This is a genomic window from Aeromonas sp. Y289-2 (genome assembly GCF_027705925.1).
GTDB lineage: Bacteria > Pseudomonadota > Gammaproteobacteria > Enterobacterales > Aeromonadaceae > Aeromonas > Aeromonas veronii.
Genome location: NZ_JAPDCH010000003.1, coordinates 249,558 through 291,145, shown reverse-complemented (window position 1 = coordinate 291,145; position 41,588 = coordinate 249,558). Strand labels below are relative to the sequence as shown.

Sequence of the window (41,588 nt, the reverse complement as noted above, 5' to 3'; positions counted from 1 at the left end):
GTTGGGGTATCGCCAAGCGGTAAGGCAGCGGGTTTTGATCTCGCCATCCCTAGGTTCGAATCCTAGTACCCCAGCCATTTTTCTGTTCTCTTCCACATCAGTGGTCGATAACAAACGGCTATGTAGCTCAGTTGGTTAGAGCATCGCACTCATAATGCGGGGGTCACAGGTTCGAATCCCGTCATAGCCACCATTAATATTGCGGAAGTGGCGAAATTGGTAGACGCACCAGATTTAGGTTCTGGCGCCCTAGGCGTGAGAGTTCGAGTCTCTCCTTCCGCACCATTAATAGCAGTACCAAACAGACCAGCTCACGCTGGTTTTTTTGTATCTGAAATTTGCCTCTCCCCAGTTTTTCTCTCGCGCCTCTATTAACCCATCTCCACGTTAATTCCCATCCACATCACTCTTCACTGATTCCGAGCACGCCTTGCCACTCTTGTCTCCCGGCCATAAAAAAGCGGCCCGCAGGCCGCTGGTGCACACATTCATCATCCCGGTTATCAGAACGGGAAGAACCAGGGGATCGCTACCACGCTGACCGCCATCACCAACAGGGTGAATGGCACCCCGATACGGATAAAATCGGCAAACTTGTAGTTGCCCGGCCCCAGCACCAGAGTATTCACCGGTGACGAGACCGGCGTCATAAAAGCGGCCGAGGCGGCGATGGCAATGGTCATGGCAAACGGATAGGGTGATACCCCCATCTGTTGCGCCGTGCCCAGCGCAATGGGTGCCATCAGCACAGCAGTCGCGGTGTTGGAGATGAAGAGCCCGATCACCGCGCAGAGGGCAAACAGGCTGGCCAGCATGACCCGCGGCCCCATCTCCCCTACCGCATTGATCAGACCACCGACGATTAGATCCACCCCGCCGGTTTTTTGCAGCGCCAGCGCAAAGGGGAGCATACCGACGATGAGGATCAGGGTCGGCCAGTGGATCGACTTGTAGGCACTCTCCATGTCGATGCAGCGAAACTTGCCCATCAGCAGACAGGCGATCAGCGCGGCAATCACGTTGGGCACCGGATCGGTCACCATCAGCAGGATCATCACTCCAAGACAGAAGAGGGCATGAATGGCCTGGCTGCGGGCGGGAGCCATCTCGTCCACTTCAGCGGGCAACCCCATCAGCAGAAAGTCGCGGCTATGAGTCTGCAACTGTCTGATGTGGCTCCAGTTCCCTACCACCAGCAGGGTATCCCCCATCTGCAACGGCTCGTCCACCAGCTTGCCTGCCAGTGCCTCACCGTCGCGGCGCAGCCCCACCACGCTCAGACCATAGCTGGAGCGGAAGGTCACCTCACGCACGCTTTTACCCAGCAGCTTGGACTCGGGGATCAGCGACACCTCGGCCATCCCCACCTCCCGCGCCTGATCGGAGAAGTACTCCCCGCGCAGGATCATGGGTTCAAGCCGCGCCTCGGTGCAAAACGCCCGCACATCCACCTCGGGGTCTGACATGTCGATCAGCAGCACATCCTTGGCTTGGAACTCACTGATCCCGGACACCGGCACCATCACCCGGCGGAACTTGCGCCAGCGCTCCACCCCGATGACGTGGGCACCATAACGGGCGCGCAATTGTAGCTCATCCAGGGTATGGCCAATCAGCGGGGAGTCCGGCCGCAGCGCCAGACGACGGGCCCGACCGGCCAATCGGTAGTCTCGGATCAGATCGCGCAGGGTGCGGCGCCCGGTCGGCTTGCCCTTGCCCTCTTCCCCCTCGCCCACCAGGGAGCCGCGCACCAGCAGCATGTAGAGGATGCCCAGCCCCAGGATCAGCACGCCCATGGGGGTGAAATCGAAGAACCCGAAACCATGTATGCCGTGGCGCATCAGCTCGCTGTTGACCACCATGTTGGGGGGCGTGGCCACCAGCGTCATCATGCCGCTGATCAGCCCGGCAAAACCGAGGGGCATCATCAGGCGACCGGCCGGGATCCCCATCCGGTTCGCCACGCTCAGCACCACCGGGATAAAGATGGCCACCACTCCGGTGCTGCTCATCACAGCCCCAAGACTTGCCACCGCTACCATCAGCAACACCAGCAGCTTAGTCTCGCTGCTGCCCGCCACTTTCACCAATGCATCCCCCACCTGATAGGCGATGCCGGTGCGCACCAGCCCCTCACCCACCACAAACAGGGCGGCAATCAGAATGACGTTGGGATCGCTAAAGCCCGCCAGCGCCTCCGGCAGGGTGAGGGTGCCGCTCAGCACAAAGAGGATAATGATCAACAGGGCGACCACATCCATCCGTACCTTGTTGGTCATAAAGAGATAGATGGCGCCAGCCAGCAGACAGAGCACCCAGACAAGCTCGGAATTCAATACAACCTCCTTTTATCACGTGATTCTCCTCCCGGAGAGTGGACTCTATCAGACCACAGCCATGGCGCTATCATCTTGCTACATATCAATAAAGTCCGGCCCATCGGGGCACCATAACCCATCACTGCTGGAATAACCGGGCAGCAGCAGTGATTTCTTTGATATGGGCCAAGCCCGGGGCGGACAAAAGTCCTGCCCCTCCTCCCCCTCACCCCTTAAAATGGCGCCCTCGCATACTTACCCTCATGCCCAAGGATCAGAAAATGAGCATATTCGAGCTGTTCAGCATCAATAACACGCTAGTGACCATACCGCTGGGTGGCGGCTATGCCATGTCATGGATTGAAGCCATCGGTACCCTGTTCGGGCTGGCCTGTATCTGGTTCGCCAGTCAGGAGAAGACCATCAACTACCTGTTTGGTCTGATCAACGTCAGCCTGTTTGCCATCATCTTCTTCCAGATCCAGCTCTACGGGCTGTTGATGCTGCAGCTGTTCTTCTTCTGCGCCAACGTCTACGGCTGGTACGCCTGGACCCGCCCCGCCAACGAGCAAGGGGATACCCTGCAGATCCGCTGGCTCAGCAGATCCAAACTGATGGTGACCGCCGCCGTGAGCGTGCTGGCCATCGCTCTGCTGACCCGCTATATCGACCCGGTCTTCGCCACCCTGGCACGCACCTCGGTCTCCCTGCTCAACCTGTTTGGTGCCAACCTTGCCACCCCCGAGCCCTCCCCCGATGCCTTCCCGTTCTGGGATGCCAGCATGACGGTGCTGTCGGTGGTCGCCCAGATCCTGATGACCCGCAAATACGTGGAGAACTGGATCCTCTGGGTCGTCATCAACATCATCAGCATCGGTGTCTATGCCGCGCAGGGCGTTTACGCCATGTCGCTGGAGTACCTGATCCTGCTGTTTATCGCCGCCAACGGCACTCGCCTCTGGGTGATTGCCGCCAAGCGCCAGCCACAGGGGGTATAAGCCATGACGCTGCTACCCCATCTCCAGTGCCGCCCCGACCAGATTGCCGAGCGGGTGGTGCTGTGCGGCGACCCGGCCCGGGTTGACCGCATCGCCAGCCAGCTCGACGAGTGCGAAGTGCTGGGCCAGCACCGGGAGTTTCGTCTCATCAACGGCCGTTATCAGGGAGTGCCCATCACGGTTTGCAGCACCGGCATCGGCGGCGCCTCGGCCATCATAGCGCTGGAGGAGCTGGTGCAGGCGGGTGCCCGATCGCTTATTCGGGTCGGCTCTGCCGGCGCCCTGCAGCACGATATCGGCCTTGGCGACCTTATCGTGGTGGAAGGAGCTGTACGCAATGAGGGAGCCTCGCAGGCCTATCTGCCCGCCGAGTACCCCGCCTGCGCAGACATCTGGCTGCAGGCCGCCCTGCTCAATCAGGTGGCGGCCAGCGGCCAGCCTTACTGGCACGGGCTGGTGCGCTCCCACGACAGCTTCTATCGAGATGACGAGCAGGAGGTGTGCCGCTACTGGCATGCCCGTGGCGTGCTCGGCGCTGACATGGAGACCGCCTCCCTACTGACCGTGGGTCGCCTGCGCAAGGTGCGGGTTGCAGCCGTGCTCTGCAACGTAGTGCTGTTCGAGCAGGATGTGCAACAAGGGGTGGCGGATTACGCCAGCGCCGAACAGGCGATGATGGCCGGTGAACAACACGCCATCGCGGCCGCCCTCCACGCTCTGGTGCAATAAAGCGCAAACCGTTAACTGCGGCACATCCGCTACCGTGCGGGCTGGTATCCGGCCCGCACTCTTGCTAGCCTCATGGCCCTCGTCATCCGGTGCGACAGGCAAGTCATGCAGCAACAGCCCTACCCCCTCGGCCGTTTTCACGCCGAACTCCAGCAGCTTGAACCCCGCTTTGCCGCGGCGCTCGACGCCTGCACCCTGTTTCTGCGCCGTTACCTGCCGGGCGAATTGATCATGCGGCAGGGGGAGCAGAGCGAGCAGCTCTATCTGGTCGAACATGGCCGGGTCTCCCTCAACAGCACGGTACACTCTGGCCGCCGCTTCCAGCTTGGCGAAATTGAGTGCCACAGCCAGATCTTCGGCGAGATGGAGTTCTTCAGCGCCACCCCGGTACAGTGGAACGTGGTGGCCGAGACCGAGCTGGATGCCCGAGTCATCTGCGCCCACAAGCTGGCCCAGCGCCTGCTGGCAGAACCCGAGTTGACCCTCTTTTTCGCTGCGGCGCTTGCCAGCGACTATCTCGACACCCTGGAGATCACCACCAGCCGGCTGCTCCACCCCATCGCCTACAACATCGCCTATGAGCTATGGCGTGAGCGCCAGCGCACTCCGATGCTGGGATCGCGCAAGCGGGCCCATGAGGCGGCGCGCTTCGGCACCACCGAGCGGGTTTACCGCCGCGCCCTCAAGGAGCTGGTCGAACAGGGCATAATTGCCGACGGCAGTGACGGCCCCGTCATCGCCGATCTGGCCAGGCTGCGCGCCTATCTCGATCTTTGATTTCCATTCACCTCATTTCGATTCACCCAGTCAGGAGTCACCATGTCTGCTCATTCCTATCCCGAATTCACCTTCTTCAGCCGCTTCGTTGCCGACATTCAGGCGGGCCGCAAGACCATCACCATCCGCGACGAGAGCGAGGCCAACTGGCAGCCCGGCCAGCGGCTGGCGCTGTTTACCAACCCGGAGCACCAGCCCTTTGGCACCATCGAGGTGCTCTCCGTCAACGCTGTAGCCTTCGATGAACTGAACGACGAGCACGCACGTCAGGAGAACATGACCCTCCCCGAGCTCAAACAGGTGATCCGCGATATCTACCCCGCTCTGCCACCGCTCTATGTGATTGAATTCAAGCTGATTGCCTGAGCCGGATTTGGCCTTTGCCGAGCGATGTGTTAATAGTGTCCTCTTTTGAATCAGGGAGGTGACCCGAGTGTTTGAGATAGCGAGCCTGAGAGAAGGGATGATGCACGGGGTCGAGCTGTTCCAGCTGCTGCTGGAGATCATCTCCATCGCCTGTGTGGTAATAGGGCTTGGCAAGACCCTCTGGCTGGCGGCGCGGATGGAGGATCACGAACCGGGCTTTCCGCGCATTCGCCTCTGTTTTGGCAGCTGGCTCATTCTGGCTCTGGAGTTCCAGCTCGCCGCCGACATCCTGGCCACCACGGTCGCACCGAGCAAGGAGGAGCTGATCCGCCTCGCCATCATCGCGGTGATCCGCACCTTCCTGAACTACTTCCTCGGCAAGGAGCTGGAAGCACAAGCGGAGCGCCAACAAGAGAAGGCAGAACGCCAGCAGGAGCAGCGCAGCGAGCAGGCCAAGGCTGCTCAATAACCAGTATTCCTGCATAGCATCAACGCTAAGTGCCGTGTCATCCCGACCACAGCCGTGGCTTGGGATGGCACCTTTGTGACCCTTCCCGCACTTTTGGCAATCAGCCAACAATGGAACCCTTTTCAAGGTTTCCTCTGCCCTGTCGAGTAGCAGCTCATCTGCGTAAGATAGAAAATATCCTCCCCCAACCGGCCACGCTGATGAACCCGCAACCCCTCCACACGCCCGATATCGACCTCGATAGCTGTGTCATCTACCAGATCTACCCCATGAGCTTTCAGGACAGCGATGGCGACGGCATGGGCGATATCAACGGCATTCGTCAGCGTCTCGACTATCTGGCCACCCTCGGGGTCGATATGCTCTGGCTCACCCCCATCTATCGCTCCCCCAAGCGGGACAACGGCTATGATGTGGCGGACTACCGTGCCATCGACCCCGCCTTCGGCACCCTGACCGAGATGGAGCAGCTGATAGCCGAAGCGGCCACTCACGGCATCGGCATCATGATGGATATCGTCGCCAACCATACCTCCACCGAGCATGAGTGGTTTGTGAAGGCGCTGGCCGGTGATCCCCGTTATCAGGACTACTACGTATTCCGGGATCAAGCCTTTGTCGATGCTCACCCCATTACCTCGATTTTTGGCGGCAGCGGCTGGCAGTATGTGCCAGCGCTTGATCGCTACTACCTGCACAACTTCGACGCGAGTCAGGCCGATCTGGACTGGGACAACCCGGCGGTGCGTGCCGAGATGGCAGAGGTGATCAACTTCTGGCTGGGCAAAGGGATCAAGGGATTTCGCTTCGATGTGATCGATATGGTGAGCAAGGAGTGGGACCGACTGGCCATGAGCAACGGCCCGCGCCTGCACGACTATATCCGCGAGCTCAATGCCGCGAGCTTCGGCGGCAAGGGGATCATTACGGTGGGGGAGACCTGGGGGGCCGATCTCGCCCATATGCAGAACTATTCGAACCACGATGGCAGCGAGTTCAGCATGGTGTTCAACTTCGAGCATCTGGGGCTGGACAGTGACAAGTGGTCATCCCGCTTTGATCCCCTCGTTTTCAAGCGAGCCATGGCCCGCCACCAGCAAGGGTTACATGGGCGTGGCTGGAACAGCCTGTTTCTCGGCAACCACGACCTGCCCCGCGCCGTCTCTCGCGTTGGCGATGACAGGCCAGAGTGGCGGGAAACCAGCGCCAAGCTGTGGGCCATGGTGCTGCACATGATGCAGGGCACTCCCTTCATCTATCAGGGGGAGGAGCTCGCCATGACCAACCGCCACTGGCAGCCGGGCGAGCTGCGCGATGTGGAGGCGCTCAACTACCGCGCCAGCCAGTCAGGGCTGGATCCTGCCGAGCTGAGTCGGCGGCTCGATGCCATCGGCCGCGACAACGCCCGCACCCCGATGCAGTGGAACGCCGGCCCCCACGCCGGTTTCAGCGCCACCACACCCTGGATTGCCCTCAACGCCAATCACATCGAGATTAATGCCGCCGAGCAGCTGGCCCGCCCCGACTCGCCGTTTCACTGCTATCGCCAGCTTATCACCCTGCGCAAGGCCCACCCTGTCGTTCGCCACGGCAATTTCGAGCTGCTGGATGGGGACGACCCCGAGCGCATCAGCTATCGCCGCCACTGGCAGGATCCGGCCAGCGGAGAGCGGCACACCCTGCTGCTGCTCGCCAATCTCACGGCGACCCCCTTGCCGATGCCCCACTTCGACAAGGTGACAGACAAGATGCGTTTGCTGCTGGCCAATTACCCAAGTGAACCACTGCCGCTCTTCGCCCCTTATCAGTGCACCATCTGGCTGCAAGTGGAGCAGGGTTAACCCCGTGTTGAGGGGCCATACCAATGGCCCGTCAGCCACCTCCCGTTGGTTACCAGCATAAAATCACGCCCCCACGCGGTGGGATTAAATTAACCACTATTACTGACTTATTAATTGATTATTTATCCCGTTTGATACGCTCTCATTGCCCCTCTTACTATGCCAGCGACCTATCCATTGCCGATGCAACTATCGGCCTTCAAACTGGCATAGCAAAGTGGAAAACACATGATCACCACAGACGGGAATAACGCAGTCGCCTCGGTGGCGTACCGCACCAGCGAAGTCATCGCCATCTACCCCATCACCCCCAGCTCGGCCATGGCTGAGCAGTCGTCGGCCTGGTCGAGCGAGCGGGGCAAGAACCTGTGGGGGGATGTGCCCCGGGTTGTCGAGATGCAGTCGGAAGGGGGCGCCATCGCCGCCGTCCACGGCGCCCTGCAAACCGGCGCGCTGGCGACCTCGTTTACCTCGTCGCAGGGTTTGCTGCTGATGATCCCCAACCTCTACAAGCTGGCGGGTCAGCTTATCCCCTTTGTGCTGCATGTGGCGGCGCGTACCGTGGCGACCCATGCGCTATCGATCTTTGGCGATCACTCGGACGTGATGGCTGTGCGCCAGACCGGCTGTGCCATGCTCTGTGCCTGCAATGTGCAGGAGGCGCAGGACTTTGCCCTGATCTCCCAGATAGCGAGCCTCAACAGCCGCCTCCCCTTTATCCACTTCTTCGACGGCTTTCGTACCTCTCACGAGATCGCCAAGATAGCGCCGCTCGCTGACGACACCCTGCGAGTCCTGCTGCCCGCAGATGCCATCCGTGCTCATCGTGACCGGGCGCTCACCCCCGACAAACCGGTCATTCGCGGCACCGCGGCCAACCCGGACACCTACTTCCAGTGCAGGGAGGCGAGCAACCCCTGGTATGACGCCGCCTATGGCCATGTGAGCGAGGCGATGCAGGCTTTTGGCGAGCAGACCGGCCGCCACTACCGGCCGTTTGAATATGTCGGCCACCCGCAGGCGGAGCGGATTGTGGTGCTGATGGGCTCGGCCATCGGCACCTGTGAAGAGGTGATCGAGCGCCTGCTGGCCCAAGGGGAGAAGGTAGGTCTGGTGAAGGTGCGGCTGTTCCGCCCCTTCTCGGCCGGGCACCTGTTGGCCGCAATTCCCGAGAGTGCCCGCACCATCGCCGTGCTGGATCGCACCAAGGAGCCGGGCGCACAGGCCGAGCCCCTCTATCTCGACGTGATGACGGCGCTGGCCGAAGCGGTCAGCCGGGGCGAGCGGGCAAGCCTGCCGCGGGTCATCGGCGGTCGCTATGGCCTCTCCTCCAAGGAGTTCGGCCCCGCCTGCGCGCTGGCGGTGTTTGCCGAACTGGCGCAAGAGAACCCGCGTCCGCGCTTTACCGTCGGCATCTTCGATGACATCACAGGTCTCTCGCTACCACTGCCCGCGCTGGATTCGCAAAGCCCGATCCACAGCCAGCAACACAAGCTGGAGGCGCTCTTCTACGGCCTTGGCAGCGATGGCACCGTCTCGGCGGCCAAGAACAGCATCAAGATCCTCGGCAACCACACCGACCTCTATCCGCAGGGCTATTTCGTCTACGACTCCAAGAAGGCGGGCGGCCTCACCGTCTCTCACCTGCGGGTGGGCGAGCGGCCGCTGCAATCGGCCTATCTGGTGGAAGAGGCGGACTTTATCGGCTGCCATCAGTGGCAGTTTGTCGACAAGTACCGGATGGCGGAACGCTTGAAAGCGGGCGGCATCTTCCTGCTCAACACCCCCTACAGCGAAGCGGAGATCTGGCAACGTCTCCCCAGCGAGGTACAGCACGCCCTGCGCGAGAAAGAGGCGCGTTTCTACATCATCAACGCCGCCAAAATTGCCCGCGACTGCCAGCTCGGCAACCGCATCAATACCGTGATGCAGATGGCCTTCTTCCAGCTCAGCGCCATCATTCCCCCTGCAGAGGCGACCAGCCTGCTGAAGCAGGCCATCGCCACCAGCTATGGCAGCAAGGGGCAGACGCTGGTCGAACGCAACTGGCAGGCACTGGAGGCAACCTGCGCCGCCCTGACCCGGGTGCCACTTGGCGAACTGGATCCCGCCAGCCGCCCGCGCCCACCGGTGGTTTCGGCCAAGGCCCCCGATTTTGTCCAGACCGTCACCGCCGCCATGCTGGCGGGACTGGGTGACAGCCTGCCGGTCTCCGCCTTCCCGCCGGATGGCACTTGGCCGGTCGGCACCACCCGCTGGGAGAAGCGCAATATCGCCAAGGAGATCCCCATCTGGGAGGCGGAGCTCTGTACCCAGTGCAACTACTGTGTCGCCGCCTGTCCCCACTCGGCCATTCGCGCCAAGGTGGTGGAACCGGATGCGCTGGCCGCTGCTCCCGATACCCTGGATGCGCTGGATGTGAAATCCCGTGACATGCGCGGCCAGCAGTACGTGCTGCAGGTGGCGCCGGAGGATTGCACCGGCTGCAATCTCTGCGTCGAGGTGTGCCCGGCCAAGGATCGCAGCAACCCGGATCGCAAGGCGATCAATATGGCTTCGCGCCTCGATCACCTCGACGAGCAGAAGGCCAACTACGACTTCTTCCTCGACCTGCCAGAGCGCAGCGCCGAGCAGCTGGAGCGCATCGACATCCGCACCTCCCAGCTCATCTCGCCGCTGTTTGAATACTCGGGCGCCTGCTCCGGCTGTGGCGAGACCCCCTATATCAAGCTGTTGACCCAGCTCTATGGCGATCGGCTGCTGATTGCCAACGCCACCGGCTGCTCGTCCATTTATGGCGGCAACCTGCCTACCACCCCCTACACCACCAACGCCGACGGGCGCGGGCCGGCCTGGGCCAACTCGTTGTTTGAAGACAACGCCGAGTTCGGACTGGGCTTCCGTCTCACCGTCGATCAGCACAGGGAGCGGGTGCGCCGTCTGCTGGCGAGCCTCGGCGACACCATACCGGCAGCGCTGCGCGAGGCGCTCGGCGATGCCACCCTGCCGGTTTCCGAGCAGCGGGCCCATATCCAGCAGCTGCGAGCGCTGCTGCAACAGAGCAAGGCTCCGGAGGCCCTTGAGCTGGCTCGCGATGCGGACTATCTGGTGGAAAAATCGGTCTGGCTCATCGGCGGCGATGGCTGGGCCTACGACATCGGTTTTGGCGGGCTCGACCATGTGCTGAGTCTGGGGGAGAACATCAATGTGCTGGTGCTCGACACCCAGTGCTACTCCAACACCGGCGGCCAGCAGTCGAAGGCGACGCCACTCGGTGCCATCACCAAGTTTGGCGAGCAGGGCAAACGCAAGGCACGCAAAGATCTCGGGGCCAGCGTGATGATGTATGGCCACGTCTATGTGGCGCAGATCTCCCTCGGCGCCCAGATGAACCAGACTGTGAAGGCGATTCAGGAGGCGGAAGCCTATCCGGGGCCGTCGCTCATCATCGCCTACAGCCCCTGCGAGGAGCATGGCTACGACATGGCCGAGAGCCACGAGCAGATGAAGCAGCTGACTGCCACCGGCTTCTGGCCGCTCTACCGCTTCGATCCGCGCCGCGCTGACGAGGGCAAACTGCCGCTGGCGCTCGACTCGCGGGCGCCCAATGCCTCGCTGGCCGAGACCTTGGGCCACGAGCCCCGCTTCCAGCGGCTGGAGCGCCAGCTGCCGGAGGTGGCCAGCCAGCTCTATCAAGAGGCGGAGCAGGAGGCCAGCCGCCGCTTCACCTGGCTGAGCCAGCTGGCGGGCAAGGAGAGTCCGGCGCAGGAGTAACCCGCGCATGACTTGATGGCAGCAGCCACTCTATTCGCCAAATAATAATCAGGGCTCCCCGCGGGGAGCCCTGATGCTATCTATGGTGAGCCAATGCTGGCGCAGGCCAAATCAGGCGCTGATGGAGGCCAGCTCATGGCGCTTCAACGCCAGCAGGGTGATGAGCAGCGCCAGCGTGGCGATCAATGCCATGCCGATATAGGTCGCGCTGAAGCCCGGGGCCAGCAGATCGGGGGCAAGTCGGCTCAGATCGCCATCGCTGCCGGCTGGCAGGCGGAAATGAAACAGCATGGAGCAGATGGCCACGCCGACGGCACCGCCAAGCTCCCGCCCGAAGTTGAACAGCGACATGCCGATGCCGCGATCTTCCCGTGGCAGGGCATTCTGTACCACCACCGAGAGGGCGGGCAGCACCAGACCCAGACCAATACCGGCAAACCCGAGGGCCAGCTTGACCCAGGCATCGAAGTGGATCTGCCACAGAGCCACTGCCGCGAGGCCAAAGCCCACCGCAACAAAGCTCTTGTAGTGACCGGTACGGCCAATCAGCTTGCCGCCGACAAAGGCGCCGGCAGTGATGCAAATCATGAAGATAACCATGATGGCGCCGCTCTCGCTGGCGCTCATCCCCTTCTGCCACTGCATCTGCAACGGCAGATAGACCAGCACGGCAAACATCAGCAGCTGGGAGAGCATCACCAGCAGCACGCTCACCAGATAGCCGGGCAGCCGGGCCAGATGGGCAGGCAGAATGGGGTCGTGGGCACGCCGCTCAATCAGAATGAGCAGCAGCAATGCAACGCCCAGCGCCGCCGAAAGCCAGACGGCGGGCAGCGCCGCCTCCGGCGAGAGCAGCAACAGGGTGAGCGTGGTGACGGTAATCAGCAGACCCGCCCCCTTCCAGTCGAAGCGACTGTGGCGACGCACGTTGAGCTGTTTGAGGTTGCGGTTGATGAGAAAGACCGCCAGCGCCCCGAGCGGCAGGTTGATCCAAAAGATCCAGCGCCAGCTGAGCTGCTCGGTGAAATAGCCACCAAGCAAGGGGCCGGCGATGCTGGAGACCGCATAGACCGCCGAGATGTAGCCCTGATACTTGCCCACCTCCCGCGGCGGAATGGTATCGGCAATCACGGTAAACGCGAGGGCAATCAGACCTCCGCCCCCCAGCCCTTGCAGCACCCGTGCCGCCAGCAGGGTCGGCAAATCCAGAGAGAGCGCGCAGGCCACCGAGCCCGCCAGAAACAGGCCGATGCCGATATTGAGCATCCGCACCCGGCCAAAGAGATCGCTCAACTTGCCGTAGAGGGGCAGCACGGCGGTAGCCGCCAGCAGATAGGCGGTCACCACCCAGGTGAGGGCGGCCCCAGCGTGCAGCTCGGCGCCAATCATGGGCAGCGGGGTGGTGACTATGCTCTTTTCCAGTGAACCGAGCGCGATCACCAGCGCCACACTGGAGAAAATGGTTTTGGGGGATATTTTCGAGGTCATAAGCGGACTCGCAGATCTGATATGCCAAAGTATCCGGCAATGAACGGATTATTGTCTCACAAATCAGCAAGAGATAGAAAAAACGGCGGCCACAATCTGCCCAACCATGAGGCCGATCCCACAAAACGCCGACCATTTCTGTTAGCCTGCTCTATTTGATTCGAGGAGCCCCCATGAGCGAGCGTGAGCAGTACGGGTTTGATCACTACGATGCCCTGATTTTCGATATGGATGGCACTTTGGTAGATTCCATGCCCCTTCATCTGGATGCCTGGGAGCTCACCTGCGCCGAATTCGGCATCCCCTTCGAGCGGGAACAGCTCTATCAGTACGGCGGCATTCCCACCCGCAAGATCATCGCCATGCTGGCCGAGCAGCAGGGGCTGACGGTGGATGTCGAGGCCTTTACCCGTCGCAAGATTGCCCTCTATATGGAACATATCGACAAGGCCAGCGTCTTTCCCAAGATGTGGGAACTGGTCAGGCACTATCACGGCAAGGTCAAGATGGGGATTGGCACCGGCTCACCGCGCAATCAGGCAGACTCCATCCTGAAAAGTACCGGGCTCGATGCCTATATCTCTGTGGTGGTGAGCGCCGATGACGTCACCAACCACAAGCCGCACCCTGATACCTTCTTGCAGGTGGCCGAATTGCTCGGCGCCAATCCGACCAATTGTCTGGTGTTTGAAGATACCCGCATCGGGCTTGAGGCTGGCAAGGCGGCAGGGATGGATACCGTGCTGGTTATCGAAGGTGACCTGCACCAGCGGTAAAGTACTCAGGGCAAGCAGGCAAACCGATAAAATGGTGTCACGACAGTGGCACCATTTTTTATTCAGGTGAGCATGGCGGCAGCGTCAGTGCCCGGACAGAGTTGCGATCGCAGCCGGAATAGTGGCAACCGTCAGACAAAGGGCGTTGGCCTCATCCTGTAGTGCCTGATGAGTGCGAAGCAGCTCAAGGGCTTCGGCAGGGGTATCTGCAAAGGTGGGGGCGGCGATGGCGGCAAATCCCTGTTCGACCAGTTGACGACGCTCATCGCTATAGCTGGGTGCATTGGCATCTAGATAGGTAAGCGCCTGACCCTGCTTGAAAAAGTGATAGTTAGGCATCGATTGGCCCCGCAAAAATAAAGCGCCATTCTACTCCTTTTTGCTCCGCCACCAGCGTCAATCTGTGTCGTATCAAGTGATCTAGTTCACATTTTTATCAACAAACCTCCACCTGTTAGGCGCCATCCAAATCCCCCCTTAACGCGGCGTCAGACAACACCCGATACCGTCACTCTGCGCCAAACAAAACGCCTCCACGAGGAGGCGTTGCGACTGAAACAGGGTCGCTCCCGTTACATGGCATTCGTCGATTCGAAGATCTTGTCCGCCGAAGCCTCGACAAAGCCCGGATAGAGCACACCGTCGGCCTGCGGATAGCGCAGGGCAAACTCGTAGAAGCAGCTCGGGATGGTACGCACCCCATCGCTGAACGGCACCTCTGCTTTGTCCGCCATGGTGGAGGATTGCTCCAGCATCACCTGCGGGTCCCCTTTCACTTCGCCACCCACGCTGTTGAGCACGAAACCCGCCGCCTTCAGTGCCGCATTGACCTGATGGATGGTGTCAAAATCCTTCAACTTGTTGATATTGACCGTGAAGTGGTTGGCACGATAGCCCCATGCAGCCATCCAGGCCGCGTACTCGCTCTCCGCCAGCAGAGTCTGATAATCGGCATAGGAGACCTGCCAGGGGGCGCCGGTGTAGAGAAATGCCGGGGTATCGGTCAGATGATCGGGCACCTGATCCGCCAGCTTGTGGATGATGGCCTGCGCCGCTGGGGAGAGTTCTTCCACCTTCAGCTCGCTGATAAACACCTTGGGAGCGTCCGGATCCTGATGCTCGAAGTGCTTGGCGTAGAGCTTCTTGGCCTTGAAAACGTACTCGCCCTTCTGCTCGTAACCGAGCGCCAGGAAGTGGGCGGCCAGCTTCTCCAGCCCCAGCTTGGGCAGGTTGTAGGTACGAAACGCCACGTGATCGTTGACGATGGGCTCGCCGCCACCCAGCAGAGTGTGCACCTTGAGGGCGCTCGGGGTCACCTTGATGTAGTTGTCCCACAGATGGCTGAACAGGGTGTCGATATCCTTTTGCATCTCTCTTTCCTTTGATTGCGGGTACAGATGGGGGCACCGCTGGATGCCCCGTGTCGTTATTAGAAGCGCAGGCCGGGCGACAGTTGATCCGGCATGGCGGCCTTGCTGTCTTCGACAGAGGCAACTGGATACGCACAGTAGTCAGCAGCGTAGTAGGCGCTCGCTCTGTGGTTGCCGGAAGCACCGATACCACCAAACGGCGCGGCACTGGAGGCACCGGTGATGGGCTTGTTCCAGTTGACGATACCGGCGCGGATCCGCTTGAAGAAGTGGTGCCAGTCCGCCTCCTTGTCCCCCAGCAGACCGGCCGAAAGACCATAACGGGTAGCATTGCCCTGATCGATGGCAGCATCGAAATCATCGTAACGAATGAGTTGCAGCAGCGGGCCGAAGTACTCTTCGTCAGGCAGCGCGCTCACTGAGGTCACGTCGATAATGCCCGGGGAGACAAAGCCGGTACCCGCTTCCAGGTGCTTGAGGGGAAGCAGGCTCTCGCCACCGAGGCGCTGCAGGTTGGCTTGTGCTTCGACCATGCCAATCGCAGCCTTCTCGCTTATCATCGACCCCATGAAAGGCTGCTCGGCGGCGTCATAGAGGCCGACCTTGATCTGGCTGACCACCTCGATCAGTCGCTTGACCAGGGCATCGCCCCGCTCGCCGCGCTCGACAAACAGGCGGCGGGCACAGGTGCAACGTTGACCCGAGGTGATAAATGCCGACTGGACGATGGCATGGACGGCGCCGTCGATGTCGCTCACGTCTTTCACGATCAGCGGGTTGTTGCCGCCCATCTCGAGCGCCAGAATTTTGCCCGGCTGACCGGCAAACTGCTGATGAAGGAAATGGCCGGTGCGGGAGGAGCCGGTGAAGAAGAGGCCGTCGATATCGGGGTTGCCCGCCAGCGCCTTGCCAGTCTCGACCTCCCCTTGCACCAGATTGAGCACTCCCTTGGGCAATCCGGCCTCCTGCCACACCCTGACCATGGCTTCGGCCACCATGGGGGTCAGCTCGGAGGGTTTGAATACCACGGCGTTACCCGCAATCAGCGCAGGTACGATATGGCCGTTGGGCAGATGACCCGGGAAGTTGTAGGGGCCGAACACAGCCACCACACCGTGGGGCTTGTGACGGACAAACGCCTTGGCGCCCGGCATGGCATTTTCAACGGTGCCGGTACGCTCGTCGTGCGCCCGGATGGAGATGGCAATCTTGCCCTGCATGGCGGCTACTTCGGTACGGGTCTCCCACAGCGGTTTGCCTGTTTCGCGGGCGATGGCCAGGGCCAGCGCCTCTTTCTGCTCGCCAAGCAGGTCGGCATAACGACGCACTATGGCCAGACGATCCTCAAGGCTCATGTCCGCCCAGTGGTAGAAGGCGGCACGGGCGGCCTTGACGGCGGCATCCACCTGCGCCGCACTGGCGGCAGCCCCCTGCCAGATCACCTCGTTCTTGGCCGGATCGGTTGACTCGAACGGCTTGCCTTCACCGGCAAGCCACTGACCGTCGATAAATTGCACTAACTGGCTCATCCATTCACTCCCTGTCGCTGGCAGGCAGCCTCGGCTGCCTGTCTGATAATCGGTTTGCTTGTCCTGTTTGCCTCAGTCGAGGTCAACCACCCGCACCATGTCGCCATCCTGCACCTTGAGTGCCGCCGCCATCTTGGGCGGAATGATGGCTTCGTGCTTGTCGAGATCGACGCGGATATTGCCGTAGCAGGCGCGGTAATGTTCGAAACGGCTGTTGCAGATAAGGTGGGTCTTGCCACCGATGGGCTCGCCCACCAGCACCCGCAGCTTCTTGCTGCGGCGCACGCTGCGGATATTCTTCACGTCGCACTCGACGGTGGGGCCCGCATCGAAAATATCGACGTAGCCACGGTTCACAAAGCCCTCGTCCTGCAGCATCTTGATGGCGGGGCGGGTCTTCTCGTGGGTCTGGCCGATAACGGCGCGCGCCTCTTTGCTCAGCAAGTTGACGTAGATGGGGTACTTGGGCATCAACTCGGCGATAAAGCGCTTCTTGCCGATGCCGGTCAGATAGTCGACGGTGGGAAAATCCATCGAGAAGAAGTGGGTTTGCAGCCACTCGTAGAAGGGACTGTGGCCGTTGGCATCGGAGACGCCGCGCATCTCGGCGAAGACGGTCTCGTCAAACAGCTCAGGGTGCTCGGCCATAAACAGAAAGCGGTGCTTGGAGAGCAGGCGGCCGTTGAGCCCCTCGCGGGCACATTCGCGCAAAAACAGGGTGCAGAGCTCGGAGTTGCCGGTGTAGTCGTTGGAGAGGGTCAAGGTTTCAACGACGTTGTAGATGCCGAGCTTGGGGGAAGAGTGCACCACCTTGCCGATGTGGTAGTTGTAAAACGGCTGGGAGAGGCCAACCGCGGCATCGATGGCACAGGTGCCGACCATCTCGCCGGTCTCCAGATCCTCGGCCACGAAGAAGTAGAGGCAGTCCCCCTTGCCGGCAGGCTTGTCGGAAAAAGTCTGGGTAGAGGCGTCAATCTTGCGCTGCAGCAGCTCATCGTTGACGGGCAACGAGGTCATGCCGGTGCCGGACTCGATGGCGCAGGTCTTGAGCCCGGCAAAATCTTTTTGCTCGATGGGACGGATAACCAACATAAATGACAACTCCCTTTCATTGACGACAGGTGGGGTCCCGGCTCCTGCCGGGAGAGCTCCCCACCTCAATTTGGAATCAGGCGTTAACCACTTGGGCAACCGCCTTCTCGAAGCGGGCCAACCCTTCCTTGATGTCCGCTTCCGGGATCACCAGTGAAGGGGCAAAACGAACCACGTTGGTACCGGCCACCAGTGCCATCAGCCCCTGATCGATGGAGGCCAGCAGGAAGTCGCGGGAGCGACCCTTGTAGGCTTCGCTCAGGGCAGCTCCCAGCAGCAGACCCTTGCCGCGGATCTCGCTAAAGCAGTGGTATTTGGCATTGATGGCCTCAAGTCCATCACGGAACAGCTGCTCGCGCTGCTTGATGCCCGCCAGCACCTCCGGGGTATTGATCACATCGATCACCGCCTCGGCGACCGCACAGGCCAGCGGGTTGCCGCCGTAAGTAGAGCCGTGAGTGCCCACTTTCAAGTAAGAGGCGATTTCGTTGGTGGTCAGCATGGCGCCGATGGGGAAACCGCCCCCCAGCGCCTTGGCGCTGGTGAGGATGTCCGGCGTGACGCCCAGACCCATATAGGCATAGAGATCACCGGTCCGGCCGACCCCTGACTGCACTTCGTCATACACCAGCAGGGCATTGTGTTTGTCGCACAGCTCGCGCACCCCTTTGGCAAACTCGTCGGTAGGACGAATGATGCCCCCCTCCCCTTGCAGCGGCTCCATCACCACGGCGCAGGTGTTGTCGGAGATCACCTCGGCCAGCGCCGCCAGATCGTTGTAGGGAACATGGGTAATGTCACCGGGCTTGGGACCGAAGCCATCGGAGTAGGCTGCCTGACCGCCGACGCTGACGGTAAAGAAGGTACGACCGTGGAAGCCCTGATTAAAGGCGATGATCTGGGTCTTCTGCTCGCCAAACTTCTCGATGGCGTAGCGGCGAGCCAGCTTGAGGGCAGCCTCGTTTGCTTCGGCGCCGGAGTTGCAGAAGTAGACCTTGTCGGCGAAGGTGGCGGCAACCAGCTTCTTGGCCAGACGCAGGGCCGGCTCGTTGGTCATGACGTTGGAGAGGTGCCACAGCTTCTCGCCCTGGGTTTTCAGGGCCTCGACCAGCTTGGGATGACAGTGACCCAAACCGTTGACGGCGATGCCACCGGCGAAGTCGACATACTCGCGCCCTTCCTGATCCCAGACACGTGACCCTTCACCACGCACCGGGATGATCTTGGCGGGCGCATAGTTGGGAACCATCACTTCATCAAACACTTCACGTGTCACTGCCAACAACTCTGACATATAGCTCTCCTTCGATTCGGCGACAGAATAATCCACCGCCCAAAAGTTAAATCCGTGTAAACGTGACGGGATTATCACAGAAATAAAGTAAAAAGTCTGTAACAAGACGGCCTATAAGGAACAATGTTCGATTGCTCTTGAGATTTTAGGCAACCGCATTGCATAACGACTCAGGGGGGCTTGGCAAGAGATAATTTGGGCAGGAGAGGGGGTGAATAAAGTGTCAGGGAAATTTTTTTTGCCTTCTCTCGAACTTGAGAAGGCGATCACAACTTTTTATGAACGCGCCAGAAAGTTGGCCAGCAACTGATGGCCCTGCTCGCTCAAAATGCTCTCCGGATGGAACTGAACACCCTCGACAGGGAGCGTCTTGTGGCGCAGCCCCATGATCTCGTCAAACGAGCCATCGGCATGCTCGCTCCAAGCGGTGATCTCGAAGCAGTCGGGCAGCGTGTCGCGCTCCACCACCAAGGAGTGGTAGCGGGTCACCCGCAGCGGGTTGTTGAGCCCCTTGAACACCCCCTCATTGCGATGGCGGATGAGCGAGGTTTTGCCGTGCATTACCTGACGGGCACGCACTACGCGGGCGCCGAAGGCCTGCGCCAGCGACTGATGACCGAGACAGACGCCGAGAATGGGCAGCTTGCCAGCAAAGTGGCTGATAGCGTCGAGAGAGATCCCCGCCTCATTGGGCGTACAGGGACCGGGAGAGATCACCAGAAAACGGGGGGAGAGCTGCGCTATGGCATCAAGCGTCAGTTCATCATTGCGCTTGACCACAACCTCTTGTCCCAGGGCGCCGAAATATTGCACCAGGTTCCAGGTAAAAGAGTCGTAGTTATCGATCAACAACAGCATGAGATAACCAACAGCGGAGAATTAACGATCGAGATAACGACCCTGTTCCATTTCCCGTTCACGCTGACACTCGGCCAGATAGATGGCGGCAGCAACGGCAGGGGTTTTATGGTGCTTGTCGATGGCATTGGAGACCATCAACTGCAGGGTATTGAGGTTTTTCGCCTTGCGAAATTTACGTAGCCAGTGACCTTTGTCACTCAGCTCTTCAGCAGAAATAGTTGGTTGAACAGGCATGCTTTCTCTTGGGGATATTACCCAGGTTGAAATAAAGAAATTAAACAAAATAGCTAGGCAGAAAATAAAGAAAGCCAGGCAAATACCCAGCTCTCTTCTACTACACCTTCCCAGTATGTCAGGCTCGAGGAACGAAGCCGACTACATCATATACGCTGGTCAAAGTTTTTTCAGCCCTTTCACGCGCCTTTTGTGCCCCTTCGGCCAAAATCGCAATCAGATGGGCCTCATCCTGACGCAGCTCATTGAAACGGGCCTGAATCGGCTCCAGCAGTGCGACAACCGCCTCGGCGGTTTCGGTCTTGAGGTGACCGTACATCTTGCCTTCAAAATGTTGTTCCAGCTCGGGGATGGAGCGGCCGGTCACACCGGACATCAGGGTCAGCAGGTTGGAGACGCCCGGTTTGTTTTCCGGATCGAAACGCACCACGGCCGGATCGTCGGAGTCGGTCACCGCACGCTTGATCTTCTTGACGATCTGCTTGGGATCTTCCAGCAGACCGATGAAGTTGGCCTCGTTGTCATCAGACTTGGACATCTTCTTGGTCGGATCCTGCAGGCTCATCACCCGCGCCCCTTCGGTCGGAATGAAGGGCTCCGGCATGGTGAACACCTCACCATAGAGGTTGTTGAAACGGGTGCAGATATCGCGGGTCAGCTCGAGATGCTGCTTCTGGTCGTTGCCGACCGGCACCTGATTGGCCTGATAGAGCAGAATATCGGCTGCCATCAGCACCGGATAACCGAACAGGCCGACGTTGACGTTGTTCTCGAAACGGGCGGACTTGTCCTTGAACTGGGTCATGCGCGACAGCTCACCCATCTGGGTGTAGCAGTTGAGGATCCAGCCCAGCTCGGCGTGCTGCGGCACGTGAGACTGGATGAAAACGGTGCTCTTCTTGGGATCGATACCGACCGCCAGATAGAGGGCGGCCGCATCGAGGCAGGCCTTGCGCAGGGCAACCGGATCCTGGCGGGTGGTGATGGCATGCAGGTCGACGATGCAGTAAAGGCAGTCGTACTCATCCTGCATGTTGACCCACTGACGCAGTGCGCCCATGTAGTTGCCGATGGTCAGCTGACCGGAGGGCTGTGCCCCGCTCAATACGATTGGTTTGGTCATGAGAGTAGTAATCCTTGTAATTCAGCCAGTCCGGCGACGCGCTTAGCTCAGCAGCGCATCGAGCTGGGAAAAGTGTTCAAACACCCAGTCGGGCCGGGAGTCGGCAATGGGGCGACCATAGTTGTAACCGTAGGTCAGGCCCACCACCTTCATGCCGGCCGCCTTGGCAGCCAGCACATCATTTTCGGAGTCACCCACCATCAGGGTGCGAGCCGGACTCACTCCCAGCTCCTGGCAGGCGTGCAGCAAGGGCTCCGGGCTCGGCTTCTTGACCGGTACGCAGTTGCCGCCGAGCCAGAGCGCGAAGCAATCGCTGATACCGAGGGCATCAAGAATAGGCGCGACAAAATCGCTCGGCTTGTTGGTGACGATCGCCTGCTTGTAGCCCAGGGTTTGCAAGCGGCGCAGACTCCGGGCAACCCCATCATACATGGCCAATCCCTGCAGCAAACAGGCGTTGTAGTGCTGGAAAAAGATCGGACGGGCCTTGGCAAACAGCTCGGGGTCGGCCTCGCGATAGGCAAGGGCCCGCTGGATCAGCTTGTCGGCACCATTGCCGACCCAGGTACGGATAACCGCTTCATCAGCTTGTTCCAGACCCAGATCAGCCAGAGTCAGATTGACTGCCAGCGCCAGTTGGGCGGCGCTGTCGATCAGGGTGCCGTCCAGGTCGAACAGCACCAGATCAAATGCGCGCTCAGCGTTTGACATGAGCCAGCTCCGCACGCATCTGGTCGATCACAGCTTTGTAATCGGGCTTGCCGAAGATGGCAGAGCCGGCGACGAACATGTCGGCACCCGCTTCAGCGATTTCACGGATATTGTCGACCTTGACCCCGCCATCGATCTCGAGGCGAATGTCGCGGCCGCTCTCGTCGATCAGGCGACGAACCTGACGCAGCTTGTCGAGGGTGCCGGGGATAAAGCTCTGGCCACCGAAGCCCGGGTTGACCGACATCAGCAGAATCACATCCAGCTTGTCCATCACATACTCGAGGCAGGAGAGCGAGGTGGCCGGATTGAGCACCAGACCCGCCTGGCAGCCCATCTCCTTGATCAGGCCCAGAGAGCGGTCGACGTGGTCGGAGGCTTCCGGATGGAAGGTGATGAGGGAAGCACCCGCCTTGGCAAAATCAGGAATGATGCGATCTACCGGCTTGACCATCAGATGCACGTCGATGGGGGCCTCGATACCAAAGTCACGCAGCGCCTGACAGACCATGGGGCCAATGGTCAGGTTGGGGACATAGTGGTTGTCCATCACGTCGAAGTGAACCACGTCAGCACCGGCAGCCAGTACCTTGGCTACGTCGTCACCCAGACGGGCAAAATCGGCAGAGAGGATCGAGGGGGCAATCAGAAAGTCTTTCATCAGCATCATCCATTGGCAGCCAGGGAGAAAAAGCGGCGCAATTTTAACGTAAATGGCGGGCGAAAACGACTCGAAAGCGGGAGAAATGGGGCAATCCCCTACCCTGCTTCCATTCAGGTCGGCTCGCCAAACAAAAACGGCCCCCGAAGGTGCCGTCTTGTTGCTAGCTCAGCGGCAACAGCTCGCTGTCGCTGGGGTAGTAGCCCTGCTCAGGTTCGATTCCGGGCGGATAGAGCGCCAGCAACTCGGCCACCTTGTTGCGGGTGCCACCGTTGCGGCTGATGGTACGCTTGACCAGGATCTCGTCGAGACGGGCACCGCGATAAAGCTCGCGGGTCAGCTCAATATCGTGGTTGCTGATCAGCACTGGCACCCCTTTGTGAGCAGCTGTGTGACGGGCCAGTCGCGCCAGGATCGCCTGATCATCCAAAGTAAACCCGCCGGAGGCATAGGTGGTGAAGCTCGCCGTAGTGGAGAGCGGCGCATAAGGAGGATCACAATAGATAACCCAATCCTCTTCGGCACGCTTGATGGCATCGGCGTAGCTCTCGCAGATAAAGGTCGCCTTCTGCGCCTTTTCGGCAAAGGCCCACAGCTCTTTTTCCGGGAAATAGGGTTTCTTGTAGGAACCGAACGGCACGTTGAAGCCGCCCTTCTTGTTGTAGCGGCACAGTCCGTTGAAACCATGACGGTTGAGAAACAGGAACAAGAGTGCCCGCTCGAAGGTGGTCTCGGTCTGATTGAACTGGGTACGCAGCCGGTAATAGGCCGCCTTGTGGTTGTGCTCTGCCACAAACAGCTTGCGCGCCTCGGCAATGAAACTGTCCGGCGTCAGCTTGAGATGGTTGTACAGGCAGATCAGATCCGGATTGATGTCGTTGAGCACATACGCGTCGTAGTCGGTGTTGAGAAACACTGACCCGGCCCCGACGAAGGGCTCCAGCAACACACGCCCGGCCGGCAGGCGCTCGGCAATCTCTTCAACCAGGGAGTATTTTCCCCCGGCCCATTTTAAAAAAGCGCGTGTTTTTTTCATGGAAATCCGGTGTGTAAGAAGGCAAGACCCAAAAAGGGGGACGATTCTACCCCCTTATCCGGTATCAAGGCTATTGCTTCAGCTCTTTTTGTACCTGTGCAAACGACTTGGGCCAGGGCTGGCCTTTCAGCAAGGCTGGCGGAAGCTTGCGAATGGCACTCTTGGCCTGGGTCAGACCGGCATAATCCCCTTGCAGCACAACGTACCAGGGGCTGCCACGGAATTTGGTTTGATAGACCCATACCTTGCCCGCCAGACCATGCTCGGCGACAAACTGATCCACCGCCTTGGTGTTGCTCGCCCCCATCAGCTGAACGCTGTAGTGGTTGCGCGGCTTCTTGTTCAAGGTGGCGACCGGTGTCAGGGCCACTTTGGGTGCTGGCGCGGCAACCGGCTCGTTACTGGCTGTTTTGGTGGTGGCCGCAGGCGTTGCGGTTGTCGCCGGATTCAGTGCCTTGGCGGTACTGGCTGGCGCCGTGGTTGCGACTGCACCACTGGGAGCTGTGCCACTCGGGTTCTTGCCGGTCAGCTCGTCCACCACGTCAGTAGGCAGTGCGCCGCTCACCTTGGGTTCGGTCATCAGCTTTTGCACGACCTCGTCAGAGATCACCACCCGACGCCCTTCGTAATTGGTTGATTCGGTGGTCACAGTTTCGCTCTCCACCGATTTGGGCAGCACTTTCGCCTCCGGCTGCCAATCTTTCACAACCCCGTTTGGATTGCTGGCTGCATCGCTGTTTTGCGCGCCTTGTGCAGCGGAATCTGTATTCGAACCGCCAGCGGTGAGGGGATCGCCTCCCGTTACCGGGATCGGCAATGCCGTGTTCTGCGCCGGATCCTGCAGTGCCGGTTTGCTTTCATTGTCAAACAGCGCTGGCAGCAGGTAGCTCAACGCCAGCAGGCCGCCAGCGACCAGCGCGATAGCGGTGGCAATCTTCTTGACGGGCAACTCCGCCTGACGCTTCTTGGGCCTTCTGTCGGTCATGATATCCTCCAGTAACTGCATGATGGTGGACGGATGTCCGTTCGCCGTTTTCAGGATCTCCTCCACTTGCGGCTTGGGCAAGAGGGTCGCCGGGATCTTGAGCTCTTTGGCTTTTTCATACAAGAAGATGCGCTGCTCGGGCGGGCTCAGGGGCGGCACTTCCAGCTCAAGAGCTGGCATGGCACGCCCTTTGAGCTGCGGTCGTTGGGTACGACACCAGACGTCACTGCCCGAGACAATAATGGCCAGCTGATGGGGCGCCGCCAGAGTATCGTTATGACGGATGATCGCCCACAACTCTCCCAGCAATTCGGCTGGCAACTGGTCGGCACGCTCTATCAACAGCAACAGGGTGGCAGGTTTGCTCCCCTCCAGCATGCGAAAGAAGCTCTCCGCCAGCGCATCCTGTGGATTGAACAGCGGGCGCGCCACCACCTGTGGCAGCAACAGCTGGCGCACATCCACCATCTTCATGGCAGGCGTACCGATCAGGCTTACCACCCGCACTTTTTCCGGCAACACGCCGAGCAGGGATTCGCACAGCGTACCGCGACCACAACCGGGTTTACCGGAGAGAAAAATGAAAGGGTGATTGAATTCAATCAGATGCAGCAGCCGGTCAACCAGCTGCCGCTGGGAAGGAAGTTTTAGCAGTTTATTCGTCACGACCAGACTCGATCACCGCCAGCAACTCGGCATCGGACACATCCCCCACCACCTGCGCATGGCCGATGCCAACCGGCAACACCAGACGCAGCTTGCCTTCCAGCACCTTCTTGTCACGGCGCATATGGCGAATAAAGGCGGCGAAATCCATCTCGGCAGGCGCATGAATGGGCAGATTGGCGGCCAGCAGCAGGGCGCGCACTCGCGCAACGTCCGCTTCGCTCATATCGCCACGTGCCTGCGCAGTCCAAGCAGCCAGCATGGTGCCGGCGGATACCGCTTCACCATGCAGCCAGTTGCCATACCCCTGCTCGGCCTCGATGGCATGACCAAAGGTGTGGCCCAGATTGAGCAGCGCACGGACGCCGTGCTCGGTCTCATCCTGACCGACCACATCGGCTTTGATCTCGCAGCAGCGTTTGATGGCGTAGGCCAGTGCGGCAGGTTCCAGCTGTTGCAGACGCACCATGTTCTGCTCCAGCCAGCTGAAGAAATCAGCATCCCAAATGATGCCGTACTTGATCACCTCGGCCATCCCTGCGGCAAATTCGCGGGCTGGCAAGGTACTCAGACATTCGGTATCGATAACAACTTGTTTGGGCTGATAAAAAGCCCCAATCATGTTCTTGCCGAGGGGGTGGTTGACAGCGGTTTTACCGCCGACAGAGGAGTCAACCTGGGAGAGCAGGGTGGTCGGGATCTGGATAAAAGGAATGCCACGTTGATAGCTTGCTGCCGCAAAGCCCACCACATCCCCGATCACGCCGCCCCCCAGAGCGATCAGTGTCGTATCGCGCCCATGGTTGGTTTCAAGCAGAGCAGACATGATCTGCTCAAAGGTCGCCAGGTTCTTGTACGCCTCGCCGTCAGGCAGGATCAGGTGTTCAACCTGAAAACCCGACAGCAGAGCGGTTACCTGTTCAAGATAAAGCGGAGCAACGACCGTGTTGGTCACTATCATCACCCGCTTGCCCTTGATGGTCGATACCAGCGCCTCGGGGCGCTGCAACAACCCGGCAGCTATCTCGATGGGATAGCTGCGTTCACCCAGTTCGACCTTCAACCGTTCCATGGACGTCCTCTAGATTACATACCGATCAGCTTTACAATTTGATTGGCAACGATTTTTGCGCTCTGGTCATCGGTGTGCACAACAAAGTCGGCAACCTCTTCATACAGGGCATTGCGCTCTTGTGCCAGACGTTCCAGCACTTCGCGTGCCGGTTCTTCGGTCTGTAGCAGAGGGCGGCGTTTGTCTCGCTGTGTGCGCGCCAGCTGCTTTTCGATAGTGGTTTCGAGGTAGACCACGATGCCACGAGCAGACAACTTGTTGCGGGTTTCGCGACTCTTGATGGCACCGCCACCCGTCGCCAGCACGATACCCTGCTGCTCTGACAATTCGCCGATCACCTTCTCTTCGCGAATCCGGAAACCTTCTTCGCCTTCAACATCGAACACCCAGCCGATATCAGCACCACTGCGGCGCTCAATCTCATGATCTGAGTCGAAAAACTCCATATGCAGTTGTTCTGCCAGATGTCTACCTATGGTGCTCTTGCCCGCACCCATGGGACCTATCAGGAAAATATTGCGTTTCTCAGCCATGTCTTTTCGTTAGTAATTACAAACTGTACGACCCCGATGAATACTGGATCGGGGTACCTATGAACCTTATCTTGCGATGGATCAGGAGGGGGATTATCTCAATAGATATCGGGACTGGCAACCGCAGCCCTTACGCCCCAGCCTCATTGGGGCGTAAGGTTATATGTGTTTTACCCTCATATGTAAAGCATTCAGAAGGCGTCGGTGACTATCTTGGGCGTCACGAAAATCAGCAACTCCCGCTTTTTGTTCTCGCTGGTGGTCTTGCGGAACAAGGCCCCCAATCCGGGAATATCACCCAGCAGCGGCACCTTGGTCACATCGCTCTTGATGGTCTGCTGATAAATGCCGCCCAACACCAGGGTCTCGCCATTGTTCACCAACACCTGAGTGGTGATGGACTGGGCGTTGATGGAAACCGCATCACCGGTACCGGTCGGTACCGTTTCACCCTTGGTATCCTGGGTCACGGTCAGGTCGAGAATCACCCGATTGTCAGGGGTGATCTGCGGAGTAACCTTCAGGCTCAATACCGCCTTCTTGAAGGTAACCGAGGTAGCGCCACTGGAAGAGGACTCCACATAGGGGATCTCGGTACCCTGCTCGATCAGCGCCGGTTTCTGGTTCGCAGTGGTCACGCGCGGACTGGCGATAATCTCGGCTTTGCTCTCTTTTTCCAGCGCCGACAACTCGAGATCCAGCAAGGTGCCATCAGCCAAACGGGCGACCTGGAAGGCTAAAGTACCGGCCGCATTGGTCACCGGCAGGTTGACGTTCAACCGATCGTCTGCTGTCGGTCTGGTAATTGTCGAACCACCATTGTTGTTACCAGAGCCATCATTCCCCGCTATGGAACCGGACGTACTGTTGCCATGACCATCGTTTTTGGTCACACCCCACCGCACCCCGAGCGCTTCATCAAAGCCGTCGTCAATGGTCACCATCCGCGCCTCGATAACCACCTGCTTGACCGGAATATCGAGAATATCGAGCATCCGTTTGATGCTGCTGATGACATCAGCGGTATCCTTGACCACCAGCACGTTGGTTCGCTCGTCCACGCTGACCGCACCACGGGGTGACAGCAACTTGGTACTTTCGGAAGATAGCAGGGCCGCCACTTCCGAGGCCTTGGCATAGTTTATCTGCAGATATTCGGTATAGAGCTGCGCCAAATCTGCGACCTGATTGCGGCTCTCAAGTTGCTGCTTCTCGCGCGTTGCGATCTCTTCTGCAGGCGCTACCAGCAAAATGTTGTTATCCAACCGCTTATCCAGACCCCGCACCTTCAAAATAATGTCGAGCGCCTGCTCCCACGGCACCCCATCCAGACGCAGGGTAATATTGCCTGCTACCGAATCTGTGGTTACCAGGTTGAGATTGTTGAAATCAGCGATCAGCTGCAGCACGGTACGGACCGGAATATCCTGGAAGTTCAATGAAATGGGCTTGCCCTGATACTGCTTGGATGCCGTGGCCGTCGTCCGCTTTTTCACCTCGATAATGAAGAGCTTGTCTGCCTGATCGTAACGGTAATCAAACTGACCATTGATCGACAGTTCAAACAGGGTATCACTGCCCTGCCGGGAGACTTCAACCTGAGAGACCGGCGTTGCAAAATCCTGCACATTGATCAGATTAAGCAAGCCATCCGGTACCCGAGTGCCATGAAACTTGGCCAGTACGGTCTGGCCGCGGCTGCTCACATCAACAGCGGCCGAGCTGTTATCCAGCGTGACCAGAAACTCCCCCTGGCCATCCTTGCCACGACGAAAATCCACACCGGTCACCGAGTTGAAATAGGCGCCGCCCCCACTGTTTTGATAGTTGTTGAGCACCGGCTTGCTGGCAGGCTGTGTGGCTACCGGCGTTGTCACGGGCGCAACAGGCATAGACCGGGCAACGACCTGAGGATTGAGCAGCGCCGAAGGAGAGGGTGTGGCCACCATCGCAGAGGGCGCTGGCACAGGAGTAGCCGAGGTTGCGGGTGCAATCAGCGCGCTCTCACCATTGATGAGCCCGGAAGAGGCCCCCTCGCCCAATGACACCAGTAATTTGTTCCCCTGTTGCTGCACCTGATAGGGAGCAAGCTGATCGAGTGCGATCTTGATATCCAGACCTGCGCCCTTACCCTCAACCTTGATATTATCTACCCCCAGACGCTGGATCGGCAGCGGGTTCACTTTCAGCGCCCCTACCGCACCGGGAACATGCAACAACAGCTGATTGGGTTGGTAAGAGAGACGATCGGTAAAGCCAGTGACCGGCTCACTGAAACTGAGCTCCACCATCAATTGATCGGCAAGCAGCGGATTGACCTTGATCTCCTGCAGGGTTGCCACTGCCCACGCCTGACTGAGGGCGCTGGCGCAAAACAGCAAAGCCACTTTGGATACACTCTCTATTGTTGTTCTCATTGCTGTTCGTCCCTGATTATTGTTTTTCTTGCACATTGGCCATCGCCAACTGGGTTTCTCTTGTTACCCAGCACCCCTTCCCGTCCGGAATGGTTTCCAGCAAATCCACGGCAGTGTCAGTGATCTTGATGACCCGGCCCTGATCAAGCCCCATATACTGGTTGAGCCCGACCCGCATCGATTTGCCATCCGGGGTGCTGATCAAGGCCCACAACTGACCCGCCTTACCCAAAGAACCATGCATCGACAGACTGGCCAGCGAATAATTTTCCAGCACCTCTTTCTCACGATCCATCAGGGTCTGTGCACAATCCGGCTGGGCCTTGGCAGTACTTGTACTTCCGACCGTCGCCTCAGGCTGGGGAACCATGAAGGGGCTGCGCAACTCGCGTTGCTGGTAGTGCATAGGGGCAAAAGGCTTCAGCTCGGGCAAGGGCTCGATAGGTATGGGTGGCCTTGCTTTGGTCTGGGCGACATAGCTATCCATGTCCTCCTGACCACCACAGGCCGCCAGCAAGAGGGCAGGCAATAACCAGCAGATGCGTCTCATTGTTTCGGCTCCACTGTTTTACCGTTGTACTTGTAAGTTTTGGCCAGCATCGACATCGAAATCAGCTCCCCTTCATCCTTGCTCTGACCCAGAGTGAAGGAGTCAAGGATGACGATACGGGGCAAAGCGGCCATGTCAGCGGTGAACTTGCCAATTTGATGGTAAGTGCCCACGACTTCGATACGCATCGGTAGCTCTGTCGAAAACTCGTGCTTGACCTCAGGTTCCCAGTTGATCCGGTTCAATTTCAAGCCGTTGTCGGTAGCAATAAAGCTGATATCGTCCAGCAGCCCGGCGACCTCATGGGTATTGGGCAACTGCTTGAGCTGGGTATCAACCAGTTGCTCAAGCTGAACCATTTGCGCCTTGTATGCCCCCAGGTTGGCAGCCAGCATCGCCTTGCTTTCAAACTTGGCTTTCAGTTCGGTCTCTTTCCCCGTTTCCTGAGTCAAACTGGTCAGTGAGTTGGCAATCACGTAGTAGTAGATGGCGCCGCCGGTCAACACGCAGCAGAAAAAGATGAAGACCCCTTTTGCCCATTTTGGCCAGCTTGCTATGTCATTGATATCCAACTCGTTGAGTTGCTGAAGGTTCATTGTTGCTCCTTGGCCACATTCCCTGCAGCCGCAGCATTGTTGACGATCAGGAACATCATGGAAAACTGGCTCAATGACACTGGCGCAACATCAGCCGCAAAAATAGTGCTTATCTTTGCCTGACCCAACCAACCGGAACCATCAATCCGCCGCATCATGCTGGCCACTCGACCATAGGCTTCGGTCTTGCCATTAACATCAATAATATTGTTCTGCATCGAGAGGGTGTTCAGGTAAACCCCGTTGGGCACCAGTGAAGGCAGCTGATTGAAGAGGCGGACGGGAACATTGCGTCGCATCTGCAACTGCTCGATGAGCTGCATCCGATCGATCAGTTCCTTGCGACGCTCTTTGAGCAGACGGATCTCCCCCAGCTGGGCATCGAGAATAGTCATCTCCTGAACCAGCCGCTGGTTGCGCTGCTGCTGGGCGACGATCTGGCGATCAACCAGCCAGTTGGCAAAAAATCCCAGCGCGACCGTGGCCAGCACAAAAATCCCCAGCAAGGCCCCGAACTGTTTCTTTTGGCGCTGGGCCCGGGCTTCACGCCAGGGTAGAAGGTTTATATTTGACATGGTGTGAAACTCCTCAGAGCCAACCCGAATGCCGTCATATATTTAGCACCATGTACCAGCTCGGCCTCCCCTTTCGGTTTGCCAAACAGAGCGAACAGATCCGGGTGCAACACCTCGCAATTGACCTCTTCTTTTACCTGCACCAACAAACCGGGTAGCAGACTGCCTCCCCCCGTCAGCACCAGTTTTGCGATGTCGCGATAACCGGATGAACTGCAAAACAGCTGGATATTGCGCCGCACTTGCTGCAGCAGCGAGTTGATGTGGGGCATCAACACATCCAGCTCATGGTCAACAGGCAAGGTACCTTTGGTTTTAGCCTGCTCAGCCTCATCCAGCGTCATGCCATAAAAGGAGGAGAGCGCCTGGCTGTACTGATCGCCGCCGAAGTTTTGCAAGCGGGAGTAGATCACCTCTCCCTTGACCAGCGCCGCAAAGGTCATGGCACTGGCACCGATATCTATCACCCCGATCGGCCGTTCACTCTCCTGCAATTCGGGCAGACAGGCCACCACGGCACGGCCCAGCGCATGGGCGCCCACATCCACCACCTTGACGGCAATACCGGCTTCGGCAAGGGCGCTGACCCGGCCGTTGACACTCTCGGTGCGGGCTGCGCTCAGCAGCACATCTTGACGATCTTCGCTATTGTTGGTGCTCAGCACCTCAAAATCGAGACTCACTTCATCGAGGGGGAAGGGAATGATCTGCTCGGCCTCCAGCTGCACCTGACTCTCCAGCTCCTTGTCGCTGAGGCGGGCATCAATCTGGATCACCTTGGTTATCACGTTGGAGCCGGTCACCGCAGTGGCGGCATAGTCGCTGTGAGCAGGGATCAGGCGCTTGAGGCTCTTGAGAGATTGGCTGACACGCTCGATATCCTGCAATTGATAGTCAACCAGCGTCCCTTTCGGAGTGGCAATATCGGCGACCGATTCGAGATGAAGCTTGCCAGGTCGGCCACTGAGGGTAACGGCCTTGATGGTCTGGCTGCCGAAATCAATGCCCACCAGAGGGAGGAGGGATCCCTTGTTAAAAAGCCCAAACATATACACATCCATGCGTTATTTGGTTTTATTCCTGAACAGAGTGTAGGACACCCGATCAGAGGAGTGCTTCACTCATCCTAAATGCTCTAACTATCAATGTCATAAAGTTTATGTCGAAAAGTGACCCATCTCGCTTTCTTCATGGCAAGTGGCCCTCCTTGGTTATTACTCCCCGTAGTGCTAACCTCTCGCATCCTTTTGAGGTGGGTGGCTCGCCACAGGAAAACCTCGAATTCCCGATGGCAAAAGGGCTATACTCTGCGCCCGTTGGCTAATTTTAAGACGATTGGTAGTTCTTCCATGCTGAAATGGCTCGTTCGCCTGTTTATTGTCATGATGCTGGGTGCAGTGCTGGGTGTCGCCAGCCTCATCGGTATCTACTTCTATATCAAACCCCAACTGCCCGATGTCACCGCACTGCGTGACGTCAAGCTGGCAACCCCGATGCGGGTTTACAGCCGGGATGGGGAGTTGATCGCCCAATATGGCGAAATTCGTCGCATTCCGTTGCGTCTGGACGAAATTCCGCAACCCATGATCGATGCCGTACTGGCGACCGAAGATGCACGTTTCTATGAGCACCCGGGCATTGACCCGATTGGTATCATTCGAGCTGCATCCGTCTGGGCTGTCTCCGGTCATGCCCGTCAGGGGGCCAGTACCATCACCCAGCAGGTTGCCCGCAACTTCTTCCTGAGCAATGAGAAGACCATCATCCGCAAGATCAAGGAGGTCTTCCTTGCCTGGCGGATCGAGCAGAATCTCTCAAAAGACGAGATCCTCGAACTCTACCTCAACAAAATCCCCCTCGGTTATCGCTCCTTCGGGATCGGTGCTGCGGCACAGGTTTACTTTGGTAAAGAGGTCAAGGATCTGGGACTGGACGAGATCGCCATCATTGCCGGTCTGCCGAAAGCCCCCTCCATGCTCAACCCCATCCGCTCCCCCGAACGCGCCTTTGCTCGCCGCAACGTGGTGCTGGGCCGGATGCTGGAAACCGGCAAGATCACTCAGGCCCAGTTTGACGAAGCGTCCAAGATGCCGATCAAGGCCCGTTTTCACGGCGCCGAAGTGACCCTGCACGCCCCCTATCTTGGTGAAATGGTGCGCCAGAAGATGGTCGAGCAGTTCGGTGAAGATGCTTACACCATGGGCCTGCACGTCTACACTACCGTCTCTGCCGAACGTCAGCGGGCAGCCAGACAGGCGCTGCTGGATGGCGTTTTTGCCTATGATATGCGCCACGGCTATCGCGGCCCGACGGCTCAGTTGTGGAAGGCTGGCGAGACAGCCTGGGATTACGAGCAGATCGTCGCTCACCTTGGCAAGCAGCCCACTTATGATCCGCTGATGGCGGCAGTCGTGACCAAGCTCGGTGATCGCAGCGCCACGCTGGTACTGAAGAATGGCAAGGAAGCAGAGCTCGGCTGGAATGGCATCAAATGGGCTCGCTCCTTTATTACCGACGACCGTCAGAGCTATGCCCCGAAATCGGCGCGCGATGTGCTGAAAGTCGGCGCCCAGATCTGGGTGCGGGAAGAGGGCGAAGAGTTGCTGCTGGCCCAAATCCCGGACGTCAACGCCGCGCTGGTTGCCATGAACCCGAAAAATGGGGCACTGGAAGCACTAGTCGGTGGTTTCAGCTTCGAACTATCCAAATTCAACCGGGTCGATCAGGCACGCCGCCAGATCGGTTCCAATATCAAGCCCTTCCTCTATGCGACCGCGCTGGAGCATGGCTATACCCTGGCGTCGCTCATCAACGATGCGCCGATCAACCAGTGGGATCCGTCAAAAGGACCCATGTGGCAGCCCAAGAACTCCCCGGCCGTTTATGATGGTCCCACTCCGCTGCGTCTGGGACTGGCCAAGTCCAAGAACGTGATGTCGGTTCGACTGATGCGCGCCATCGGTCTGGATACCTATATCGACGGTCTGACCCGCTTTGGCTTCCCCCGCGACTTCATCTCTCCCCATGAGTCGCTGGCACTGGGGGCTGCCGAATTCACCCCCCTCGAGGTAGTGCGTGGTTACTCGGTTCTGGCCAACGGTGGCTTCCTGGTGACCCCATACTTCATCGACAAAGTGACCGACAGTCTGGAGAACACCCTCTATCAGGCCAATCCTGCAATTGCTTGCACCACCTGCGAACAGCAGGCCGCACCCGAGCAGAGCACACTGCCGGAGCCAACTGTTGATGGAGCCGCACAAGATGGCACGCAGACCCCTCTCGCGCCAACCATTGCCCCGCATACCATCAGTGCCCAGAGTGCGTTCCTGATCACCGACACCCTGAGCACAGCCATCTGGGGTGGCAACGGCTGGCGTGGTACCGGCTGGCGTGCAGCCCGCGACCTGAAACGTCACGACATCTCCGGTAAAACCGGTACCACCAACGAATCGCGGGATGCCTGGTTCTCCGGCTACACCCCGGACATCGTTGCTACCTCATGGATCGGTTTTGACAACCACCAGCGTGGCCTTGGCCGTGCCGAGTTTGGCGGTGGCGCCGCACAGCCTATCTGGATCGACTTCATGAAAGTCGCCCTCAAAAAGCTGCCGGAGCACAAGATGCCGGTTCCCGAGGGGATCATGACAGTGAAGATTGATAGCGAAACCGGCCTGCTGGCGACCAGTGGCGGCACAGACGAATACTTCAAGGAAGGGACCGAACCGACCCGCTATGCAGCACCGAGCTCGGATGGCAATCAGGTCTACGGTGGTGACAACCCCGATGTGGAAGGGCCTGTCTCAACCGACGATATCTTCTAAGCTGCTCTCGCGGCAGAAGCAAAACCGGCAGCCTTGGCTGCCGGTTTTTTTATTGGGCCAACTGCTTGGTCATCAGCGTAGCGATCGAGGCGGCCAGCTCGTTGAAACAGGGGCGACGCACCGAGTAGTGGCGATAGAGCAGCGAGATGGTACGCCCCGGCACAGGGTCAACCACGGGCCGATAGCTCACCCCTCCCTCATCATGATCGGCAGGTACGGCCAGCTTTGGCACCAGGGTCATGCCGCTACCGGCGGCCACCATGTTGCGCAGGGTCTCGAGACTAGTTCCCTTGAAGCGTTGATCCTCACCAATCCCGCCGGCAAAACAGAATCCCATCGCCTGATCCCGCAAACAGTGGCCATCGGCCAGCATCAGCAATTTCTTGCCCTTGAGATTGCCGAGTGGCACCTGCCTGGCCTGTGCTTCGGGGTGATGGCAAGGCACCGCCAGCCACATCGGCTCATGATAGAGCTGGATTGAACCAAACCCCTCCATCCCCGGCATCTCGGCCAGAATGACGCAATCCAGCTCCCCCTCTTCCAGCCGTTTGAGCAGGGTTTGAGTCTGCTCCTCGTAGAGGTAGAACTCCAGCTGGGGAAAACGCTCACGCAGGGTCTGGATAATGCGGGGCAACAGGTAGGGGCCCACGGTCGGAATAAAACCGATATGGATCTCCCCGGACATCGGCTCGGAGAAATGCTGACCGATGCTCTTGAGCTCGCGCACCTCCTTGAGCACCCGACGCGCCTGATGGGCCATGGCATCGCCAGCCGGAGTAAACAGCACCTTGCGCGAGGTACGTTCGATCAGAATGACCCCGAGTTCATCCTCCAGCTTGCGCAGCTGGCCGCTCAGGGTGGGTTGACTGACAAAACAGCGTTCAGCAGCTTTGCGAAAATGTTTTTCCTCATCCAGCGCCACCAGATATTCGAGATCGCGAAGATTCATACAGCAAGAGTCCTGCCTGGAAAATGGGCCATCAGCATGCACAATATCGTCCGGCGGGACAAGTCATCCACTTGCAGTGAGCCTCTCTGGCTCCCCCTCCAAAACAGAAAAGCCCGATCACCTTGCGGTAATCGGGCGGTTTGGCTCGCCGAGGGATTACACCCTGAAACGGCGCACCATATCCTGCAACTGGGTGGCCAAATGGTTCAGCTCGTTGCACGCCTGAGCCATCTGGGTGGCACCAGCGGCCACCTCTTCGGAAGCATGGCTGATATTGACCACGTTGCGGTTGAGCTCCTCGCTCACCGCTCCCTGCTCTTCGGTGGCCGTTGCAATCTGGATGTTCATGTGGGAGATGCTGCTGACCGAGCCACTGATCTGGGAGATAGACTCGCCCGCTTCCCGCGCGGTAGCAACCGTGGTATTCATCAGCTCCTGACTCTGTTGCATGGTACTGCCCGCCTGTTCGGCACGCTGCTGCAACTCGGCAATGATGGTGTTGATCTGGGAGGTGGAGTCCTGAGTGCGCTTGGCCAGAGTACGCACCTCATCGGCCACCACCGCAAACCCCCGCCCCTGCTCACCGGCACGGGCCGCTTCAATGGCGGCGTTCAATGCCAGCAGGTTGGTCTGTTCGGCAATGCCACGGATCACCTCTAGCACCATACCGATATTGCGGCTGTCATCGCCCAGTTGGCGGATCACCACCGCAGTGCTCTCGATAGCACCGGCGACCCGTTCGATGCGCAGAATGGAGTCATTCACCGTTTGCGCACCAAGTTCGGCAGTCTCACTGGCCGAGGTGGCGGCACTGGCCGCATCGCTGGTATTGCGAGAGACCTCCTGCACCGTGGCTTGCATCTCGTTCATCGCCGTCGCCAGCTGGTTCAGCTCATGTTGCTGAGCATTCATATTGTTGGCTGACTGGCTGGCAACAGAGCTGATCTCCTCCGCGGCGGAACTCAGTTGCACCACAGAGCCCGACACTTCACTCACCAGAGTGCGCAGATTGGTCTGCATTTCACCAAACCCTTTGGCAAGGGTTCCCAGTTCATCATTGTTGAACTGCTGCATATCGATGCGGGAGGTGAGATCACCAGAGGAGACCCGCCGGGTCTGTTCCAGCAACGCCATCACCGGATTGCGGATCTGACCGGTCAGCAGCCAGGCAATTGCCACAACAAAACCCAGCGTCACCAGACTGACAATGACGCTCATGGTTCTGGCACTGCTGTAGAGCGCCTCCACATCTTTTGTCATCTGGGCCGCAATCTCGTTATTGATTTCCCGCAGGCGGAAGGATTTTGCTCCCACCTCCTCCAGCGCGACCCGGGTTTCGTTTTTGCGCAGACTTCTGACTCGCTCCAGATCGCCAGCAGCGAAGGCGCTCAACAGTTGGTCATGCACCGCAAAATACTTGGCCCCCGCCGCAACCACCTGCTCATAAACCTGTTTCTCTTCACCTGTAGTGAAAGCTAAAGCACCGTATTTTTGGGCTGCTTGCTCAAATTCCTGCCTGGCCTTATTGAAGGTCAGGGTGCGATCGCTTACCTCTTGATCATCCTTGTTCAGACCACCGATGACCTGGGCCAGCTCTGAGCGGCGCGCATCCAGAATGGCAACATGCATCTGGCTGGCATAGCGGGTTGACGGCAGCAGGTTGTCAGTGATGGTTTCGGTATCACCATAGAGCTTTGCCAACTGGCTGATAGAAAACCAGGCCAAGCCCAGTACCAGCAGTGCCAGGATGGCAAATCCGGCACTCAATTTCTGGCCGATAGACATGTTTTTGAACATATGGGGGCTTCCTTGAAATGAGTCTGCACTCCCGCAACATCCGCCGGGAATGGTCACATAGAGCATAGTCTGCAAGCAGAAAGTCGAAGGCTTTCATATCGCTTCTGCATACAGGAATATCGGCCCGTTCACTTCACTTCTAAAGAGACCTTGTCCGTTCACATTCTAATAACTATTCCATCAACTCAAGAAGATGCTGACGCAACCCGGCAGGATCGCCCAAAAAGTCAGCCACTCGAACAGCACTCACCTTACCGTTGTGCATCAACCCAAGGGTGGGATAACCCTGACCGCCCAGCCGTTTCATCCAGCCCTGGCTATCTGCCAGATGTTGCAGCAAGGGGGCCTGCAGATAAGCTTGTTGGAATTCCTCGGCTGAAATCCCCTGCTCTGCCGCCAGCGTGGCGAGAAATGCCGGCTCACCAATCCAGATCCCGTCCCGATAGTGGGATTGCTGGATCCGGTGCAACATGACCAGCCCATCGCCCCCCAACGCCGTGACGGCCAAAACCGCACGGATCGGCGGCTCGGAGTCCAGCAGACAGCCCTCCCGCAGCAGCAGTTCGTTAAAGTAGCGTTCGCCAAAATGCTGGCCGGTCAGCGCTTCGATCCGCTGATCATGGGGGCGCACATAATCACGCAATGCCTCGCCCATCGGCTGACGGCGACTCCCCAGCCAGAGACCGCCCGCATGCAGCTCGATCTTGAGCCCAGCAATGGTGGCTGCCGCCTGCAACAGGGGGGCGGCACCGTAGCACCAGCCACAGAGCGGGTCATAGACATAATAGAGGGTGGTTTGTTGTTCGCTCATCTTCATTCTCACTTCAATCTCGGATAAAAAACCGGGCCCTTAGGCCCGGTAAAAAACACAGGGAAAGCAGGCTCAGTGGCTTACCACTTCATCTCGCCGGTATTGACCTTGGCACCGATGGCCAGACCATCGTCAACCGGCAGTGCCGGATAGGCTTTCTTCAGAGCCTCAATCAGCTCACCGGAGTTTTTCGCCTTGGCCAGCTCCTGTTCGAAACGCTCTACATAGTCACGGGTAAAGGTCACAGCAGCAGTGCCTTTGGGAGCAGTCCCCAGGAAGTGGCCCGGTACCACGCGCTCGGGTTTCAGGGCCAGCAGGTTGTCCAGCGCCTTGACCCAGTTGCTGCGGGCCGCCTTGGTCTGGCTGTCCGCCATCCAGACATGCACCCCGTGGTAGACCGGTACACCACCAAAAGCAGTCTTGATGGAAGGAGCCCAGAGGTAGGCATTCGGGGTGTTCATCTCTTTGATCTCAATCTTCTCGCCATCCAGCGTCAGGTGGCTGGCGGTCATCACTTGCGGCACGGTCAGGCTCTTCGGTGCACCCTTGCCGAGGATCGGGCTCCAGTAGCTCAGCTTGGCATCCTTGGTCTGGTTGATGTGGTCAACCACGTGCTGATCGGCCAGCACTTTGACATCCGGAAACGCCGCCATGACCGGCTCCAGACCGAAGTAGAAGTCGGGGTCACCGGCACTGATATAGACAGTGGTCAGCTTCTTGCCACTCTTCTTGATCATGTCGACCAGCGCCTGACCATTTTGCACATCGAATTGGGCATCGATCAGGATGGCCTCTTTGTCACCGGTCACCAGTGAGGAGGAGACCGGGAAGATCGCCTTCTCGCCAGGGTTGTAGACGGTCACGCTCAGGGGGGCGGCCAGTGCAGCGCCACTCAGCAGGGTGGTCGCCAGAGTCAGGTTGCGGATCAGGGTGTTGTTCATCATCTATTCCTCATTAAGTATTCGGGGGTTCATTTGATGGACACAGTGTATTGGATCAATTAAGGTGCAAATACAGCATAAAAAGCGCATCACTGTTGCACATATCGAACATATAGAGAACCATACATGGATCGACTGACCGCATTGCGGGTCTTTGTCAGCGTAGTCGAACAAGGGAGCCTGAGCGGCGCCGGAGAGAAACTGGATATGTCGCGCGCCATGGTGTCTCGCTATCTGGCCGAGCTGGAGAGCTGGATGGGCGCCCGCCTGCTGCACCGCACCACCCGTCGTCTGAGCCTGACAGGGCCGGGAGAGGAGGCGCTGAACCGGGCCCGCGCCATGCTGGCGCTCGGCGAAGAGATGGAGCAGATCGCCGTGAAGGGAGATGACGCCCCCAAGGGACAACTGCGGATCACCAGCAGCTACTCCCTGTCAGAAGCGCTGCTGGTCGGGGCGGCCAACGACTATCTGGCGCAATACCCGGGGACGGCCATCGACATTCTGCTGCTCGACAGAACCGTCAATCTGGTAGAGGAGCGGATCGATCTGGCGGTGCGCATCACCAACGACCTCGACCCCAATCTGGTGGCACGTCGTCTCGGCACCTGCCACTCGGTAGTCTGTGCCAGTCCGGCCTATCTGGCCCGTCATCCGATGCCACACAAGGTGCAGGATTTGGCGCTGCACAACTGCCTCACCTACACCTACTTCGGCAAGAGCCTGTGGGAGTTCAATGGACCGGACGGTCCCGAGTCAGTGCCGGTCAGCGGTAACCTGAGCGCCAATATCTCCAACCTGCTGCTGGAAGCAACGCTGGAAGGCGCAGGGATCAGCCTGCAACCCCGCTACTCGGCACAACCCTATCTGGAGCGCGGGGAACTGGTGCCCCTACTGACCGACTGGCAGCCCAAGCGCCTCGGGGTCTATGGGGTGTATGCCACCCGCAAGCAGATGTCGCCGCTACTGCGCAGCTTCCTCGATTTTCTGCTGGCCCGCATGGCGGCGGATCCCATCTGGCAGGAGTAAGCACTCCGCACACCCAAACATAACGAAGGGGCCGCTGCGGGCCCCTTCTTCACTCTGATCCCTTGATCAGGCTTCAAATCCGAATGATTCTGAGTGCGGCGCTTCCGGCTGCGCACTCTCGTCCAGGAAAATATCCCGATAAGCCACATAGATGGAGTAGTTGAGCGCCGGGATCACCACCAGCAGACCTACCAGCAACAGCACAGCGCCAAACAGCAACAAAATGGCTGAGAGCAGCCCCCACCAGAAGAAGGGAAAAATATTGCGCCAGCAGCCGAAGAAACTCAGCCGTACCGCCTGGATGATGCCGATATCGTGGTGGTAGATCAGCGCCGGAGCAAAGGTGACCCCCATCAGCACGGGAATGATGAGCAGCATCCCCACCAGCAATACCAGCAGCAGCTGTTGCAACTGGCTGGCTGAGACCACCATGCTCTCGGGATCCTGCGTCAGCAGCGGGAGCAGCCCCCACATGGAGAGCAGACCGAGACAGACGAGGCCAACTAGGCTGAACAGCAGCAACACCAGCAGACCGCCTAGCATCAGCGGGGTCAACTTGTGGCGAAAACCGGCGAAGAGATCGGCAAACTGCAGCGGCTCCCCCCGATAACCCCGAGCGGCGACCGCCACCCAACCCGCGCCCCACACCATGTAGAGCAGCTGGGAGATAAGGCCACCCGCCGGCAGTTGCTCCAGCAGCATACCCACCATAAACCAGACCAGCACCATGGCCACGCTGATCCCCATCCCCTTGTTGAAGATATCGAACCCGCTGCGAACCCAGAGCCAGCCACGACCTGTCGTGTACCGGGCCGGAGTGGTGCGCAAAGGGGGTAATCCGTTCATATCGTCTCCTCGGAGTGTCGGTGGCATCAGTGCCGGAAGCCGATTCTAGAGCCAGGGCGGGGGCGACTCAATGGCGAAGCAACCCGACCACGACATAAAACCTGACGCAGCGATGCACAAAAGGGGCGTCAGCCACGCCCCGCCTCTGGCTGCCCCGACCATAACGAGGCACAATCAGCCCCCTTCCCCAGCCGCACCTGTCGTGGCCTACGTGTCGTGATCACCCTTTAGTGATCGGCGAATGCCGGACAGGGGGTTGTCATCCCGCCATCCCGGGCGTTTTAACATCGAGTGGTATCGTCATGAGAGTTGTTTGTTGTCTGTTGTTGTTCCTGACCAGCCAGTCAGCCCTGGCCGAGGGTTTTATCAGTCGCCTGCTCAACCATCCGGTGCCGGGTGGCGTTGCGGTGATCCCTCTTGGCACGTCACCCACTGCCCCCACGGCCCGCTATCATGACAAACCCGTGCTGGTAGTGCGCGAAGACAACCAGTGGATCGCCATCGTCGGCATATCTCTGAAAAGCAAACTCGGCGCCCAGCAACTGACCACAGGTGA

The 41,588-nt window shown here is 58.9% G+C and carries 37 protein-coding genes and 3 tRNA genes (1 of these 40 only partly in view); 14 read left to right on the top strand and 26 right to left on the bottom strand.

Going from position 1 to position 41,588, the window contains the following annotated elements:
- Positions 1 to 2: 2 nt before the first annotated feature.
- From OKC43_RS07760 to OKC43_RS07750, 3 genes are all read left to right on the top strand, one after another.
- Positions 3 to 77 (top strand) — tRNA-Gln (locus OKC43_RS07760).
- Between the two features lie 39 nt (positions 78 to 116).
- Positions 117 to 193: transfer RNA gene (locus tag OKC43_RS07755), tRNA-Met, on the top strand.
- 8 nt (positions 194 to 201) lie between these two features.
- A tRNA-Leu gene (locus OKC43_RS07750) sits at positions 202 to 285 on the top strand.
- Positions 286 to 503: 218 nt separating this feature from the next.
- Here the strand turns inward: OKC43_RS07750 and OKC43_RS07745 are convergent.
- A complete protein-coding gene (locus tag OKC43_RS07745) occupies positions 504 to 2,336 on the bottom strand; it encodes an SLC13 family permease (RefSeq protein WP_040066935.1) in 1,833 nt (610 codons plus the stop codon).
- Positions 2,337 to 2,599: 263 nt separating this feature from the next.
- On the opposite strand from OKC43_RS07745, the gene pnuC reads away from it, so the two are divergent.
- From pnuC to nifJ, 7 genes are all read left to right on the top strand, one after another.
- Positions 2,600 to 3,316: a nicotinamide riboside transporter PnuC gene (pnuC, locus tag OKC43_RS07740; protein WP_236271609.1), complete on the top strand. Its 717-nt coding sequence runs from the start codon at positions 2,600 to 2,602 to the stop codon at positions 3,314 to 3,316.
- Between the two features lie 3 nt (positions 3,317 to 3,319).
- A complete protein-coding gene (locus OKC43_RS07735) occupies positions 3,320 to 4,045 on the top strand; it encodes a nucleoside phosphorylase (RefSeq protein ID WP_236271608.1) in 726 nt (241 codons plus the stop codon).
- Positions 4,046 to 4,150: 105 nt separating this feature from the next.
- Complete coding sequence (locus tag OKC43_RS07730; RefSeq protein WP_236271607.1) at positions 4,151 to 4,822, top strand: Crp/Fnr family transcriptional regulator; 672 nt, start codon at positions 4,151 to 4,153, stop codon at positions 4,820 to 4,822.
- 42 nt (positions 4,823 to 4,864) lie between these two features.
- A complete protein-coding gene (gene yqfB / locus OKC43_RS07725) occupies positions 4,865 to 5,188 on the top strand; it encodes a N(4)-acetylcytidine aminohydrolase (protein ID WP_236271606.1) in 324 nt (107 codons plus the stop codon).
- A gap of 67 nt (positions 5,189 to 5,255) precedes the next feature.
- Positions 5,256 to 5,657 (top strand): DUF1622 domain-containing protein, encoded by a 402-nt coding sequence (locus tag OKC43_RS07720; protein WP_043822331.1) that lies wholly within the window; start codon positions 5,256 to 5,258, stop codon positions 5,655 to 5,657.
- Positions 5,658 to 5,857: 200 nt separating this feature from the next.
- On the top strand, positions 5,858 to 7,498 hold the full coding sequence (locus OKC43_RS07715) for an alpha-glucosidase (protein ID WP_236271605.1): 1,641 nt from the start codon (positions 5,858 to 5,860) through the stop codon (positions 7,496 to 7,498).
- 228 nt (positions 7,499 to 7,726) lie between these two features.
- On the top strand, positions 7,727 to 11,272 hold the full coding sequence (nifJ, locus tag OKC43_RS07710) for a pyruvate:ferredoxin (flavodoxin) oxidoreductase (RefSeq protein ID WP_236271604.1): 3,546 nt from the start codon (positions 7,727 to 7,729) through the stop codon (positions 11,270 to 11,272).
- 111 nt (positions 11,273 to 11,383) lie between these two features.
- Here nifJ and OKC43_RS07705 read toward each other — a convergent pair whose 3' ends face one another.
- Positions 11,384 to 12,760, bottom strand: coding sequence for an MDR family MFS transporter (locus tag OKC43_RS07705; RefSeq protein WP_236271603.1), 1,377 nt, complete (start codon positions 12,758 to 12,760; stop codon positions 11,384 to 11,386).
- Between the two features lie 173 nt (positions 12,761 to 12,933).
- Here OKC43_RS07705 and OKC43_RS07700 point away from each other — a divergent pair, with 173 nt between their 5' ends.
- A complete protein-coding gene (locus OKC43_RS07700; protein WP_236271602.1) occupies positions 12,934 to 13,536 on the top strand; it encodes an HAD family hydrolase in 603 nt (200 codons plus the stop codon).
- Positions 13,537 to 13,620: 84 nt separating this feature from the next.
- Here the strand turns inward: OKC43_RS07700 and OKC43_RS07695 are convergent, their stop codons facing one another.
- The 19 genes from OKC43_RS07695 to tapM all read right to left on the bottom strand — a co-directional run bounded on the left by OKC43_RS07695 (position 13,621) and on the right by tapM (position 31,890).
- On the bottom strand, positions 13,621 to 13,875 hold the full coding sequence (locus OKC43_RS07695; protein ID WP_108613664.1) for a hypothetical protein: 255 nt from the start codon (positions 13,873 to 13,875) through the stop codon (positions 13,621 to 13,623).
- Positions 13,876 to 14,108: 233 nt separating this feature from the next.
- Positions 14,109 to 14,906: a DUF1338 domain-containing protein gene (locus tag OKC43_RS07690; protein WP_021229798.1), complete on the bottom strand. Its 798-nt coding sequence runs from the start codon at positions 14,904 to 14,906 to the stop codon at positions 14,109 to 14,111.
- A 59-nt stretch (positions 14,907 to 14,965) separates the two neighbouring features.
- Positions 14,966 to 16,435: a succinylglutamate-semialdehyde dehydrogenase gene (gene astD, locus OKC43_RS07685; RefSeq protein ID WP_236271601.1), complete on the bottom strand. Its 1,470-nt coding sequence runs from the start codon at positions 16,433 to 16,435 to the stop codon at positions 14,966 to 14,968.
- Positions 16,436 to 16,507: 72 nt separating this feature from the next.
- The gene (gene astA, locus OKC43_RS07680) at positions 16,508 to 17,527 is read right to left on the bottom strand and encodes an arginine N-succinyltransferase (protein WP_005334994.1); all 1,020 of its coding nucleotides are present in this window, start codon (positions 17,525 to 17,527) and stop codon (positions 16,508 to 16,510) included.
- 76 nt (positions 17,528 to 17,603) lie between these two features.
- Positions 17,604 to 18,821, bottom strand: a complete 1,218-nt coding sequence (locus tag OKC43_RS07675; RefSeq protein WP_199427302.1) for an aspartate aminotransferase family protein — start codon at positions 18,819 to 18,821, stop codon at positions 17,604 to 17,606.
- 276 nt (positions 18,822 to 19,097) lie between these two features.
- Positions 19,098 to 19,679 carry an aminodeoxychorismate synthase component II gene (locus OKC43_RS07670; protein WP_069526392.1) on the bottom strand — a complete coding sequence of 194 codons (582 nt, stop codon included), beginning with the start codon at positions 19,677 to 19,679 and terminating at the stop codon, positions 19,098 to 19,100.
- 21 nt (positions 19,680 to 19,700) lie between these two features.
- Positions 19,701 to 19,916 (bottom strand): hypothetical protein, encoded by a 216-nt coding sequence (locus OKC43_RS07665; RefSeq protein WP_005334997.1) that lies wholly within the window; start codon positions 19,914 to 19,916, stop codon positions 19,701 to 19,703.
- Positions 19,917 to 20,034: 118 nt separating this feature from the next.
- On the bottom strand, positions 20,035 to 21,039 hold the full coding sequence (gene trpS, locus OKC43_RS07660) for a tryptophan--tRNA ligase (protein ID WP_019446357.1): 1,005 nt from the start codon (positions 21,037 to 21,039) through the stop codon (positions 20,035 to 20,037).
- Between the two features lie 42 nt (positions 21,040 to 21,081).
- A complete protein-coding gene (locus tag OKC43_RS07655) occupies positions 21,082 to 21,750 on the bottom strand; it encodes a phosphoglycolate phosphatase (protein WP_040066901.1) in 669 nt (222 codons plus the stop codon).
- A complete protein-coding gene (rpe, locus tag OKC43_RS07650) occupies positions 21,737 to 22,411 on the bottom strand; it encodes a ribulose-phosphate 3-epimerase (RefSeq protein ID WP_041210023.1) in 675 nt (224 codons plus the stop codon). Before rpe ends, OKC43_RS07655 begins: the two co-directional genes overlap by 14 nt.
- Positions 22,412 to 22,574: 163 nt before the next feature.
- Positions 22,575 to 23,447 carry a Dam family site-specific DNA-(adenine-N6)-methyltransferase gene (locus OKC43_RS07645; protein WP_236271600.1) on the bottom strand — a complete coding sequence of 291 codons (873 nt, stop codon included), beginning with the start codon at positions 23,445 to 23,447 and terminating at the stop codon, positions 22,575 to 22,577.
- 70 nt (positions 23,448 to 23,517) lie between these two features.
- Positions 23,518 to 25,098, bottom strand: a complete 1,581-nt coding sequence (locus tag OKC43_RS07640; RefSeq protein WP_236271599.1) for an SPOR domain-containing protein — start codon at positions 25,096 to 25,098, stop codon at positions 23,518 to 23,520.
- Entirely contained in the window at positions 25,088 to 26,170 is a 1,083-nt protein-coding gene (gene aroB, locus OKC43_RS07635; RefSeq protein WP_005362254.1) for a 3-dehydroquinate synthase, read from the bottom strand. The genes OKC43_RS07640 and aroB overlap by 11 nt, the downstream gene beginning before the upstream one ends.
- Before the next feature lie 14 nt (positions 26,171 to 26,184).
- Positions 26,185 to 26,703 carry a shikimate kinase AroK gene (gene aroK, locus OKC43_RS07630; RefSeq protein ID WP_005335014.1) on the bottom strand — a complete coding sequence of 173 codons (519 nt, stop codon included), beginning with the start codon at positions 26,701 to 26,703 and terminating at the stop codon, positions 26,185 to 26,187.
- Between the two features lie 191 nt (positions 26,704 to 26,894).
- On the bottom strand, positions 26,895 to 29,120 hold the full coding sequence (gene pilQ / locus OKC43_RS07625; RefSeq protein WP_236271598.1) for a type IV pilus secretin PilQ family protein: 2,226 nt from the start codon (positions 29,118 to 29,120) through the stop codon (positions 26,895 to 26,897).
- Between the two features lie 16 nt (positions 29,121 to 29,136).
- Positions 29,137 to 29,670: a pilus assembly protein PilP gene (locus OKC43_RS07620; protein ID WP_005335020.1), complete on the bottom strand. Its 534-nt coding sequence runs from the start codon at positions 29,668 to 29,670 to the stop codon at positions 29,137 to 29,139.
- A complete protein-coding gene (gene tapO, locus OKC43_RS07615; RefSeq protein WP_236271597.1) occupies positions 29,667 to 30,266 on the bottom strand; it encodes a PilO family type IV pilus biogenesis protein TapO in 600 nt (199 codons plus the stop codon). The genes OKC43_RS07620 and tapO overlap by 4 nt, the downstream gene beginning before the upstream one ends.
- A complete protein-coding gene (gene tapN, locus OKC43_RS07610; protein ID WP_270803995.1) occupies positions 30,263 to 30,841 on the bottom strand; it encodes a PilN family type IV pilus biogenesis protein TapN in 579 nt (192 codons plus the stop codon). Before tapN ends, tapO begins: the two co-directional genes overlap by 4 nt.
- The gene (tapM, locus tag OKC43_RS07605) at positions 30,829 to 31,890 is read right to left on the bottom strand and encodes a PilM family type IVa pilus assembly protein TapM (protein WP_005362273.1); all 1,062 of its coding nucleotides are present in this window, start codon (positions 31,888 to 31,890) and stop codon (positions 30,829 to 30,831) included. The genes tapN and tapM overlap by 13 nt, the downstream gene beginning before the upstream one ends.
- 300 nt (positions 31,891 to 32,190) lie before the next feature.
- Here tapM and OKC43_RS07600 point away from each other — a divergent pair, with 300 nt between their 5' ends.
- Complete coding sequence (locus OKC43_RS07600; RefSeq protein WP_042054572.1) at positions 32,191 to 34,662, top strand: penicillin-binding protein 1A; 2,472 nt, start codon at positions 32,191 to 32,193, stop codon at positions 34,660 to 34,662.
- 49 nt (positions 34,663 to 34,711) lie between these two features.
- Here OKC43_RS07600 and oxyR read toward each other — a convergent pair whose 3' ends face one another.
- The 4 genes from oxyR to OKC43_RS07580 all read right to left on the bottom strand — a co-directional run bounded on the left by oxyR (position 34,712) and on the right by OKC43_RS07580 (position 39,160).
- Entirely contained in the window at positions 34,712 to 35,611 is a 900-nt protein-coding gene (gene oxyR, locus OKC43_RS07595) for a DNA-binding transcriptional regulator OxyR (RefSeq protein ID WP_021229787.1), read from the bottom strand.
- Between the two features lie 156 nt (positions 35,612 to 35,767).
- Positions 35,768 to 37,408 carry a methyl-accepting chemotaxis protein gene (locus OKC43_RS07590; protein WP_005354004.1) on the bottom strand — a complete coding sequence of 547 codons (1,641 nt, stop codon included), beginning with the start codon at positions 37,406 to 37,408 and terminating at the stop codon, positions 35,768 to 35,770.
- A gap of 172 nt (positions 37,409 to 37,580) precedes the next feature.
- On the bottom strand, positions 37,581 to 38,225 hold the full coding sequence (locus OKC43_RS07585; protein ID WP_236271596.1) for a DsbA family protein: 645 nt from the start codon (positions 38,223 to 38,225) through the stop codon (positions 37,581 to 37,583).
- 74 nt (positions 38,226 to 38,299) lie between these two features.
- The gene (locus OKC43_RS07580) at positions 38,300 to 39,160 is read right to left on the bottom strand and encodes a Vmh family MBL fold metallo-hydrolase (RefSeq protein ID WP_005335035.1); all 861 of its coding nucleotides are present in this window, start codon (positions 39,158 to 39,160) and stop codon (positions 38,300 to 38,302) included.
- A 126-nt stretch (positions 39,161 to 39,286) separates the two neighbouring features.
- On the opposite strand from OKC43_RS07580, the gene OKC43_RS07575 reads away from it, so the two are divergent.
- Positions 39,287 to 40,186 carry a LysR family transcriptional regulator gene (locus OKC43_RS07575; RefSeq protein ID WP_005362277.1) on the top strand — a complete coding sequence of 300 codons (900 nt, stop codon included), beginning with the start codon at positions 39,287 to 39,289 and terminating at the stop codon, positions 40,184 to 40,186.
- Positions 40,187 to 40,252: 66 nt separating this feature from the next.
- Here OKC43_RS07575 and OKC43_RS07570 read toward each other — a convergent pair whose 3' ends face one another.
- Positions 40,253 to 41,032, bottom strand: a complete 780-nt coding sequence (locus tag OKC43_RS07570; RefSeq protein ID WP_236271595.1) for a BPSS1780 family membrane protein — start codon at positions 41,030 to 41,032, stop codon at positions 40,253 to 40,255.
- A gap of 302 nt (positions 41,033 to 41,334) precedes the next feature.
- Between OKC43_RS07570 and OKC43_RS07565 the strand changes: the two genes are divergently transcribed.
- On the top strand, positions 41,335 to 41,588 hold the beginning of the coding sequence (locus OKC43_RS07565) for a peptidoglycan DD-metalloendopeptidase family protein (protein WP_236271594.1). The gene runs 568 nt beyond the window's last position; only the first 254 of its 822 coding nucleotides appear in the window; the start codon lies at positions 41,335 to 41,337; its stop codon lies off the right edge, out of view.

Bases quoted from the DNA above. Each gene is read 5' to 3' on its own strand.
- yqfB (WP_236271606.1), top strand. From the start codon at position 4,865: ATGTCTGCTCATTCCTATCCCGAATTCACCTTCTTCAGCCGCTTCGTT.
- OKC43_RS07695 (WP_108613664.1), bottom strand. From the start codon at position 13,875: ATGCCTAACTATCACTTTTTCAAGCAGGGTCAGGCGCTTACCTATCTA.
- OKC43_RS07575 (WP_005362277.1), top strand. From the start codon at position 39,287: ATGGATCGACTGACCGCATTGCGGGTCTTTGTCAGCGTAGTCGAACAA.
- astA (WP_005334994.1), bottom strand. From the start codon at position 17,527: ATGTTGGTTATCCGTCCCATCGAGCAAAAAGATTTTGCCGGGCTCAAG.
- rpe (WP_041210023.1), bottom strand. From the start codon at position 22,411: ATGAAAGACTTTCTGATTGCCCCCTCGATCCTCTCTGCCGATTTTGCC.
- OKC43_RS07665 (WP_005334997.1), bottom strand. From the start codon at position 19,916: ATGCCTGTTCAACCAACTATTTCTGCTGAAGAGCTGAGTGACAAAGGT.
- OKC43_RS07715 (WP_236271605.1), top strand. From the start codon at position 5,858: ATGAACCCGCAACCCCTCCACACGCCCGATATCGACCTCGATAGCTGT.
- OKC43_RS07590 (WP_005354004.1), bottom strand. From the start codon at position 37,408: ATGTTCAAAAACATGTCTATCGGCCAGAAATTGAGTGCCGGATTTGCC.
- aroK (WP_005335014.1), bottom strand. From the start codon at position 26,703: ATGGCTGAGAAACGCAATATTTTCCTGATAGGTCCCATGGGTGCGGGC.
- OKC43_RS07735 (WP_236271608.1), top strand. From the start codon at position 3,320: ATGACGCTGCTACCCCATCTCCAGTGCCGCCCCGACCAGATTGCCGAG.
- OKC43_RS07580 (WP_005335035.1), bottom strand. From the start codon at position 39,160: ATGAACAACACCCTGATCCGCAACCTGACTCTGGCGACCACCCTGCTG.
- tapO (WP_236271597.1), bottom strand. From the start codon at position 30,266: ATGAACCTTCAGCAACTCAACGAGTTGGATATCAATGACATAGCAAGC.
- tapM (WP_005362273.1), bottom strand. From the start codon at position 31,890: ATGTTTGGGCTTTTTAACAAGGGATCCCTCCTCCCTCTGGTGGGCATT.
- OKC43_RS07600 (WP_042054572.1), top strand. From the start codon at position 32,191: ATGCTGAAATGGCTCGTTCGCCTGTTTATTGTCATGATGCTGGGTGCA.
- pilQ (WP_236271598.1), bottom strand. From the start codon at position 29,120: ATGAGAACAACAATAGAGAGTGTATCCAAAGTGGCTTTGCTGTTTTGC.
- nifJ (WP_236271604.1), top strand. From the start codon at position 7,727: ATGATCACCACAGACGGGAATAACGCAGTCGCCTCGGTGGCGTACCGC.
- OKC43_RS07655 (WP_040066901.1), bottom strand. From the start codon at position 21,750: ATGTCAAACGCTGAGCGCGCATTTGATCTGGTGCTGTTCGACCTGGAC.
- OKC43_RS07675 (WP_199427302.1), bottom strand. From the start codon at position 18,821: ATGTCAGAGTTGTTGGCAGTGACACGTGAAGTGTTTGATGAAGTGATG.
- OKC43_RS07645 (WP_236271600.1), bottom strand. From the start codon at position 23,447: ATGAAAAAAACACGCGCTTTTTTAAAATGGGCCGGGGGAAAATACTCC.
- OKC43_RS07670 (WP_069526392.1), bottom strand. From the start codon at position 19,679: ATGCTGTTGTTGATCGATAACTACGACTCTTTTACCTGGAACCTGGTG.
- trpS (WP_019446357.1), bottom strand. From the start codon at position 21,039: ATGACCAAACCAATCGTATTGAGCGGGGCACAGCCCTCCGGTCAGCTG.
- OKC43_RS07620 (WP_005335020.1), bottom strand. From the start codon at position 29,670: ATGAGACGCATCTGCTGGTTATTGCCTGCCCTCTTGCTGGCGGCCTGT.
- OKC43_RS07730 (WP_236271607.1), top strand. From the start codon at position 4,151: ATGCAGCAACAGCCCTACCCCCTCGGCCGTTTTCACGCCGAACTCCAG.
- OKC43_RS07700 (WP_236271602.1), top strand. From the start codon at position 12,934: ATGAGCGAGCGTGAGCAGTACGGGTTTGATCACTACGATGCCCTGATT.
- OKC43_RS07705 (WP_236271603.1), bottom strand. From the start codon at position 12,760: ATGACCTCGAAAATATCCCCCAAAACCATTTTCTCCAGTGTGGCGCTG.
- astD (WP_236271601.1), bottom strand. From the start codon at position 16,435: ATGAGCCAGTTAGTGCAATTTATCGACGGTCAGTGGCTTGCCGGTGAA.
- oxyR (WP_021229787.1), bottom strand. From the start codon at position 35,611: ATGAATCTTCGCGATCTCGAATATCTGGTGGCGCTGGATGAGGAAAAA.
- OKC43_RS07585 (WP_236271596.1), bottom strand. From the start codon at position 38,225: ATGAAGATGAGCGAACAACAAACCACCCTCTATTATGTCTATGACCCG.
- pnuC (WP_236271609.1), top strand. From the start codon at position 2,600: ATGAGCATATTCGAGCTGTTCAGCATCAATAACACGCTAGTGACCATA.
- OKC43_RS07570 (WP_236271595.1), bottom strand. From the start codon at position 41,032: ATGAACGGATTACCCCCTTTGCGCACCACTCCGGCCCGGTACACGACA.
- tapN (WP_270803995.1), bottom strand. From the start codon at position 30,841: ATGTCAAATATAAACCTTCTACCCTGGCGTGAAGCCCGGGCCCAGCGC.
- aroB (WP_005362254.1), bottom strand. From the start codon at position 26,170: ATGGAACGGTTGAAGGTCGAACTGGGTGAACGCAGCTATCCCATCGAG.
- OKC43_RS07690 (WP_021229798.1), bottom strand. From the start codon at position 14,906: ATGCAAAAGGATATCGACACCCTGTTCAGCCATCTGTGGGACAACTAC.